At 72.3% G+C, this 56,783-nt stretch carries 52 protein-coding genes, 1 pseudogene and 1 riboswitch (1 of these 54 running past the window's edge); of the genes and pseudogenes, 26 read left to right on the forward strand and 27 right to left on the reverse strand.

The window, feature by feature from the left end; all coding sequences use genetic code 11:
- From AB0G01_RS00005 to typA, 3 genes and pseudogenes are all read right to left on the reverse strand, one after another.
- Positions 1 to 211: pseudogene (locus tag AB0G01_RS00005) on the reverse strand (ABC transporter family substrate-binding protein); the annotation flags it as partial.
- Between the two features lie 301 nt (positions 212 to 512).
- Complete coding sequence (locus AB0G01_RS00010) at positions 513 to 2,201, reverse strand: ABC transporter family substrate-binding protein (RefSeq protein ID WP_360937526.1); 1,689 nt, start codon at positions 2,199 to 2,201, stop codon at positions 513 to 515.
- A 197-nt stretch (positions 2,202 to 2,398) separates the two neighbouring features.
- Positions 2,399 to 4,300, reverse strand: a complete 1,902-nt coding sequence (gene typA / locus AB0G01_RS00015) for a translational GTPase TypA (protein ID WP_360937529.1) — start codon at positions 4,298 to 4,300, stop codon at positions 2,399 to 2,401.
- 162 nt (positions 4,301 to 4,462) lie between these two features.
- Between typA and AB0G01_RS00020 the strand changes: the two genes are divergently transcribed.
- Positions 4,463 to 4,618: a hypothetical protein gene (locus tag AB0G01_RS00020; RefSeq protein WP_360937532.1), complete on the forward strand. Its 156-nt coding sequence runs from the start codon at positions 4,463 to 4,465 to the stop codon at positions 4,616 to 4,618.
- Positions 4,619 to 4,661: 43 nt separating this feature from the next.
- On the opposite strand, the gene AB0G01_RS00025 is transcribed toward AB0G01_RS00020, so the two are convergent.
- Entirely contained in the window at positions 4,662 to 4,961 is a 300-nt protein-coding gene (locus AB0G01_RS00025; RefSeq protein WP_360937535.1) for a YciI family protein, read from the reverse strand.
- A 194-nt stretch (positions 4,962 to 5,155) separates the two neighbouring features.
- Here AB0G01_RS00025 and trpS point away from each other — a divergent pair, with 194 nt between their 5' ends.
- On the forward strand, positions 5,156 to 6,121 hold the full coding sequence (trpS, locus tag AB0G01_RS00030) for a tryptophan--tRNA ligase (protein WP_360937538.1): 966 nt from the start codon (positions 5,156 to 5,158) through the stop codon (positions 6,119 to 6,121).
- 210 nt (positions 6,122 to 6,331) lie between these two features.
- Here trpS and AB0G01_RS00035 read toward each other — a convergent pair whose 3' ends face one another.
- The 3 genes from AB0G01_RS00035 to AB0G01_RS00045 are packed head-to-tail and all read right to left on the reverse strand — an operon-like array spanning position 6,332 to position 9,163.
- Entirely contained in the window at positions 6,332 to 7,159 is an 828-nt protein-coding gene (locus AB0G01_RS00035; protein WP_360937541.1) for an NUDIX domain-containing protein, read from the reverse strand.
- A 16-nt stretch (positions 7,160 to 7,175) separates the two neighbouring features.
- Entirely contained in the window at positions 7,176 to 8,444 is a 1,269-nt protein-coding gene (locus AB0G01_RS00040; RefSeq protein WP_360937544.1) for an ATP-binding protein, read from the reverse strand.
- Positions 8,441 to 9,163: a response regulator transcription factor gene (locus AB0G01_RS00045; protein WP_360937547.1), complete on the reverse strand. Its 723-nt coding sequence runs from the start codon at positions 9,161 to 9,163 to the stop codon at positions 8,441 to 8,443. The genes AB0G01_RS00040 and AB0G01_RS00045 overlap by 4 nt, the downstream gene beginning before the upstream one ends.
- 156 nt (positions 9,164 to 9,319) lie before the next feature.
- On the opposite strand from AB0G01_RS00045, the gene AB0G01_RS00050 reads away from it, so the two are divergent.
- The 4 genes from AB0G01_RS00050 (at position 9,320) to AB0G01_RS00065 (ending at position 13,107) form a co-directional block, all read left to right on the forward strand.
- Positions 9,320 to 10,447, forward strand: a complete 1,128-nt coding sequence (locus tag AB0G01_RS00050) for a DUF2092 domain-containing protein (protein WP_360937550.1) — start codon at positions 9,320 to 9,322, stop codon at positions 10,445 to 10,447.
- Between the two features lie 84 nt (positions 10,448 to 10,531).
- The gene (locus tag AB0G01_RS00055; RefSeq protein WP_360937553.1) at positions 10,532 to 11,542 is read left to right on the forward strand and encodes an ABC transporter ATP-binding protein; all 1,011 of its coding nucleotides are present in this window, start codon (positions 10,532 to 10,534) and stop codon (positions 11,540 to 11,542) included.
- The gene (locus AB0G01_RS00060; RefSeq protein ID WP_360937556.1) at positions 11,542 to 12,375 is read left to right on the forward strand and encodes an ABC transporter permease subunit; all 834 of its coding nucleotides are present in this window, start codon (positions 11,542 to 11,544) and stop codon (positions 12,373 to 12,375) included. The genes AB0G01_RS00055 and AB0G01_RS00060 overlap by 1 nt, the downstream gene beginning before the upstream one ends.
- A 174-nt stretch (positions 12,376 to 12,549) precedes the next feature.
- On the forward strand, positions 12,550 to 13,107 hold the full coding sequence (locus tag AB0G01_RS00065) for a GNAT family N-acetyltransferase (protein WP_360937559.1): 558 nt from the start codon (positions 12,550 to 12,552) through the stop codon (positions 13,105 to 13,107).
- A gap of 82 nt (positions 13,108 to 13,189) precedes the next feature.
- Here the strand turns inward: AB0G01_RS00065 and AB0G01_RS00070 are convergent, their stop codons facing one another.
- The 3 genes from AB0G01_RS00070 to AB0G01_RS00080 all read right to left on the reverse strand — a co-directional run bounded on the left by AB0G01_RS00070 (position 13,190) and on the right by AB0G01_RS00080 (position 16,938).
- Positions 13,190 to 14,272, reverse strand: a complete 1,083-nt coding sequence (locus AB0G01_RS00070; protein WP_360937562.1) for an ABC transporter ATP-binding protein — start codon at positions 14,270 to 14,272, stop codon at positions 13,190 to 13,192.
- Positions 14,273 to 15,820 carry an iron ABC transporter permease gene (locus AB0G01_RS00075; protein WP_360939804.1) on the reverse strand — a complete coding sequence of 516 codons (1,548 nt, stop codon included), beginning with the start codon at positions 15,818 to 15,820 and terminating at the stop codon, positions 14,273 to 14,275.
- Between the two features lie 83 nt (positions 15,821 to 15,903).
- The gene (locus AB0G01_RS00080; protein ID WP_360939806.1) at positions 15,904 to 16,938 is read right to left on the reverse strand and encodes a thiamine ABC transporter substrate-binding protein; all 1,035 of its coding nucleotides are present in this window, start codon (positions 16,936 to 16,938) and stop codon (positions 15,904 to 15,906) included.
- Positions 16,926 to 17,042, reverse strand: a riboswitch (TPP riboswitch). (Overlaps the previous gene by 13 nt.)
- 33 nt (positions 17,043 to 17,075) lie before the next feature.
- Between AB0G01_RS00080 and AB0G01_RS00085 the strand changes: the two genes are divergently transcribed.
- A complete protein-coding gene (locus AB0G01_RS00085; protein ID WP_360937565.1) occupies positions 17,076 to 17,369 on the forward strand; it encodes a 4a-hydroxytetrahydrobiopterin dehydratase in 294 nt (97 codons plus the stop codon).
- Here the strand turns inward: AB0G01_RS00085 and AB0G01_RS00090 are convergent.
- The gene (locus AB0G01_RS00090) at positions 17,325 to 18,530 is read right to left on the reverse strand and encodes a mannosyltransferase (RefSeq protein WP_360937567.1); all 1,206 of its coding nucleotides are present in this window, start codon (positions 18,528 to 18,530) and stop codon (positions 17,325 to 17,327) included. The genes AB0G01_RS00085 and AB0G01_RS00090 overlap by 45 nt on opposite strands.
- Positions 18,531 to 18,850: 320 nt before the next feature.
- Complete coding sequence (gene ychF / locus AB0G01_RS00095; RefSeq protein WP_360937570.1) at positions 18,851 to 19,930, reverse strand: redox-regulated ATPase YchF; 1,080 nt, start codon at positions 19,928 to 19,930, stop codon at positions 18,851 to 18,853.
- A gap of 79 nt (positions 19,931 to 20,009) precedes the next feature.
- Between ychF and AB0G01_RS00100 the strand changes: the two genes are divergently transcribed.
- From AB0G01_RS00100 to AB0G01_RS00110, 3 genes are all read left to right on the forward strand, one after another.
- Complete coding sequence (locus AB0G01_RS00100) at positions 20,010 to 21,278, forward strand: AlkA N-terminal domain-containing protein (RefSeq protein ID WP_360937573.1); 1,269 nt, start codon at positions 20,010 to 20,012, stop codon at positions 21,276 to 21,278.
- Positions 21,275 to 21,781, forward strand: coding sequence for a methylated-DNA--[protein]-cysteine S-methyltransferase (locus AB0G01_RS00105; protein ID WP_360937577.1), 507 nt, complete (start codon positions 21,275 to 21,277; stop codon positions 21,779 to 21,781). Before AB0G01_RS00100 ends, AB0G01_RS00105 begins: the two co-directional genes overlap by 4 nt.
- A 113-nt stretch (positions 21,782 to 21,894) precedes the next feature.
- Positions 21,895 to 23,793, forward strand: coding sequence for an ABC transporter ATP-binding protein (locus AB0G01_RS00110; protein WP_360937580.1), 1,899 nt, complete (start codon positions 21,895 to 21,897; stop codon positions 23,791 to 23,793).
- Positions 23,794 to 23,947: 154 nt separating this feature from the next.
- Here AB0G01_RS00110 and AB0G01_RS00115 read toward each other — a convergent pair whose 3' ends face one another.
- The 3 genes from AB0G01_RS00115 to AB0G01_RS00125 all read right to left on the reverse strand — a co-directional run bounded on the left by AB0G01_RS00115 (position 23,948) and on the right by AB0G01_RS00125 (position 29,614).
- Positions 23,948 to 25,462, reverse strand: coding sequence for an alpha/beta fold hydrolase (locus AB0G01_RS00115; RefSeq protein ID WP_360937583.1), 1,515 nt, complete (start codon positions 25,460 to 25,462; stop codon positions 23,948 to 23,950).
- Between the two features lie 127 nt (positions 25,463 to 25,589).
- Positions 25,590 to 28,478, reverse strand: coding sequence for an SMC family ATPase (locus AB0G01_RS00120; protein WP_360937586.1), 2,889 nt, complete (start codon positions 28,476 to 28,478; stop codon positions 25,590 to 25,592).
- Positions 28,475 to 29,614: an exonuclease SbcCD subunit D gene (locus AB0G01_RS00125; RefSeq protein ID WP_360937589.1), complete on the reverse strand. Its 1,140-nt coding sequence runs from the start codon at positions 29,612 to 29,614 to the stop codon at positions 28,475 to 28,477. The genes AB0G01_RS00120 and AB0G01_RS00125 overlap by 4 nt, the downstream gene beginning before the upstream one ends.
- 99 nt (positions 29,615 to 29,713) lie before the next feature.
- On the opposite strand from AB0G01_RS00125, the gene AB0G01_RS00130 reads away from it, so the two are divergent.
- Together AB0G01_RS00130 and AB0G01_RS00135 are read left to right on the forward strand one after the other, a co-directional pair.
- The gene (locus tag AB0G01_RS00130; protein ID WP_360937592.1) at positions 29,714 to 30,649 is read left to right on the forward strand and encodes a DNA recombination protein RmuC; all 936 of its coding nucleotides are present in this window, start codon (positions 29,714 to 29,716) and stop codon (positions 30,647 to 30,649) included.
- A gap of 41 nt (positions 30,650 to 30,690) precedes the next feature.
- Positions 30,691 to 31,458, forward strand: a complete 768-nt coding sequence (locus AB0G01_RS00135; protein WP_360937595.1) for a DUF6542 domain-containing protein — start codon at positions 30,691 to 30,693, stop codon at positions 31,456 to 31,458.
- A 178-nt stretch (positions 31,459 to 31,636) separates the two neighbouring features.
- Here AB0G01_RS00135 and AB0G01_RS00140 read toward each other — a convergent pair whose 3' ends face one another.
- Positions 31,637 to 32,581: a 4-hydroxy-3-methylbut-2-enyl diphosphate reductase gene (locus tag AB0G01_RS00140; RefSeq protein WP_360937598.1), complete on the reverse strand. Its 945-nt coding sequence runs from the start codon at positions 32,579 to 32,581 to the stop codon at positions 31,637 to 31,639.
- 64 nt (positions 32,582 to 32,645) lie between these two features.
- Between AB0G01_RS00140 and AB0G01_RS00145 the strand changes: the two genes are divergently transcribed.
- From AB0G01_RS00145 to AB0G01_RS00175, 7 genes are all read left to right on the forward strand, one after another.
- The gene (locus tag AB0G01_RS00145) at positions 32,646 to 33,155 is read left to right on the forward strand and encodes a lipid droplet-associated protein (RefSeq protein ID WP_360937601.1); all 510 of its coding nucleotides are present in this window, start codon (positions 32,646 to 32,648) and stop codon (positions 33,153 to 33,155) included.
- Between the two features lie 25 nt (positions 33,156 to 33,180).
- Positions 33,181 to 34,434: an exodeoxyribonuclease VII large subunit gene (gene xseA / locus AB0G01_RS00150; protein WP_360937604.1), complete on the forward strand. Its 1,254-nt coding sequence runs from the start codon at positions 33,181 to 33,183 to the stop codon at positions 34,432 to 34,434.
- Positions 34,415 to 34,822, forward strand: coding sequence for a sugar ABC transporter substrate-binding protein (locus tag AB0G01_RS00155; RefSeq protein ID WP_360937607.1), 408 nt, complete (start codon positions 34,415 to 34,417; stop codon positions 34,820 to 34,822). Before xseA ends, AB0G01_RS00155 begins: the two co-directional genes overlap by 20 nt.
- Complete coding sequence (locus tag AB0G01_RS00160; RefSeq protein ID WP_184691056.1) at positions 34,819 to 35,028, forward strand: exodeoxyribonuclease VII small subunit; 210 nt, start codon at positions 34,819 to 34,821, stop codon at positions 35,026 to 35,028. Before AB0G01_RS00155 ends, AB0G01_RS00160 begins: the two co-directional genes overlap by 4 nt.
- Before the next feature lie 48 nt (positions 35,029 to 35,076).
- Positions 35,077 to 36,132 carry a class II fructose-bisphosphatase gene (gene glpX / locus AB0G01_RS00165; protein ID WP_360937610.1) on the forward strand — a complete coding sequence of 352 codons (1,056 nt, stop codon included), beginning with the start codon at positions 35,077 to 35,079 and terminating at the stop codon, positions 36,130 to 36,132.
- Positions 36,133 to 36,251: 119 nt separating this feature from the next.
- Complete coding sequence (locus AB0G01_RS00170; protein ID WP_360937613.1) at positions 36,252 to 37,019, forward strand: serine protease; 768 nt, start codon at positions 36,252 to 36,254, stop codon at positions 37,017 to 37,019.
- Positions 37,020 to 37,216: 197 nt separating this feature from the next.
- Positions 37,217 to 37,642 carry a L,D-transpeptidase gene (locus AB0G01_RS00175; protein WP_360937616.1) on the forward strand — a complete coding sequence of 142 codons (426 nt, stop codon included), beginning with the start codon at positions 37,217 to 37,219 and terminating at the stop codon, positions 37,640 to 37,642.
- Here the strand turns inward: AB0G01_RS00175 and AB0G01_RS00180 are convergent, their stop codons facing one another.
- The gene (locus AB0G01_RS00180; protein ID WP_360937619.1) at positions 37,643 to 38,614 is read right to left on the reverse strand and encodes an NAD(P)/FAD-dependent oxidoreductase; all 972 of its coding nucleotides are present in this window, start codon (positions 38,612 to 38,614) and stop codon (positions 37,643 to 37,645) included. It lies immediately after the preceding gene.
- Between the two features lie 65 nt (positions 38,615 to 38,679).
- On the opposite strand from AB0G01_RS00180, the gene AB0G01_RS00185 reads away from it, so the two are divergent.
- Positions 38,680 to 40,074, forward strand: a complete 1,395-nt coding sequence (locus AB0G01_RS00185) for a class II fumarate hydratase (protein WP_360937622.1) — start codon at positions 38,680 to 38,682, stop codon at positions 40,072 to 40,074.
- On the opposite strand, the gene AB0G01_RS00190 is transcribed toward AB0G01_RS00185, so the two are convergent.
- Complete coding sequence (locus AB0G01_RS00190; protein WP_360937625.1) at positions 40,013 to 40,912, reverse strand: DMT family transporter; 900 nt, start codon at positions 40,910 to 40,912, stop codon at positions 40,013 to 40,015. The genes AB0G01_RS00185 and AB0G01_RS00190 overlap by 62 nt on opposite strands.
- Positions 40,913 to 40,959: 47 nt before the next feature.
- Between AB0G01_RS00190 and AB0G01_RS00195 the strand changes: the two genes are divergently transcribed.
- From AB0G01_RS00195 to AB0G01_RS00205, 3 genes are all read left to right on the forward strand, one after another.
- Positions 40,960 to 42,330: a PLP-dependent aminotransferase family protein gene (locus AB0G01_RS00195; RefSeq protein WP_360937628.1), complete on the forward strand. Its 1,371-nt coding sequence runs from the start codon at positions 40,960 to 40,962 to the stop codon at positions 42,328 to 42,330.
- A 93-nt stretch (positions 42,331 to 42,423) separates the two neighbouring features.
- Positions 42,424 to 43,965, forward strand: a complete 1,542-nt coding sequence (locus tag AB0G01_RS00200) for an ATP-dependent DNA ligase (RefSeq protein WP_360937631.1) — start codon at positions 42,424 to 42,426, stop codon at positions 43,963 to 43,965.
- 259 nt (positions 43,966 to 44,224) lie between these two features.
- The gene (locus AB0G01_RS00205) at positions 44,225 to 45,664 is read left to right on the forward strand and encodes a GuaB1 family IMP dehydrogenase-related protein (protein ID WP_360937634.1); all 1,440 of its coding nucleotides are present in this window, start codon (positions 44,225 to 44,227) and stop codon (positions 45,662 to 45,664) included.
- A 157-nt stretch (positions 45,665 to 45,821) separates the two neighbouring features.
- Here AB0G01_RS00205 and AB0G01_RS00210 read toward each other — a convergent pair whose 3' ends face one another.
- Positions 45,822 to 47,111: a PhoH family protein gene (locus AB0G01_RS00210; protein ID WP_360939808.1), complete on the reverse strand. Its 1,290-nt coding sequence runs from the start codon at positions 47,109 to 47,111 to the stop codon at positions 45,822 to 45,824.
- 453 nt (positions 47,112 to 47,564) lie between these two features.
- Positions 47,565 to 48,803, reverse strand: a complete 1,239-nt coding sequence (locus AB0G01_RS00215) for a DUF885 domain-containing protein (RefSeq protein WP_360937637.1) — start codon at positions 48,801 to 48,803, stop codon at positions 47,565 to 47,567.
- A 240-nt stretch (positions 48,804 to 49,043) separates the two neighbouring features.
- On the opposite strand from AB0G01_RS00215, the gene AB0G01_RS00220 reads away from it, so the two are divergent.
- Positions 49,044 to 49,343: a hypothetical protein gene (locus tag AB0G01_RS00220; protein WP_360937640.1), complete on the forward strand. Its 300-nt coding sequence runs from the start codon at positions 49,044 to 49,046 to the stop codon at positions 49,341 to 49,343.
- Between the two features lie 189 nt (positions 49,344 to 49,532).
- Positions 49,533 to 49,865, forward strand: coding sequence for a hypothetical protein (locus AB0G01_RS00225; RefSeq protein WP_360937643.1), 333 nt, complete (start codon positions 49,533 to 49,535; stop codon positions 49,863 to 49,865).
- A 104-nt stretch (positions 49,866 to 49,969) separates the two neighbouring features.
- On the opposite strand, the gene AB0G01_RS00230 is transcribed toward AB0G01_RS00225, so the two are convergent.
- Positions 49,970 to 50,749 (reverse strand): isoprenyl transferase, encoded by a 780-nt coding sequence (locus tag AB0G01_RS00230; RefSeq protein ID WP_360937646.1) that lies wholly within the window; start codon positions 50,747 to 50,749, stop codon positions 49,970 to 49,972.
- Positions 50,750 to 50,882: 133 nt separating this feature from the next.
- Between AB0G01_RS00230 and AB0G01_RS00235 the strand changes: the two genes are divergently transcribed.
- The gene (locus AB0G01_RS00235; protein ID WP_360939810.1) at positions 50,883 to 51,509 is read left to right on the forward strand and encodes a hemolysin III family protein; all 627 of its coding nucleotides are present in this window, start codon (positions 50,883 to 50,885) and stop codon (positions 51,507 to 51,509) included.
- A gap of 39 nt (positions 51,510 to 51,548) precedes the next feature.
- Here AB0G01_RS00235 and AB0G01_RS00240 read toward each other — a convergent pair whose 3' ends face one another.
- The 6 genes from AB0G01_RS00240 to AB0G01_RS00265 form a co-directional block, all read right to left on the reverse strand.
- Positions 51,549 to 52,772: a site-specific integrase gene (locus AB0G01_RS00240; RefSeq protein ID WP_360937649.1), complete on the reverse strand. Its 1,224-nt coding sequence runs from the start codon at positions 52,770 to 52,772 to the stop codon at positions 51,549 to 51,551.
- A gap of 36 nt (positions 52,773 to 52,808) precedes the next feature.
- Positions 52,809 to 53,006 (reverse strand): helix-turn-helix domain-containing protein, encoded by a 198-nt coding sequence (locus tag AB0G01_RS00245; protein WP_360937652.1) that lies wholly within the window; start codon positions 53,004 to 53,006, stop codon positions 52,809 to 52,811.
- Entirely contained in the window at positions 53,006 to 54,601 is a 1,596-nt protein-coding gene (locus tag AB0G01_RS00250) for a replication initiator (RefSeq protein ID WP_360937655.1), read from the reverse strand. The genes AB0G01_RS00245 and AB0G01_RS00250 overlap by 1 nt, the downstream gene beginning before the upstream one ends.
- Positions 54,598 to 54,930, reverse strand: coding sequence for a hypothetical protein (locus tag AB0G01_RS00255; RefSeq protein WP_360937658.1), 333 nt, complete (start codon positions 54,928 to 54,930; stop codon positions 54,598 to 54,600). The genes AB0G01_RS00250 and AB0G01_RS00255 overlap by 4 nt, the downstream gene beginning before the upstream one ends.
- Before the next feature lie 72 nt (positions 54,931 to 55,002).
- A complete protein-coding gene (locus tag AB0G01_RS00260; protein ID WP_360937661.1) occupies positions 55,003 to 55,998 on the reverse strand; it encodes an FtsK/SpoIIIE domain-containing protein in 996 nt (331 codons plus the stop codon).
- A gap of 444 nt (positions 55,999 to 56,442) precedes the next feature.
- Positions 56,443 to 56,783: the final stretch of a hypothetical protein gene (locus AB0G01_RS00265; RefSeq protein WP_360937664.1), read on the reverse strand. The gene runs 376 nt beyond the window's last position; 341 of the gene's 717 nt are visible here — the last part of the coding sequence; its start codon lies off the right edge, out of view; its stop codon occupies positions 56,443 to 56,445.

Below are 56,783 nucleotides of genomic sequence, written 5' to 3' on the forward strand. Positions count from 1 at the left end.
GGAAGCCCTCTTCGATCGCCACCGCGATCTCACCGATGTCGTCCACCTTCGGACGCTTGAACAACTCGTCCTGACCACCGATCTTGCCGGGGTCGGCGTTCTGCGGGCTCCCTTGATCTCCCTCGCCGGCACCGCCGCCACCGCACGCACTCAGCACGAGTGCGGCTCCGGTCAACAGCGCGAACGCCGAGACAGCCTTTGATCTCCTCATCGACACGTGCCCTCCTAGCACTGGGTTGGAGCGCCCGTTTGGGTCTAACTCCACCCATAACCGAGATGTGCCAAACGCGCCCCGAACCGACACACCGTTGCAGCACGATAAGAACCAGCCGCGATCAGGGTCACGACCCATCGGCCGATCGTGACCAAAGGGTGACACGCTGGTTGCAGCAAGCGACTCTGCCGTTACCGCGCGGGAGCGTTCGTTAACCGGACCCCAGGAATACTGTCAATATTGACCGGGGTGCGCATCCGGAGCTTGGGTGAACTCACCCAATTAGCCGAGTCAACGGTCAACGACCGTCCCGCCGCCACGTCGCGGCGTCGCTCAGCGGCCCCGCGAAGGGGGCTCCGGCGGTCACGTTCCGGGCCTGCGGGAGGACCACCAACAGGTCCGCTACCTGGAACAACGGCAGCGCGACGGCCTGCTGCCAGAGCACCGGCTCGACCCGGGCCAGGACGTCGGACAGCAGCACCTCGCCGGTCAGCGCCTCGTCGATCGAGGTTTGCACGGACTGATCACAGAAACCGGAGGGATTCGCCGGAATGGGTGTACCGGAGTCCCCCGACGAGGTGCGGCAGCCGAACGCGGAAGCGAGCGTCGTGGCCGAATCACCGGTGTCCACGCGCGGCACGACCGCAATGTCGACCACCTCGGCGTTGTTTGTCGCCGTGCCGGAGAGATCCCGTCCGAACAACTGATTCGGGGGCGTTGTAAGGAGCCGTCCGGCGATTCCGGACAATGACAGTTGACGTTGCACCTGGCTCGCGACGGTCACATACGGCTCCACCCCGGCGGGCGCGGCGATGGTGAGCGAGAGTTGTTTGCCGTCCCGGCCCCACTGGCCGTTCTGCTGGGTGTAGCCGGCCTCGGTCAGGAGCTGGGACACCGGGGTGGGGTCCGGCTGGTAGGTGGGCAGGTAGCCGGCCTTGCTGGGGGGCACGACCTGCGAATCCGCCCGGAGCTGCGCGCTCGGCCCGTTGCGGCTGCCGATGGCGATCAGCTCGTCCCTGTTCAGGGCGTTGAGCACGGCCTGGCGGACCCGGACGTCGGCCATCTGCGGCGCGGCCGGCCGGGCCAGCACCTGCACGACCTCCCCCCGGGGTGCGACGGACGTCGTCAGGGGCGTTGTCCGGCCGAGTTCCTCGATTTCTTTCAACGTGACGGCCTCGGCGCGGATCAGCGCGGCCTGGTCGTCACCCGATCTGAGGGCACCGATCGTGTCGTGCTGGCTCGCCCGGCGCAGCACCACGCGGTCCAGGGCGGCGGGCCGCTCCCAGAACCGGTCGTTGCGCTCCAGGACGATCTCGCCGCGCGGCTGGTCGAGCGTGCGGACCGCGAACGGGCCGGCGCTCGCCGGGAAGCTGTCGGTCAGCGCGGCGGCCCACCCGCCGGGCGCGTCCTTGAGCACGTGCGCCGGCAGCAGGTTCGAGAACAGGCTCCGCCAGCCCGGGTAGGGGGAGCCGAAGACGACCTCGACCACCTTGCCGCCCTCGCGCGAGGCGATGTCGGTGATCAGCCGGTAGCCGGCCGGGTCGACCACGCCGGGCTCCTCGCGCATCCGCTCCCAGAGGTAGACGAAGTCCTCGGCGGCGATCGGCGCGCTGTCCGACCAGGAGGCGTCCCGGCGGATCGTGTACGTGACCGTGTACGGCTCGGCCTTGGTCACCTCGGCGCTCGCCAGCAGGTCGAGGTCCATCCTCGGGCTGCCGTCGGCGTTCGCCCGGAAGGCGCTGGGCAGCAGCAGCGACGACAGCGCGGTGGCGATCGTGGACCGGCCGGCCAGCGTGTGCGGGTTGTAGCCGCCCTTGATGTCGTCCACCCCGACGACGACCTCGTTCAGCTTCTCCTTCGGGACGACGGTCATGCCCGGGGTCGACGGCACCAGCGGAGGAGGGGGCGTGACCGAGCACGCCGACAGCACGAAGAGCGCGACCACCGCGACGGCCGCGCGCACGCGCGTCCCCCCAGACCGAGTCATGCGCACGAGACTGCCAGAGTTTGACGGCCCCTCCACCGCCGGGGCGGCCCGGTCGTCCGCCGGCGCGACCGCCCGGGGCGCGACCGCGCGGTCGCTCCTTATTAATGGGGGCTGCTGCGCACATCGGCCGCGACACCGCCCTGAACAGCGAAAACGCCCCCGACGACGAGCGTCGGGGGCGTTCGCGGAACTCCGGGTCAGCCGCGCAGCTTGTTGCGGTTGCGCTCACGACCGCGCTGGTTGGCGTCCAGCGTGACCTTCCGCACCCGGACGACCTCCGGCGCGACCTCGACGCACTCGTCGGCGGCGCAGAACTCCAGCGCCTCCTCCAGCGACAGCCTGCGCGGCCGGGCCAGCGTCTCCATGACGTCGGCGGTGGACGTGCGCATGTTCGTCAGCTTCTTCTCGCGGCAGACGTTCACGTCGAGGTCCTCGGCGCGCGGGTTCTCGCCCACGACCATGCCCTCGTACGCGTCCGCGCCCGGCTCCACGAAGAACGTGCCGCGATCGGCGAGCTGGATCATCGCGTACGCGGTGATCGAGCCCGACCGGTCGGCGACCAGCGAGCCGTTGTGCCTGGTCCGGATCTCGCCGGCCCACGGGGCGTAACCCTCGGACACGGCGTTGGCGATGCCGGTGCCCCGGGTCTCGGTGAGGAACTCGGTGCGGAACCCGATCAGGCCGCGCGACGGCACGACGTAGTCCAGCTTGATCCGGCCGCTGCCGTGGCCGGCCATGTTCTCCATCCGGCCCTTGCGGTTGGCCAGCAGCTGGGTGATCGCGCCCAGGTGCTCCTCGGGAGCGTCGATGGTCAGCCGCTCGAACGGCTCGTGCAGCTTGCCGTCGACGGTCCTGGTCACCACCTGCGGCTTGCCCACGGTCAGCTCGAAGCCCTCGCGGCGCATCTGCTCGACCAGGATGGCCAGCGCCAGCTCACCGCGGCCCTGCACCTCCCAGGTGTCGGGGCGCTCGGTGGGCAGCACCCGCACCGACACGTTGCCGACCAGCTCGGAGTCGAGCCGGGCCTTGAGCACGCGGGCGGTCAGCTTGTTGCCGCCGCCGCGACCGGCCAGCGGCGAGGTGTTCACACCGATGGTCATCGAGATGGCGGGCTCGTCGACGGTGATCCGGGGCAGCGGCTCCGGGTTGTCCACGTCGGCCAGCGTGTCGCCGATGGTGATCTCCGGGATGCCGGCGATGGCGACCAGGTCGCCCGCCCGCGCCTCCTCGGCCGGGACGCGGTCCAGCGCCTCGGTGATCAGCAGCTCGGTGATGCGCACCTTCTGCACCGAGCCGTCCTCGCGGCACCACGAGACCGTCTCACCCTTGCGGATGCGACCGGCCTCGATCCGGCACAGCGCGATCCGGCCCAGGAAGGAGGACGCGTCGAGGTTGGTCACCAGCGCGCGCAGCGGCGCGTCGGCGTCACCGGTGGGCGCGGGGATGTGCGTGAACAGGACGTCGAACAGGACGTCGAGGTTCTCCTCGTCCGGCAGGCCGCCGTCCTCGGGCTGGGTGAGGCTCGCCCGACCGGCGCGGGCCGAGGCGTAGACGACCGGCAGGTCCAGCACGGAGTCGTCCGCGCCGACCTCGGTGGCCAGGTCCAGCAGCAGGTCGTGGGCCTCGTCGACGACCTCGGAGATCCGGGCGTCGGGGCGGTCGACCTTGTTCACCACGAGGATCACCGGCAGACCGGCGGCCAGCGTCTTGCGCAGCACGAACCGGGTCTGCGGGAGCGGCCCCTCGGAGGCGTCGACCAGCAGCACGACGCCGTCGACCATGGACAGGCCGCGCTCGACCTCGCCGCCGAAGTCGGCGTGACCGGGGGTGTCCACCACGTTGATGGTCACCGCGCCGTCCGCCGTGCGGCGGCGCACGGCCGTGTTCTTGGCGAGGATCGTGATCCCCTTCTCCCGCTCCAGCTCGCCGGAGTCCATGACCCGGTCGACGAGCTCGGCACGTTCGGAGAAGGCACCGGATTGGCGGAGCATGGCGTCCACCAGGGTGGTCTTGCCGTGGTCAACGTGCGCGACGATCGCGACGTTGCGCAGGTCGTTGCGGACCAGCGTTTCCTTGATCGACGCGGTGGCCGTGGGCACGCGGAACTCCTAGAGCTGTCTGTCGAGGATTGGCAGGCGCCGGACAGAGAACGCGCGCAGCCTCCTGACAGCGTACCGCTCCGGTAGTCAATACCACACACGAGCGCGGGGTGAGGTCAGCCTCACCTAGTGTGAGGTCACCCGAACGAGGGGAGACGACGCGTGGGCAAGAGCAAGGTCAAGAAGAAGTGCTGCCGGTCGAAGCCCCGCTGCGCGCGGTGCCCGGTGACGGCTCTGCTCAAGGCGCGGGCGAAGGCGCTCAAGAAGGAGGAGAAGGCGGCGAAGGCGGCCCGGAAAGCCGCGAAGAAGGCCGCTTGATCCCACGCCACCCGGCGGACCGGGTGGCGGGTCCTGACGCACGTCAGGTCAACGCGGCTTCGTTGACCTTGGCCAGCTCCGGTGCGGTCCTGGTGGCCTGGAACTCCACCACCCGGTGGCGGACGAGCTTCTGCACCGCGAAGGGATCGGTGGCGAGCAGCGCGTCGAGCTTCCCGCGCGGCATGGGCCGCGCGATGATCACCCCGCCGACGCGGGGCACCTGACGACCGGACGCGAGGAAGTAACCGGCTTCATACTGCTTGTTCAGCCAGTCCACGTGGTCCGCCAGGGTGTAGTCGACTTCGTCCAGTGGCTTGATGTACTCCAGCAGCACGATGTACATAGACAAAATGTAGACCCGTGACACACAGGTAAAACACGATATGATCGCGGCTATGCGCACTCTTTACCCGTTCTGGTGGTCCGCCTTGCGGCGGCCCTGAGAACTGTGCGTTGACGAAACGCCGGCCGCCCCGCTCGGGCGGCCTTCGTGCGTTCTGGGGCTGGTCGGGTGGGCACACTCGAAGGGAAGCCACCATGATCAGGCTGTCTGCGATCACCCCGTCCGGTCCCGTGCAGTTGGGCAACTACCTGGGCGCGATCCGCCGGTGGGCCGCCGAGGGCACCGATGAGGACGTGTACTTCATCAGCGACCTGCACGCGATGACGAACTCGCACAACCCGGCCCGGTTGCGCGCCCTGACCAGGGAACAACTGGCCGTGCTGATCGCCGCGGGGGTCGATCCGCGCTCCGTGTCGGTGCAGTCCGACCTGGTCCGCGAGCTGGGCGCGCTGACCTGGGTGCTGGAGTGCACCTGCACCTACGGCGAGGCCGCGCGGATGATCCAGTTCAAGGAGAAGTCGGCCGGCCGGTCGTCGGTCCGGTTGAGCCTGCTCACCTACCCGGTGCTGATGGCCGCCGACATCCTGCTCCAGGGTGCGCACGAGGTCCCGGTGGGCGACGACCAGGCGCAGCACGTGGAACTGGCGCGCGTGCTGGCCCGCCGGTTCAACGGCACCTACGGCGAGGTGTTCGTGATGCCGAAGTCGGTGGTCCCGCCCACCGCCGCCCGCGTCCGCGATTTGTCGGACCCGTCCCGCAAAATGGCGAAATCCGCAAAGGACGCGGCCGGCACGGTATTCGTGCTCGACTCGCCCGACCTCGTCCGGCGGAAGATCAAGCGCGCCGTGACCGACGACCTCGGCGTGGTCCGGTACGCGCCGGAGGAGCAGCCCGGGGTGGCGAACCTGCTGGAGATCCTCGCCGCGTGCACCGCCAAGGACCCGGAGGAGATCGCGGCCTCGCTGTCCGGTTACGCCGAGCTGAAGGACACCGCGGCGGAAGCGGTGGTGGAGGAGCTGCGCGGCGTGCGGGAGCGCACGCAAGCCCTCCTCGACGACCCGGCCGAGCTCGACCGGGTGCGCGCGCACGGCGCGGAGCGGTCGCTGGAGCGCTGTCGGCACCGCCTGGACGCCGCGCTGCGCATGTCCGGACTGGGCTGACCCCGCTCGGGGGGCGTTCGCCGGGGCCGGCGGACGCCCCCGGGTGTACGGGCCGTGCCGCCGTCGGCGAGGGGTGTCGCGCTACAGGTGTGAGCGGTCGCGGGAGACGTTGTCGGTCGGCACCTGCGGGCCCGGCTTCCTGATGTCGACGTGGACCGGGTCACCGGGCGCGGCGTGTCCGTGGCGGTGCACCGGAGCGCCCCCGGAGCATCACACCTGGTCCGGCGGGTCCAGCAGGCCGTGCAGCTCGGGCAGCACCACGCGGTCGGCGGGCAGCCAGGCCAGGCCGTCCAGCTCGCCCGCACCCACCCACCGCACCTCCGGGTGGTCCAGCGCCCGGGGCTCGCCGCTCACCAGGTCGGCCCGGTACACCCGCAGCAGGTGGTCCGACCGCAGCGGGATGTCCGGCCCGAGCTGCCCGCCGGCCTCGACCCCGACCCCGAGTTCCTCCGCGCACTCCCGCACCACGGCCGCGCGGTCGTCCTCCCCCGGCTCGACCCGCCCGCCGGGCAGCTCCCAGCCGCCGGCGAGCTGCGCCGGGTAGCCGCGCTGCTGCACCAGCAGCAGCCCGTCGCGCACGATCGCCGCCGCGACGACGACCTTGGCGTCCACCAGCTCGCGGCTGCGCGCCGACACCGCCCGGGCCCGCGCCTGAAGCACCTTCAGCGCCAGTCCGCGACCCACGATGACGTCCGCCAGCCGGCCGAACGGCCCGCCGGGGCTGGTCCACTCCACCGAGTCGACCACCATCGTCCCGCCGCCGGTGTGCAGCAGGTCGGTGATCAGCACGAACCTCGGCAGCGGCCCGCCGACCAGCTCGGCCGACACGCCGGTGGTGTCCGCCCGGGTGACCAGCAGGGTCCCGTCGACCGGCCCGACCGAACCGGCCAGCTCCGCGCCCGCGTACAGCACCGGGCCACCGCCGATCCGGACGCCGAGGCCGCGGATCGACCGCGCCAGCAGCCGGGCGTCCAGCAGGGCCGCGGCGACCGTGCGCAACGGGGCGTCGACCAGCGTGGTCGCTCGGAGCTCGGGCACGGGGATGATCCTGCCATCACCGGTACGCGGGCCAGCGCACCTCCAGGCGAGCACCCCCCTCGGGCGACTCCATGGCCCGCACGGTGCCCTTGCGCCGGGTCACCAGGTGCGCGACCAGCGCCAGCCCCAGCCCGAACCCGCCCGTCGCCCGGCCTCGGTCGGACTCGACCCGGTAGAACCGGTCGAACACCTTCTCGCGGTGCTCGGGCGGGATGCCGTGGCCGTCGTCGTCCACCACCAGCCGGATCTCGCCGGGCGCGGGCAGCACCGAGATCCGGATGAAGGTCTCGGCGTACCGGCCGGCGTTGCGGATCAGGTTGTCGAGCACCAGCTCGACCTCGGACCGGGCCACCTGGATGAGGCACGCGGTCATCGGCGCGTGGACCGTGACCAGCAGCTCGCTCCTGGGCACCCGCAGCACCGCCGCCTGCGCCTGGAGCACCACGTCGACGGGCTCGACGCGCGGCAGGTCGCCGGTGTCCGCGCGGGCCAGCATGAGCAGCGCGTCCACCAGGTTCGACAGCCGCTCGGACTCCTCGACCACGGACTCCAGCACCTCGATGGAGAAGTCCGGGTCCGGGTGCGCCACCGCCACCTCGGCCTGCGCGCGCACGGACGTGACCGGGGAGCGCAGCTCGTGGGCCGCGTCGCCGGTGAACCGGCGCAGCCGCTCGCTGGCCTCGTCGCGCCTGGCCAGCAGGGCGTTGAGGGCTTCGGCGAGCGCCTGGAGCTCGTCCCGGGTGGGCGGCACCGGCAGGCGTTCGCCGGCGGGCAGCTCGCCGGCCGCGATCCGCATCCGCTCCACCGGGCGCAGCGACGACCGGACGGCGAACCAGGTCGCGATCCCGACCAGGCCCGCGACCAGCACCGCGGCCACCGCGAGCCACCTCGTGCCCAGGTCGTTGGCCCGCCCGTAGCCGACCAGGGTGTCACCGGTGACGTGCAACCGCGGCGTGCCGTCGGGGGCGAACACCACCCGGCCGATCCAGCGGTGGGCGCTCGCGCCGTCCACCCGGAGCACCTTCTCCCCCGACTTGAGCTGCCGGATGTCCTGCGCGGTGAGCTCGGGCCGGGGGCCGCCGTCCAGCGGGGTGCCCGCGATGTCGAGCACCCGCACGGTCGCGGTCCGCTCCAGCTCGGCGTCCACCGCGCGGACCTGCACCATCCCGATCAGGCTCGGGGCGAGCAGGGTCAGCGCGAGCAGGCACAGCAGGGCCACGCCGGTCGCCACGACGGTGATCCGGAACCGCAGCGAGCGCCGCAGCCACCAGCGGTGCGGGCTCACCTGCGGCGGGCGGCCGTCGAGTCCAGCGCCGCGTCCAGGTCGGGGGTCGAGGCCAGGTAACCGTGACCGCGCACGGTGCGCACCACCTCCCCCGCGCCCATCGCGTCGAGCTTGCGCCGCAGGTAGCCGACGTAGACCTCCACCGCGTTGCGGGTCGCGGCCTGCTCGTCGCCCCAGACCGTGCGCAGCAGCTCGTCCTTGGTGACCACCGAGCCCGCCCGGCCGGCCAGCACGTCCAGCACGGCGTACTCGCGCGGCGAGAGGCTGACCGGCTCGCCCGCCCAGCTCACCTCGCGCACCGCGCGGTCCACCACCAGGTCGCCGAGCTTGAGCCTGCGCCGCGCCAGGTCCGACTGGTTGCGCCGGAGCAGCGCCCGGACCTGCGCGACCAGCACCACGAAGCTGAACGGCTTGACCAGGTAGCCGTCCGCACCCAGGTCCAGGCCGTCGGCCTGGTCCACCTCGCCGTCCTTGGCCGACACCATCAGCACGGGCGTCCGCACCCCTTCCGCCCGCAGCCGCTGGAGCACCCGGTAGCCGCTGAGCCCCGGCAGCATGATGTCCAGCAGCACCACGTCGAACGCGCCGGTCAGCGCCACCCGCAGGGCGTTCGGGCCGTCCGCGGCGGTGACCACCTCCATGCCCTCGGCGGACAGCCCGCGTTCGAGCGCGCGCCGCACGCCCACCTCGTCGTCAACTACCAGCACCCGTGGCCTCACGCACCACAGGATGCCCGCAAAGGGGGACAATCGGCGCACGATCCTCAGTCCGTTCTCAGCGTCGGGATCACTCTCAGCCGTATCTCAGCCACGCCGGAGGAACGTCTGTGGTGTCGGACCGACGCCCGGTCGGCCGACGCGCTTGGAGGAGGGGACATGAACCGGAGAAGGGTGACCGTGGCCGCTGCGGCGGTCGGCGTGGTCGCCGGAGCCGCGGGCCTGGGGGTGCTCGCGCTGCCCGCCGGGGCGGGTCCCGCTCCCGTCCTGCCGGACGTGAGCGCGGAATCGCTGGTCGAGTCGGTGCTGACCGCGAAACCGGCGGCGTTCGGCGGCGCGGTGGAGGTCCGCAACGACCTCGGCATCCCCGCGCTGGCGGGTCTGCCGCAGTTGTCCGACGGCGAGTCCAAGTTGCGCATGTGGACCGACGGCGAGGGGCGGGTGCGCGTGCAGCTCCCCGCCGGCGACGCCGAGCGCACGTTCGTCGACGACGGCCGGACGGGCTGGCTGTGGAACTCGGCCGACCAGGTGGTGACGAAGCTCCCGCACGGTTCCGCCGGGCAGCCGAAGATCGACCTCGACCAGGACCGGGACGGGCAGCTCCCGCCGGACCCGGTGTCGCTGTCGCGCGAGGTCGTGGCGAAGGTCAAGGAGTTCAGCGACGTCACGGTCGACGGCACGGCCCGCGTGGCCGGGCGGTCGACCTACGAACTGGTGCTGACGCCGAAGCCGACCGAGCGCACCGTGCTGCGCGAGGTCCGGGTGGCGGTCGACGCCGAGCTGCGGGTGCCGCTGCGGGTGGCCGTGCTGACCAACGGCACGAACAACCCGGCGGTGCAGGTGGGCTTCACGGACCTGACCGTGGGTCCGCAGGACGCTGCGCTGTTCTCCTTCACCCCGCCCCCCGGGGCGAAGGTCGCGGAGGCGGCGGTCCAGAAGCCGTCCGACGAGGAGAAGGCGCTGGCCGAGGGCGTGCTCGCGGAGGCGGCTCCGCAGGTCCACGGCGAGGGCTGGGACGTCGTGCTGACCGCCAAGACCCCGGCGGGCGCGCTGCGCGTCCCGGCGGGCCAGGAGGGGTCCGGCGACCGGCCGGGCCGCGGTGAGCGGGACGACGTCGACGTCCAGGGGCTGCTCAAGCAGTTGGGCAAGCAGGTCAGCGGCCCGTGGGGGAGCGGGACGCTGATCACCACCAAGGTCGGCGGCGTGCTGTTGGCCGACGACGGCCGGGTGGCGTTCGGCCCGGTGCCCGAGCAGGTGCTGACCGAGGCCATCGCCAAGGTCAAGTGATCACCGGGGTCGACGCCCGCGACGGGCGTCGACCCCGCCCACCGCCGGGCCTTTCCGGCGGACTAGTCCAGGGGAGAGAACCGCATGACCACCTCGACCAGCGTGCGGGCGGAGCCGGCCGACACCGGTGCCGCCCCGGCCCTCGTCGTCCGGACGCGGGGGCTGCGCAAGGTGTACGGGAGCACCGTGGCGGTGGACCGGGTGGACCTCGACGTGCCGAAGGGCGCGGTGCTCGGGATGCTCGGCCCCAACGGGTCGGGCAAGACCACCACGATCCGGATGATGCTCGGGCTCGTGCGACCGACCGAGGGGGAGGTCGAGCTGTTGGGCCAGGCGCTGCCCGACGGTGCCGCCGCCGCGCTGCCGCACGTCGGCGCGCTGGTCGAGGGGCCGGGGTTCCACCCGTTCCTGTCGGGGCGGGAGAACCTCCGGCGGGTCGCGGCGTTCGAGCCGCTGCTGGCCACCGGTTCGATCAAACAGGCGGTGGAGGACGCGCTGGAGCGCGTCGGCCTGGCCGCCGCCGCGCACCGGCGGTACCGGGGGTACTCGCTGGGCATGAAGCAGCGGCTGGGACTGGCGTCCGCGCTGCTGGTCGAGCGCAGGCTGATCGTCCTGGACGAGCCGACCAACGGCCTCGACCCGGCGGGCACCCGCGAGGTCCGCAACGTCATCGCCGAGCTGAAGGGCAACAGCACCAGCGTGGTGGTGTCGTCGCACCTGCTGAGCGAGATCGAGGCGACGTGCACCCACGTGGCCGTGCTGCACAAGGGCACGGTGGTCGCGCAGGGCGGCCTGGCCGAACTGCTCCAGGCCGAGAGCAGCGCCCTGCTGATCACCACACCGGACTGGTTGCAGGCGTTGAACGTGCTGCGCGAAGCCCGGATCTCGGCGCGCGCCGCGCAGGACGGGCTGCGCGTGGAACTGATCGGGACCACACCGCCGGCCGTGCTGGAGGCGCTGGTCAAGGGGGGCATCAACGTGTGGGAGGCGCGTCGGCAGCGCACCGGTCTGGAAGAGCTCTTCGCGCGGCTCACCGAGGCCGCCGAAGCAGAAGAGGGGCTGTCCGCCGTGGACACCGTCGAGGAGGGGGCGTGATGACCGCACTGGTCGCGACTCGGGCACCGCTGAGCCGCCAACTGAGGTCGGAGCTGCGGTGGATCGTGCGCCGGCCCCGGACGGTGATCGGCCTGTCGGCGCTGTGCCTGGTGCCGGTCCTGGCGGGCGTCGGCCTGTGGTTCGCCCTGGACGGTGCGGCCGGCGCGGGTCCCGGCCTGGCCGCGATCATCTCCGGCAACGGCCTGGTGCTGCCGGTGCTCACCCTGTTCCTGGCCCTCCCGCTGCTGCTGCCGCTGGTGGGTGCGATCTGGGCGGCGGACGGGCTGGCGGGCGAGACGCAGCACGGCACCCTGCGCGGCCTGCTGCTGTCCCCGGTGGGCAGGCTGCGGCTGCTGGCGATCAAGTCGTTCGGCGTCGCGACCATGACGCTGCTGGCGGTGACGCTGCTCGCCGTCGTCGGCACCGTCACCGGTGTCGTGCTGTTCGGCGGCGAGGGCATGCTCACGCTGTCCGGCACCACGCTGTCGCTGGGTTCCGCTCTCGCGCGGATCGCGCTGACCATCGGGCTGGTGACCGTCCAGGTGTGGGGCGTGGCGGCGATCGCGATGGCGATCTCGGCGTGCACCGAACACCCGCTGGTCGTGATGGCCGCGACCTTGGCCGGCGTGATCGTCTGCGGGGTGCTGAACGTGTTCACCGCGCTGGACTGGCTGCACCCGTACCTGATCACGTCGAGCTGGGAGAACCTGACCGACGTCATGCGCGACCCGCTGCCCACCGACGCGCTGTGGAACAGCACCGCCCTGGCGGGGTGCTACATCTTGATCGGCCTGTCCCTGGCGGCGATGCGCGTCGTGACCAAGGACAACTGATGACCTGAGTCGTTGCGGTGGACGCCCTGACGTGACGTCGGTGGTCGAAGGACTACCGACGCTGCACGCCGACCGGCCTGGGCGGCACGGGGCGGGGCGGTCGGCTGGGCAGGTGTACCGGCGTGTCGACAAATGCCCCGACAGTTTCGCGGTGCGTAGGGCAGGGTGTACCCCGTGTTCCTGGAGACCGAGCGGGTGACGCTGCGCGACTTCGCACCGTCCGATGTGGACGCCTTCGCCGACCTGCACGCCGACCCGGCCGTGATGCGGTACCTGGAGAGCGGCCGGCCGGTGGACCGCGCGACCGTGGTGCGGGACTTGCTCCCGCGCTACTTGCGACGGGCCAGTGGCTGGTGGGCCGGCGTGTCGAAGGCGTCCGGCGAGGTCGTCGGCGCGTTCGAGTTCCGCGAAACGGAACCGGGCGTGCGCGAACTGGGGTACCGCCTGCACCGCCGCCACTGGGGCGTCGGCTACGCGACCGAGGTGTCCCGGGCGTTGGTGGACAAGGGTTTCCGCGAGCTCGGCGTGCGCCGGGTGTTCGCGACGACCATGGCCGTCAACCGGAACTCCCGCCGCGTCCTGGAGAAGACCGGGCTCCGCTTCCGCCGCACGTTCTTCCAGGACTGGCCGGACCCGATCCCCGGTTCGGACCAGGGCGAGGTCGAGTACGACCTCACCCACGCCGAATGGTCCGCCGCCCGCATCCCGCACGAACCCGACCCGGCCGACTGACCCACCCGAACGGCACGGCCACCCGATCACCGCGACCCGATCACCGCGACTCGATCACGGTGACCTGATCACAGCTACCCGATCACGGTGACCCGATCACGGCGATGCCGTCGGGGTCCACCGCCAACCGCACCCGCGCGCCGATCTCCGGCGGGTCCGCGATCGCCGCCACCGCCTCGAACTCGCCGCCGAGCAACCCCCCGCCCTCGGATTCCCCCGCGCCCGCACCGGCCGACACGGCGGCGTCGGCTGCGGTGTCTGCTGCGGCGTCGGCGACGGCACCGGCCGGTGGCGCGGTGAGCCGGACCAGCAGGCGCACGTGGTCGCGGCGGTGGGCGCGTTCCAGGACTTCGGCTTCCAGCGGGCCGTTCGGGTCCACGTGCAGCGCCGTCGCCCGCAGTCCGACCCGCGCCGGGACGCCGACCAGGCGTTGCGCCTCCCTCGCCGCCAGCACCTTCCCGCACCCGAGGAACCGGGCGATCTCGACGTCCGCAGGCGAGCGCCACACCTCGGCCGGCGGTCCGACCTGCCGAATCCGACCGGCGCGCATCACGGCCACCCGGTCGGCCAGCGTGAACGCCTCGTCGTGGTCGTGGGTGACCACCAGCGCCGTCGCCCCCGCCTCCCGCAGCAGCCGCGCCAGGTCCACCGCCAACGACTCGCGCAACGCCCGGTCCAGCGCGGACAGCGGCTCGTCCAGCAGCAGCAGCCTGGGTCGGGGCGCGAGGGCGCGGGCCAGCGCCACCCGCTGCTGCTCCCCGCCCGACAGCTCGGTCACCTTCCGGCGCTGGTACCCGCCGAGTCCGACGAGTTCGAGCAGTTCCGCGACCCGCTTGTCCCGCGCCTCCCGCTCGACCCGGCGCATCCGCAGCCCGAACGCCACGTTCCCGGCGACGTCCCGGTGCGGGAAGAGCTGCCCGTCCTGGAACACCAGGCCGAACCCGCGCCGGTGCACGGGCGTCCCGGCCAGGTCCGCGCCGTCCCACGTCACGGTCCCGGCGGACGGGGCCTCCAGCCCGGCGACGGTCCGGAGCAGCGTGGACTTCCCGCACCCGGACGGCCCGAGCAGCGCCACGACCTCGCCGTCCCCGACCGCCAGGTCGACCTCCGACACCGCCGCCACGTCCCCGTACCGGACGCTGATCCCGTTCAGCCCCAACGACATCTAGAACTCCCCGCCGGCCGGCACCCGCAGCCGCTCGATCAGCAGCACCGCCGCCGTGGTCACCACCATCAACAACGCGCACGCCGCGTACGCCATCTGGCTGTTCAGCTCCCCCGGCCGCGCCATCAGCCGGGCGATCACCACCGGCAGCGTCGGCGCGTCCGGCCGGGCCAGGAAGCTCGTCGCCCCGAACTCGCCGAGCGCCACCACGAACCCGAACCCGGCCGCCGCGACCAGCGACCGCGACGCCAGCGGCAGGTCCACTTCGCGCCACACCCGCCACGGGCTCGCGCCCAGCGACGCCGCCGCCTGCCGCAGCCGCTCGTCCACGGCCCGCAGCACCGGCAGCACGATCCGCACGATCAACGGCGTCACCACCAGCGCCTGCGCCAACGGCACCAGCAACGGCGAGGTCCGGAAGTCGCCCGGCAGCGCGTCCATGGTGATCAGGTAGCCGAAGCCGACCGTCACCGCGGACACGCCCAGCGGCAGCATCAACGCGGTGTCCAGCGCCTCGGCGAACCACGACCCGTGCCGGCGCAACCCGACCAGCACCACGGCCGACACGACGCCGACCACCAGCGCCACCAGGGTCGCGTCGGTGGCGACCCGCACCGAGTTCACCGCCGCCTGCCACCCGGACACGGCGAGCGTCCCGCGCTCCCCCGTGCCGGCCAGCGCCCGGTACCCGGCCAGGCTCCAACCGTTCGCGGTGGACAGCGAGCGGACCACCAGGCCCACCACGGGCAGCAGCAGCGCGCACACGACGAGCCACGCCGTCGCGACCACGCCCCACTCGCCGCCGACCGGCCGCCGGGTGCTCTCCACCCGCAGCGACAGCGCCTTCTCCCGCCGCCGACGGGCCGCGCCACCCAGCAGCAGCACCGCGAGCACCGCCGCGAACTGCAACAACGACAACGCCGCCGCGCCCGACAGGTCGAACAGCTCGACCGTGCGGAGGTAGATCTCGGTCTCCAACGTCCGGTGGCGCGCGCCGCCCAGCACCAGCACCACGCCGAAACTGGTGGCGCAGAACAGGAACACGACCGACGCCGCCGACCCGATCGCGGGGGCCAGGGCGGGCAGCACCACGGAGGTGAACGCGCGCGGCCGGGACGCCCCCAGCGCCCGCGCCGCGTCCTCGGCCCGCCGGTCGACCTTCGCCCACAGCCCGCCGACGGTCCGCGCGACCACGGCGACGTTGAAGAACGCGTTGGCCAGCACGATCGGCAGCACCCCGCCGTCGGGCCACAGCGCCCGGAACGCCAACCCGACCACCACGGTCGGCAGCACGAACGGCACCATCACCGCCGCCCGCACCACGCCGGAGCCGCGCACCCGGCACCGGGCCAGCAGGAACGCCACCGGCAGGCCGGTGAGCAGCGCCAACGCCGTGGCCGCCGCCGCCTGCCCCAGGGTGAAGCCGATCAGCCCCCACGTGCGCGGGTCGACCAGCGCGGGCCACACGCCGCCGTCGCCCAGGCCGAGACCGATGATCGCGAGCACGGGCCAGGCGAAGAACACCCCGAGGAACGCCAGCGGCAGCAGGGCCGCGAGCGTCCAGCCCAGCCGCGCGCCGGGCCGCCGCCGGCCGGACGGGGGTCCGGCCGGCCGGGTCGCGCGGTCAGCGGTCAGCCCTGGACCAGCGTGCGCCACTGCTGGACCCACTGCTCGCGGTTGGCGTCCACCTGGTTCGCGGGCAGGGTGCGGGCCTCCGCCGGCAGGGGTGCGGCCTTGGTCCACGCCTCGGGCAGCGCCACGCCCTCGCGGGAGGGGTAGACGTACATCTTCCCGGGCACGTCGGCCTGGAACTCCTCCGACAGCAGGAAGTCCACGACCTTGCGCGCGTCGTCGGCGTTCTTCGCGCCGTTCAGCACGCCCGCGTACTCGACCTGCCGGTAGCAGGTGTCGAGCAGCGCCTTGGTGCGCGGGGTGCCGTCGTCACCGATCTCGGCGGACGGCGAGGACGCGTAGGACACCACGGCCGGGCGCGGCCCCTTGCCGCTGGAGCCGGAGAAGTCCTGGGTGTAGGCCTCCTCCCAGCCGCTGACCACCTTGACGCCGTTGGCCTTCAGCTTCGACCAGTACTCCGCCCACCCGGACTCGCCGAACTCGTCGATCGTGCCGAGCAGGAACGCCAGGCCCGGCGAGGACGTGGCGGGGTCCTCGACCACCAGCTTGTCCTGGTACTTCGGGTCGACCAGGTCGGCGTAGGACTTCGGCTCGCCCAGGTCCTTGAAGGCGGCGACGTCGATGTTCACGCACACGTCGCCGACGTCCACCGCGTGCAGCCGGTTCGGCGGGTCGAGCTGGTAGCGCTGCGCGCCCTGGCCCGCCTCGGGCGAGGCGTGCTCGGCGAAGACTCCCTCCTTCAACGCGCGCGACGCGAAGGTCGAGTCGACGCCGAACGCGACGTCGCCGAGCGGGTTGGCCTTGGTGAGCACCAGCTTGTTGGTCAGCTCGCCGGCGTCGCCCGAGGCCAGCGGCTTGACCGTGATCCCGGTCTCGGCCTTGAAGGCGTCGAGGACCTCTTGCGTGACCCCGAAGGAGTCGTGGGTGACCAGGGTCACCACCCGCTCGCCGGGCGGCGGCGGGTCCCCGGCGGTGACGGAGCACGCGGTCAGCGCGACCCCGGTGACGGCGGCGGTCAGCACGCGTCGAAGCATCATCTCTCCCTACACCGGCATGACCCGGATCAGGTGCGGACGGTCGAGGGCTTGCGAGCCCTCCTCTCAGCCCGGCGCAACACCGGACTCCCGTGGTGACCTCGCACCCTACGCGACGCGGTGGGACGATCGAGGACATGGCCGAGCTGCTGACCGACGATCAGGTGACCGCTGCCCTGTCCGCCCTGCCCGGGTGGACCGCCCAGGACGCCGCGCTCGTGCGCACGGCGGAACTGGCGAGCTTCCCGCACGCGATCCAGGTGGTGAACCGGGTGGCGGAGATCGCGGAGAACGACGACCACCACCCGGACATCGACATCCGGTGGCGCACGCTGACCTTCCGGTGCAGCACGCACTCCATCGGCGGGATCACCGCCCTGGACGTGTCACTGGCGGGCGAGATCGACGGCGTGCTCGACGCGCTCGGGTGACGTCCGCCGCAGCGCGACGGCGATCGCCACCAGCGTGAGCAGACCCACCGCCGGGTACACCCAGCCGAGCAGGGAGAGGTACCAGGGGCGCGGGATGATCCAGATCGATTCCTGGAGGATCAGCAGGATCGAGATCAGGTAGCTGCCGATCGCCAGCAGCCACGCCCACGCCGCAACCGTCACCAGGCGGTGCCGGGCGGTCCCGTGGACCAGCCACAGCAGGGCCGGGATCGCCCACACCCAGTGGTGGCTCCACGAGATCGGCGACACCAGCAGCCCGAGGAACTGCACGGTGACCAGCGTCGCCAAGGTGTCCCCGGCCTTGACCGCGGAGTGCAGCGCCCACGCCGCGAGCCCCACCGCGACGAGCGCGCCGACCAGGTAGACCGGGCCGGTCTGCACGTCGTAGCCGACGGTCCGGGACAGCGCGCCGCGCAGCGACTGGTTGATCGCCGACCCGACCGGGCCGACCCGGGTGGCGTCCCCGAGCAGCTCGAACCAGAACTGGTGGGACTGGCGCGCCGAGAGCAGGTAGCCGAGCCCGACCGTGCCCGCGAAGGCGGCGACGGACCAGGCGGCGGCCTTGAAGTTGCGGGTGACCAGGAAGTACAGGCCGGTGATCGCCGGCGTGAGCTTGATCCCCGCCGCGATGCCGACGCCCGCGCCGCCCGCCCACGAGCGCGCGCCGACCACCGTGCCGAGGAGCAGGGCGGCCAGGACCAGGTTGATCTGGCCGTAGTTGAGGGTGGTGCGGACCGGCTCGACCCAGACGAACAGCGCGGTCCACAGCATCGCCCGGCGCGGGTCGCCGCTGCCGACCAGGGTCAGCGACTTGCGCACCACGAACCACAGGCAGAACAGGCAGAGGAGCTGCCAGACCCAGCGCGAGGCTTCCCACGAGATCCACGACAGCGGCAGGAACAGGAACGCCGCGAACGGGGGGTACGTGAACGGCAGGGCGAACTTGTCCGAGAACTCGCTGAGCCGCCACTGGTAGAGCTCGCCGGTGAACAGCTCGGGCGAGCCGTTCCGGTAGACCATCAGGTCGATCATGGTCATCTGGGTCTGGAACGCCACCATCACCAGGTGGCCGGCCAGCGAGAGCCCGAACAACCACGGCGCGACGGTGAGGACCCGAGCCTCGACAGCTCGCAGGTTCACAGCCTGTACCTCCACGATCGTGTGAATTGCACGACTACCGGGCCACGAAACCGGGTACTCGGACGTCAAGACGAGTGGGAGATCAACGCAAGGGGATTCGCATGACCGCCGACATCGTCGTGTTCACCGTCGCAGCACTCGGAATGCTGGCCACCGCCGGGGGCGTGTTCGCCCTCGCCCGGCACAGCCGCAACCACGTGCGCTGACGCCGTGACCATCTGACATGGCAACCAGGGGCCTCCCGACGCACATCGTCGGGGGGCCCGTTCGTTCCGCGAAGGGCCCCGCACGCGGTCGCGGGAGGCCCTTCGCGGACCGGGTCAGACGTTGAAGCGGAACTCCACGACGTCGCCGTCCGCCATCACGTAGTCCTTGCCCTCCATGCGGACCTTGCCCGCCGCCTTCGCGGCGGCCATCGAGCCCGCTTCCACGAGGTCCGCGAACGACACGACCTCGGCCTTGATGAAGCCGCGCTCGAAGTCGGTGTGGATCACACCGGCCGCCTGCGGGGCGGTCGCGCCCTTCGGGATGGTCCACGCGCGGGACTCCTTCGGGCCCGCCGTGAGGTAGGTCTGGAGGCCCAGGGTGTGGAACCCGGCCCGCGCCAGGCCGTTCAGGCCCGGTTCGTGCTGGCCGATGGACTCCAGCAGCTCGCGCGCCGACTCCTCGTCCAGCTCCAGCAGCTCGGCTTCGACCTTGGCGTCCAGGAACACCGCGTCGGCGGGTGCGACCAGCTCGCGCAGCTCCTCGACCTTCGCGTCGTCGGTCAGGATGCTCTCGTCCGCGTTGAACACGTAGAGGAACGGCTTGGTCGTCAGCAGGCTCAGTTCGCGCAGCAGCTCGCCGTCCACTTCGGACTGCGCGTGGAACAGGGTCCGGCCGGAGTCGAGGATCTCGCGCGCCTTCACCGCGGCCTCCAGCGCCGGGCGGCGGTCCTTCTGGGTCCGCGCCTCCTTCTCCAGCCGGGGCACGGCCTTCTCCAGCGTCTGGAGGTCGGCGAGGATCAACTCCGTGTTGATGGTCTCGATGTCGGACGCCGGGTCCACGCGGCCGTCCACGTGCACCACGTCCGAGTCGTCGAAGACGCGGATGACCTGGCAGATGGCGTTCGCCTCGCGGATGTTCGCGAGGAACTTGTTGCCCAGTCCCGCGCCTTCGGACGCTCCCTTCACGATGCCCGCGATGTCGACGAACGACACCACGGCGGGCACCTCGCGCTCGGAGCCGAAGATCGCCGCCAACGTGCCCAGGCGGGAGTCCGGCAGCGGCACCACGCCGACGTTCGGCTCGATGGTCGCAAACGGGTAGTTCGCGGCCAGCACGTCGTTGCGCGTGAGGGCGTTGAACAGGGTGGACTTGCCGACGTTGGGCAGGCCGACGATGCCGAGGGTCAAACTCACGGTGGGTGAGTCTACGCGCCCGGACGCCGTGTCCGATTCCCGCGAGACCGCTGGTGCCGGCGGTGGCAGAGTGAGGGCCATGCTGCTCGACGCCGAACGCGCCTACCGGGCCGTCGCCGCCCGCGACGCCCGCTTCGACGGGTGCTTCATCCTCGCGGTGCGGACCACCCGGATCTACTGCCGACCGTCCTGCCCGGCGGTCACCCCCAAGCAGCGCAACGCCGAGTTCTACCCGACGGCCGCCGCCGCGCAGTCGGCCGGCTACCGGGCGTGCCGGCGGTGCCTGCCCGACGCCGTGCCCGGCTCGCCGGAGTGGAACCTCCGCGCCGACCTGGCCGCCCGCGCCATGCGGCTGATCTCGGACGGCGTCGTGGAGCGCGAGGGCGTGCCGGGCCTGGCCCACCGGCTGGGCTACTCCGAGCGCCACCTGACCAGGGTGCTGACCGCCGAGCTCGGCGCGGGACCGCTGGCGCTGGCGCGGGCCCACCGGGCGCACTCGGCGCGGCTGCTGATCGAGACGACGGACCTGTCCTTCACCGACATCGCGTTCGCCGCCGGGTTCGCCAGCGTCCGCCAGTTCAACGACACCATCCGCACGGTGTTCGCGTCCACGCCGTCGGACCTGCGCTCGGCGCGGTCGGTGGTGGGCGCGGCGGGCCGGATCACGCTGCGCCTGCCCTACCGGCCGCCGTTCGACGCGCCGGGGCTGCTGGCGTTCTTCCGGGCGTCCGCGATCCCGGGCGTGGAGCACGTGACGGACACCACCTACGCCCGGTCGCTGCGCCTGTCGCACGGCCAGGCGACGGTGATCCTCGAACCCGCCGCCGGGTACGTCTCGTGCTCGCTGCGGCTGACCGACCTGCGCGACCTGGGCAGCGCGGTGAGCCGGGTGCGCCGGCTGCTGGACCTGGACGCCGACCCGCAGGCCGTGGACGAGTTCCTCGGCGGCGACCCGGAGCTCCGCCCGCTGGTGCTGTCCCGGCCGGGCGTGCGGGTGCCGGGCAGCGTGGACGGGGCGGAAACCCTGCTGCGCGCGCTGGGCCACGGGTCACCCGGCGAGCCGCTGGACGTGCCCGACGGCGAGGTCACCCACCTGTACCCGGAGCCCTCGGCGGTCGACTCGCCGGTGGCGGCGGCGCTGGCGGACGGGCGGCTGGTGGTGGACGTCGGCCGGGACGTCGACGAGCTGCACGCCGAGCTGGCCGCGTTCCCCGGTGTCGGCCCGGAGCTCGCGCGGTACGTCGTGATGCGCGTGCTCGGCGCGCCCGACATACCCCTGACCACCGACAACGCGGCGTGGCGTCCTTGGCGCTCGTACGCCGCCATGCACCTGAGGAGGACCGCTTGAGCACCGCACACACGTCCACCCTGGAGACCCCGATCGGCCCGTTCACGGCTGTCGTCGCGGCCGACGGGGCCGTCCTGGCCAGCGGCTGGACCGCGTCCGTCGACGACCTGCTGCCGCAGGTGTCGCCGTCGCTGCGGCCGACCGCGCTGACCGAGCACCGCGACCTGGGCCAGGTGACCAGGGCGGTCCGCGAGTACCACGCGGGCGCGCTGGACGTCATCGCCGAGGTCCCGGTGCGCCAGCGCTCCGGCGAGTTCCTCCAGCAGGCCTGGGAGGCGCTGCGCGGGGTGCCGGCGGGCAAGCCGGTCAGCTACGCCGACTACGCGCTGCTGGCGGGCCGCCCGGCGGCGGTCCGCGCGGCGGCGACGGCGTGCGCCCGCAACGCGGTGACGCTGTTCGTGCCGTGCCACCGGGTGATCCGGACCGGCGGCGCGATCGGCAACTTCCGCTGGGGCGCGGACGCGAAGCGCTGGCTGCTGCGCCACGAGGAGCGGGCGGCGTAGCGGTCACCCCAGCCTGCCACAGGGGTACGACAGCCCGGCCCGCACCGGCCGCCGACCTGCGCCGACCCGCATACCGGGTTGGCGCGGGCCGGGTTTGCGGGTTCCCTGGGGACATGACTCCGGTGCTGATCGGGGTGGAGAACATCTCCACGCCCAAGTGGGCCAGGATGGGGCGGCGGGCCGCGTCGGTGAGCCTGGGCAAGGCGTTGCGCAGCCTGCCCGCCGCGATCCGGGTGGTCCTGCGGCTGGCGTGGCGGACCTCGCCCCGGTCGACGCTGCTCGCGGGCGTCGTGCACGTGCTGTCCGGGTGCGTCACCGCGTTCGGGCTGCTGGCCACGGCGGACGTGTTCTCCGCGCTGCTGCGCGACGGCCCGACCCCGGACCGCGTGGCGGCGTCGCTGCCCGCGTTGGCGGTCGTGGTGGGGTCTTACGCGGCACGGGCACTGCTCGACACCGCCGTGGCCGCCGTGGAGAGTTCCTTGCGGCCACGGGTCACCCGCGCCGCCAACGACGAGGTGACCGCCGTCCTGGTGCGGGCCGACCTGCTCGCGTTCGAGGACGCCGACTTCCGCGAACTGGCCCGGCAGGGCGGGCGGCGCGGGGTGCGGAGCCTGGAGAACAGCCTGCGCTACCTGGCGGACCTGACCTCCTCCTGCATCACGATGGTGGCCGCCGTGATCACGGTCGGGCTGCTCAACCCCTGGCTCGCGCCCGCGCTGCTGCTCGCCGCGCTCGCGAACGCGTGGGCGTCGGCCAAGGTGTCGAAGCTGCGCTACGAGCACTTCCTCGACTCGGTGACGCGCAACATCCGCAAGAGCGTCGTGGAGGAGGTGGCGACCTACCGCGAGTTCGCGCTCGAACGGCACGCGCTGACGTTGCAGGAGCAGTTGCTGGGCGAGCACCGCCGGATCGCGGATTCGCTGGTGGAGGACGAGATCCGGGTGGCGCACCGGACCAACCTGGTGCGGCTGACCGGGCGGGCGCTGGCCGGGCTGGGCACCGGGATCGCGTACGGCGTGCTGGTCCTCCTGCTGCACACCGGGGGCATGGAGCTGGCGCTCGCGGGCACCGCCCTGCTCGCGATGCGCACCGGGTTCTCGTCGCTGTCGACCACCACCCGCGCGGTGAACTCGCTGTACGAGGACTCGTTCTACCTCGACTTCTACCGCAAGCTGCTGGTCGAGGGCGCGGAACGGGCGCAGGGCTCGTCGACCGTCCGGCCGCCGGCGGACCCCGGGCTGATCACGCTCACCGACGTGTCCTTCACCTACCCCGGCAAGGAGGTCCCGGCGCTGGACGGGGTGACCCTGTCCGTGCGGCGCGGCGAGGTGGTCGCGCTGGTCGGCGAGAACGGCTCCGGCAAGACGACCCTGGGCAAGGTGCTCACCGGGTTGTTCCCGGCGAGCGCGGGCACCGTGCGCTGGGACGACGTGGACATCGCGGAGGCGGACAAGACGGCCGTGCACTCGGCCATCGCGGTCATCGCGCAGGACCCGGCGCAGTGGCCGATGACCGCGCGGCACAACGTGACCGTGGGGCGGCTGGGCCGCGACGACGAGGGCGCGTGGCAGGAGGCGGTGGCGAAGTCCGGCGCGGACGAGGTGCTCGACTCGCTGCCCGCCGGACCGGACACCGTGCTGTCGCGGCGGTTCAACGACGGCCAGGACTTGTCCGGCGGCCAGTGGCAGCGGATGGGCATCGCGCGCGGCATGTACCGGGACGCGGCGGTGCTCGTCGCCGACGAGCCCACGGCGGCGCTGGACGCCAAGGCGGAGGCGCGGGTGTTCGAGGGTCTGCGGCAGGCCACCGCCCGGCGCACCACCATCCTGGTCACGCACCGGCTGGCGAACATCCGCAACGCCGACCGGATCGTGCTGCTGGACCGGGGCCGGATCGTGGAGCAGGGCACGCACGAGGAGCTGATGTCCCTGCGCGGGCACTACTTCGAGCTCTTCGAGCTCCAGGCGTCGGCGTACCGGGGCGATCTGCTGGCACAGCCCGCGCAGCCGTGACCGCGCCGCCGTGACCGCGCCGCCGGCCGGGTCCCGGGCGGTGCACCCGGTGTGGAGCGACGGTGCGAGGGGTGTTCGGGATCGGTCCGCGAGGACCGATCCCGAACACCCCTCGATCGTTTCCGGCTACCGCCGCGACTCGCGCATCGCCGGTCTAGTCCCGGCAGGTGACGTCACCGGACGGCAGTTCACCGGTGGCGAGGTAGGTGTTGACGTGCCCCTCGACGCACTTGTTCGGGTAGAGGCCGAAGATCGCGTGCGCGGGCACGTCCTCCAGCGTGACCAGGCGGGAGCCGGTGAGCGCCTGGTGCAGGCCGACGCCGTGTTCGTACGGGGTGCGGGTGTCGCCGGTGGCCTGCACGATCAGCGCGGGCCGGTCGTTGCCGACGACGGTCGCCTTCTCCTTCGGCGAATCCCAGAACGCGCACGGCGTGACGTTGCGGAGCATCGACGCGTAGACGGGTTCGGCGGCGCGGTTGCGGCGGATGTCGTTCCAGTACGTCTCCGGGTTGCCCGGGTAGGCCACGTCGCCGCACGTCACGGCGAGCTGCCCGTCGGCATCCGGGCTTGCCCGGCCCGACGTCAGCGCGAGCAACGACCCCTCCACCAGCGGGTCGACGACGACCTGCCGGCCCGCCGCCGCGTCCAGGAGGTTCCGGGTCGCGGCGGCGGTCGGGGCGTACCGGTCGGGCCGGTCGAGGAAGATGAAGTACATCACCGGCAGGAGCGTCGCGTCCACGGCGTGCCCGCCGATCCGGATCGGCTTCTCCGAGGCACCCCTGATCAGCGCCTCCACCTGCGCCCGGACCTGCCCGGCGGTCGTGCCCAGGTGGTACTCGGCGTCGTGCCGCGCGGCCCACGCCGCCCACCGGTCGAGCGCGGCTTCGTTGGCCCGGCCCGCGTCCTGGAACAGGCCCCGCCCGTACCGGGCCGGGTCGATGGCGCTGTCCAGCACGAACCGGTCGGTCCGCTGCGGGAACATCTGCGTGTAGACCGCGCCGAGGTAGGTGCCGTACGACCAACTGAAGTAGCTGATCTGCCGCTCCCCCAAGGCACCCCGGACCACGTCCATGTCCCGGGCGGTGTTGCGGGTGGTGATGTGCCGCAGCCGGTCGCCCTCCCGCACCGCGCACCGCACCGCCAACTCGGCCTGCGCCCGGTAGTTCTGGTCGAACGACTGCCGGTCGGGGCCCGCCGCCCGCAGCGTGATGCCCGTGGACCAGCCGCAGTCGACGGGCGAGCTGCGGCCGATGCCGCGCGGGTCCATGCCGATCAGGTCGTACTGCCCGGTGACCTCGGCGCTCATCGTCGGCCGCACGAGGAGCATCTGGTCCAGCCCCGGGTTCCCCGGACCGCCGGGGTTGGACAGCATGATCCCCCGCCGCTTGGTGGGGTCGGTCGCCGTCAACCGCGAGATCGCCACGGTGATCGTCCGGCCGCGCGGCTGCTGGTAGTCCAGCGGCACGGTCACGTTCGCGCACCGCGCGCCCGCCGCGTCCAGTTCCGCGGTGCCGCACTCGCCCCAGTCCAGGCGTTGATCGTAGAAGCGGGACAGCCCGCCGCGCTGCGCGGAGTCCGCCTCGGCGGGAGCCGCCGCCGCCATGCCGGCTCCTCCCACCAGTCCGGCCGCGACGGCCACCGCCGCGATCGTGGTACCCGGTCGTGTCATCACGGTTCTCCCGCACAGGTCTCGGTGTCTGTGCCCAGAACCTAGGAGTGGACCACCCGCGCCGGACATCCCCCGTGCACCCGGACCGCACTGGGGCCACCCCCACCACCGGCGTGGGCGCGGAGGGTCAGGCCACCACTTCCAGCGACGACCCACCGCGCGCCTTGCGCACCCGCAACCGGGTCGGGATGCGCTGGCGCAGCTCCTCCACGTGCGACACCAGGCCGACCACGCGACCGCCGGCCCGCAACTCGTCCAATGTGGACATCACGAGTTCCAGCGCGCCCGCGTCGAGCGTGCCGAACCCCTCGTCGATGAACAGCGTGTCGAGCACCGCGCCGGCGGACACCACGTCGGACAGGCCGAGCGCCAGCGCCAGCGACGCCAGGAACGACTCGCCGCCGGACAGCGTCTTGGCCGGGCGCTGCCGACCCGAGTAGTCGTCCAGCACGTCCAGGCCCAGGCCGCCCCGGGTGCCGCGCGGCCCGGCCTCGACCGAGTGCACGAACCGGTAGCGCCCCTGGCTCATCCGCTCCAGCCGGGCGCTCGCGGCGACCGCGACCTCCTCCAGCCGGGCGGCCAGGACGTAGGTGCGCAGGGTCATCCGGTGCGCGTTCTGGCCCTGGCCGTTGATCACGTCGGTCAGCGCGTCCAGCTCGGCGTACGCCGCCGCCACCGGCTCCAGGCGCAGCCACCCGGCGGCGAGCTGCCCGGCCAGCTCACCGGCGCGGGCCAGCCGCCGACCGGCGGCGGCCCGCCCGGCGGCGGCCTGTTCGGCCTGGTCCCGGGCGGCCCGGTAGCCGGCCTCGGCGGCCGGCACGTCGAGCTCGGTGTCCGCGTCCACGTCGGGCAGCTCGGCCAGCACGGCCTCGGCGGTCAGCTTCGCGTCCTCGACCCGGCGGATGCGCGCCTCCAGGTCGGCGACGGCGGCGTCGGGCCGTGCGGCGGCCAGCGCTTCCGCCACGTCGGCGAAGCCCGCGCCGGCGGCCAGCCGGGACACCTCCACGCGCTGCTCGGCGAGCCGTTCCCCGTGCTCGGCGACGGCGGTGCGGCGCTCGGCCAGCGCGGTCAGCGCGTCGGCCAGGTCCAGCAGGTGGGCCCGCCGGGCGGTCACGTCGGCGAAGTCGCCGCGCGCGTCCTCCAGGCGGGCGGCGCGCTCCCGCACGGTCTCGGCCAGTTCGCGGTGGGACGCGGCCAGCTCGGCGGTCTCGCGTTCGAGGGCGGCCCGGGTCTCCTCGGCGGCCTCGACCCGGCGCTCCAGCGCGGCCAGCGCGTCGGCCCGCGCACCCCGTTCGGCGGCCACGGTCGCCACCGCGCGGTGCTCGGCGACCAGGGCCGCCGGGTCCTGGTCGCCGACCACGTCGCGCAGGGTCCTCACGCGGCTCGTCGCGTCCTGGAAGGTCTTCTCGGCGGCGGCGCGGCGGTCCTGCGCGACCTGCTCGACGGCGGTCGCGCGCTCCTCGTCGGCGGCGGTCACCGCGTCCGGCACCGGTTCGGCGGGCCGGGGGTGCTCGGCGGACCCGCACACCGGGCACGACCCGCCCGCGCGCAGTTCCGCCGCCAGCTCCGCGGCCATGCCGCCCAGCCGCCGCTGCCGCACCCGCAACAGGACCTCCTTGGCCCGCTGCTGGACGTCGACCGCGTCCCGCCGGGCGTCGTCGGCCCGGCGCAGGGCCTGGTCGGCGGCCGGCAGCTCGCGGGCCGCGCCGGCCTTCCCGGCCACGGCCTCCAGCCGGGCGGCGGCCAGCGCGGACTCCTCGGCGGCGGCACGGGCCGCCGCCAGCCGGTCCGGCACCTCGGCCAGCGCGGTGGCCAGCGTCGCCAGCCGTGCCCCGGCGGCCTGCTCGCGCTGCGCCAGGTCGGCCACCCGACGCCGGTCCTCGCGCTGCCGGCGGGCCTCGTCGGCCAGCGCGGTCAGCCCGCCCGCCTCCTCGCGGAAGCGCTCGCCGTCCGCGCGCAGCCCGGTGCTCTCCGCCACCCGGTAGCCGAAGGCCGCCACCGCGTCCGCCGCCGCGCGCTCCTGCGCCCGCACCCGGTCCACCGCCTGGTCCAGCCGCCGCACGCCCTCCTGCGCGGGCACCACGACCGACGCCCGGCGGGCCGCGTCGCGCTCCCGCACCCAGGACTGCCGGCGCGGCTCGGCCTCGGCGCAGCGCGCCAGGTCGGCCCGCGCGGCGCGCACCCGCCGCACCCGCTCGGACAACTCCTGCGCCTGCCGCCAGGCCGTCTCGGCACGGGCCCGCGATTCGGCGGCGAGCCCGGCTCGCGCGTCGGCGTCCCGGCTCGCCTCGTCCAGCCGCTTGAGCAGCGAGCTCAGCCACTCGTCGTCACCGCCGCCCTCGGGCGGCTCCTCGCCCGCGACCTCGGCCACCCGCTGCACCAGGTCGCGGTTGGCCCGGCCGAACTCGTCCAGCTCGCGCCGCTTCGCCAGCCGCCGCTCCCGGAACCACTTCTCGACGTCCAGGAACCGCTCGGTGCCGAAGAGCTTCTCCAGCAGCTTCTCCCGCTCCGCGGTCTCCGCCCGCAGGAAGTTCGCGAACTCGCCCTGCGGCAGCAGCACCACCTGGAAGAACTGGTCGGCGGTCATCCCCAGCAGCGACTCGACCTCGCGGGCCACGTCGTCGATGCGGCTGTGCCCCTCGCCGTGCCACCCCTCCAGCCAGGTCAGCGACACCTTCGCCGGCTGGCGGGTCACGCCCTCGCCGCGCTTCTTCGGCCGGTCGTACTCGGGGCCGCGCACCACCCGGAACCGCCGGCCGCGCACGGTCAGCTCCAGCACCACCTCCGTCGGCGTGTCCCGGTGCGCGTAGTCGCAGCGCAGCCGCTTCACCTGGCCGCGCGCCCCCGGCACCTTGCCGAACAGCGCGAACGCCACCGCGTCGAGCAAGGTCGTCTTGCCCGCGCCGGTGTCGCCGTGCAGCAGGAACAACCCGTCTGCGCCGAGCAGGTCGAAGTCGACCTCCTCACGACCGGGGTACGGGCCGAACGCGCTCACCGCCAGCCGGTGCAGCTTCACGAATCCCCCTCGCGCGCGGCGGCCGAGAGCGCTTCCCGCACCAGCTCCAGCTCCCGCCCGGCGGGCGGTTCGCCGCGCACGTCCTCCAGGAAGCAGCAGGCGATCTCCTCGTCCTCGCGCCCACGCACCCGTTCGGCGAACCTCAGCCCGGTGTCGCGCCCGCCCTCCGGACGCCACTCCACGTGCACCGCGTGCGGGAACCGGACCTGCAAGCGCCGCAACGCCTCAAGCGGTCGCACCCGGTCGGTCAGCACCACGGACAGGAAGTGGTCCTCCACCGCCGTGTGCGCCGGGTCCAGCAACAGGTCCTCCAGCTCACCGGACGCGGTGGACAGCTCGCGCGGCACCGGCAGCAACCGGCGCTCCACGCCCGACAGCCCGGACGCGTCCAGCTCGGCCAGCCACACCGACTTCACGTGCCGCGCCTCGGAGAACGAGTAGGCCACCGGGCTGCCCGAGTACCTCAGGTGCTCGGCCAGCGTCTGCTGCCCGTGCAGGTGGCCGAGCGCCACGTAGTCGATGCCGTCGAACACCGCGCCGGACACGTCCTGCACGCCGCCCACCGCGATGGTCCGCTCCGACTCGCACGGCTCGCCGCCGGTCACGAACGCGTGCGCCAGCACCACCGAGCGCCCGCCGCGCGCCGCCAGGTCGACCCGCACCCGGCGCATCGCCTCGGTCAGCACGGCCGCGTGCCCCCGGGACGCCACGCCCAGCGCGTGCCGCGCCGTGTCCGGTTCCAGGAACGGGATGCCGTACACCGCGACCGGGCCGTGCCGGTCCGCCAGCAGCACCGGCTCGTGCAGGTCCGCGATCCTGGTCCTCAGGTGCAGCCCGCCGGCCGCGGCGAACCCGCCGAACAGCCCGAGCCGCGCCGCCGAGTCGTGGTTGCCCGGGGTGATCACCACCCGCGCGCCGGCGGCCCGGATGCGCTCCAGCACCCGCGAGCACACCGCGACCGCCTCCGGGTTGGGCACCGCCCGGTCGAACAGGTCGCCGGACACCGCGACCACGTCGACCCGCTCGTCGGACACCAGGTCGGCCAGCCCGCCCAGCACCGATTCCTGCTCCACGAGCAGGTCCCGGCCGTGGAACGTGCGTCCCACGTGCCAGTCGGACGTGTGCAGCAACCTCATGACCGCCCACGCTAGGGGTGATCACCGGCAGAACCCCGCCATCCGACCCGGCGTGTCGCTCGAACGTGTGATCGGGTCGACGTGCGCGATGATCGGGACATGACGGAGGTCCTCAGCACGGCGGCGGTGGTCGTGGCGCTCCTGCTCGCCGGTGCCCTGGTGTTCCTGTGGCGGCTCTACCAGGACGGGGTGCGGCGCGTCGACGCCGCGCTCGCGGCCGTGCAGCGCGAGCGGGAGCGCGGCGACGCGACCCGGGTCGCGCTCCAGCGCTACGAGGTGGCGTTCTCGTCGATCAGCGGGCGCGGCGAGCTCGGCGAGCAGGTCCTGGTGGAGACCGCGCGGGCGCTCGGGCTGCGCGAGGGCGTGCACTTCCGGCTCCAGGTCGACGTGGCCGGCGGCGGCGCGGTGCGGCCCGACCTGGTGCTGGACGTCGGCGGCGGCCGGCAGGTGCCGGTGGACGCGAAGATGAGCATGGCGACCTGGGCGGAGGCGGTGGAGACCGACGACCCCGCCGAACGGGCCGACGCGCTGCGCGTGCACGTGCGCAACATCCGCTCGCGGGCCGCCGAGCTGGCCGGCAAGGGCTACCAGCGCTGGGCGGACGCGATCTACGGGACGATCATGTTCGTGCCCAACGACGGCGCGGTGGTCGCCGCCCTGGACACCGACCCGGAGCTGCTGCGCTGGCTGCTGGACCGGCGGATCTTCCTGTGCGGGCCGACCGGGTTCGCGGTGATCGCCTCGGCCGCGATGTTCGCCGTGACCGACCGCGCGCTGGCCGACGACGTGGAGCAGGTGCGCGCGCAAGCCTCCAGCGCGCACCGCGCGGCGGACAGCGCCATCGACGCCGTGAACCTGTCCAGCACCCACCTCCAGCGGTTCCTGTCCGCGCGCCGCCGCGAGCTGGACGCGCTGGAGGGTTTCCGGTCGGCGGTGGAGCCGTTGACGGCCGCGTCGGCCAGTCCGACACCCATCGGGGTCGTCCGACGGACTGATGAAGGTGTCAGTGCACCCTTGGACGCCCGCGAGGCGTAATAGAGTGTGTGGCCGGAGTCGGAGCCGAACGAGGAGTGGGCGTGACCGCTGCAACGCGCGAGCCGGAGGACGAGGAACTCGACCCCGTCCGCTGGAACGACCGCGCCCTCTTCGGCACCTTCCGCGGGCTGCCCTGGTGGGCGGCGGTGCTCGGGACGTTCGTATTCGCCATCATCGGCACGTACGTCGACGTGAGCTCGGCCGAGAAGACCGTGGGCTGGGTGTTCGCCATCACGTTCTTCCTGGGCGCGGTGGGCGCGGTGGTGTTCGTGGAGCGCCGGTCGATGTTCGGGCCGATCGTGCAGCCGCCGCTGGTCCTGGCCATCGTGGTGCCGCTGGTCGTGATCTTCACGCAGGGCGTACCGGACGGCGGCCTGCCGTCGATCGGGCTGAACCTGGGCAAGCCGCTGATCGACGGTTTCCCCGCGATGGCGCTCACGACGGCGTGCACGGTGATCCTCGGGATCGTGCGGGTGACGATCCAGAAGGACCCGAACCGGCCCACCCGGGACGAGGTCCGCGAGGCCGAGGACGACGTGCGCGCCGCCAAGGACGACGTGCGCGCCGCCAAGCGCCGGCCGGAGAAGCCCGCGCCGGAGGACCGCCCCCAGCGCTCGCGCGAGACCGCCTCCCGGGACCGCGAGGCCGCGCGCGACGAGGACCGCCCGCGCCGCAAGCCCGCCCCGGACGGCGAGGACCGCCCGAAGCGGCCCCGCCCGCAGTCCGGCGACCGGCCGCGCCGGCCCCGGGAGCAGGGCAAGGACGGTCGCACCCCCCAGCGCCGCCCCCGCCCGCGCGACGAGGACTGACCCTCCCGACCACAGCCCGAACGCGGCCCGCCGGCTGCCCGACGCGCACCGGCGGCAGCGCCCTCGGCGGGTCCCGACCCGGCCCCGGGCCTTCCGCCTCGTCCGCCCGATCACCCCGGGCAGCGGAAGGCCCCCGCTGCGCACGCGGCGCGACGGGGGCCTGCGACAGCTCGGCGGGTCAGCGCACCATGTCCTTGCGGAGCTCGCGGGGCAGCGCGAAGGCGATCTTCTCGTTCGCGGTGGTGATCTCCTCGACGTCGCCGTAGCCGTGCCCGGCCAGGAACTCCAGGAGCTCCATCACCAGGATGTCCGGCACCGACGCGCCCGAGGTCACGCCGACCGTCGCCACGCCCTCCAGCCACGCGAGGTCGACCTCTTTCGCGTAGTCGATCAGGTACGAGGCGCGCGCGCCCGCCTGCAACGCGACCTCGACCAGCCGCACCGAGTTGGACGAGTTCTTCGAGCCGACCACGAGCACCAGGTCGCACTGCGGGGCCATCGTCTTCACGGCCGTCTGCCGGTTGGACGTGGCGTAGCAGATGTCGTCCGACGGGGGCTCCTGCAAGTCCGGGAACCGGTCCTGCAACTGCCGCACCCGGATCATGGTCTCGTCCACCGACAGCGTCGTCTGGGACAGCCAGACCACCTTGGACGGATCGCGCACGACGACCTTGTCCACGTCGGCCGCGGTGTCCACGAGCTGGATGTGGTCCGGGGCCTCGCCCGCCGTGCCCTCGACCTCCTCGTGTCCTTCGTGGCCGATCAGCAGGATGTCGTAGTCCTCGCGCGCGAAGCGCTTGGCCTCGTTGTGGACCTTGGTCACCAGCGGGCAGGTGGCGTCGATGGTGCGCAGCCCCCGGTCGGCCGCCTCCTGGTGCACCATCGGCGACACGCCGTGCGCGGAGAACACCACGAGCGCGCCCTCGGGCACCTCGTCGGTCTCGTCCACGAAGATCGCACCGCGGTCGGACAGGGTCTCCACGACGTGCTTGTTGTGGACGATCTCCTTGCGCACGTACACCGGGGCCCCGTACTGCTCAAGCGCCTTCTCGACGGTGACGACCGCGCGGTCCACACCGGCGCAGTAACCGCGCGGCTTGGCCAGGAGCACTCGCTTGTCCATGCCACCAGGGTACGGGCGGGCCGGCGGTAGGCATCCGCAGCCCGACTGCGGCAGGCTAGAGGCCATGAAGCCACTTCCGCTGCCCGTCCGCCTCGCCGCGGGACTGGCGGTCACCGCCGTCGAGCAGGCCCGGAAGCTCCCGCGACAACTCTCGGGGCTGCCGGTCACCGTGGTCAGCGAGGCGCTGCAACTGTCGATGCGCATCCAGCAGCAGGTGACGGAACTCGCAATCAAGGGTGACGACGCGCTCGCCGGGCTGCGCGCGGCCGAGGAGGAACCGGAGTGGGCCACGTTCGACGAGGACGACGTGCCCGCCGGTGAAACCCCTGGTGAGACGGACGAGGACCCGTGGGAGGCCGAGGAGCACGCGCTGGCCGCCGACGAGCAGACCGCGCCGCCGGACGTGCTGCCGAACTACGACGAGCTGACCTTGCCGCAGTTGCGGGCCCGCCTGCGCACGCTGTCGCCGGAGGAGCTGGAGCAGCTCCTCCGGCACGAGCGCGCGCACGCGGCCCGGCCGGAGTTCACCGGCATGCTGGCCCGGCGGATCGCGAACCTCGACGCCCAGCCGTGACCCCAGAAGTGAGCACCGACACCCCGTGACTGACGAGAAGTCCAGCCCCGAGAACCCCTGGCCGGTCCGCACGGTCGCGCGCAAGATCTTCGACTGGATCAACCGCCTCGGCGACGTGTGGGTGGAGGGCCAGGTCACCCAGCTCAGCGCGCGACCCGGCACGACCACCGCGTTCCTGACCCTGCGCGACCCGTCGGTGGACATGTCCATGACGCTGACCGCGTCGGTCGCCCTGGTCCGCGACCTCCAGCTCACCGAGGGCAGCCGGGTCGTGGTGCACGGCAAGCCCAACTTCTTCCCCAACCGGGGCACGCTGAGCCTGCGCGTGGACGAGATCCGCGCGGTCGGCATCGGCGAGCTGCTGGCGCGCATCGAGCGGCTCAAGAAGCTGCTCGCCGCCGAGGGCCTGTTCGACCCGCGCCGCAAGCGCCGGCCGCCGTTCCTGCCGAACAAGGTCGGGCTCGTCACCGGGCGCGCGTCGGCGGCCGAGCGGGACGTGCTGACCAACGCCCGCAACCGCTGGCCGGGCGCGCGCTTCCGGGTGGTCAACGTCGCGGTGCAGGGCCCCCTGGCGGTGCCGCAGATCCTCACCGCACTGTCGACTCTGGACCGCGACCCCGAGGTGGACGTGATCGTCCTGGCGCGCGGCGGCGGCAGCGTGGAAGACCTGCTGCCGTTCTCCGACGAGGCGCTGTGCCGCGCCGTGTCGCAGGCCCGCACGCCGGTGGTGTCCGCGATCGGCCACGAGCCGGACAGCCCGCTGGTGGACCACGTGGCGGACCTGCGCTGCTCGACGCCGACCGACGCGGGCAAGCGGGTCGTGCCCGACGTGGCCGAGGAAACCCGGAAGGTCCGGCAGCTCCGCGACCGCAGCCGGCGCGCGCTGCGCGGGTGGGTGGACCGGGAACGCGGGCTGCTCACCTCGTTGCGCAGCCGACCTGCGCTTTCCGACCCGCACGGCCCGTTGGACCGGTGGGCGCAGGACGTCGACCAGTGGCGCGAGCGGGGGCGGCGGGCGATCCGCAACCGACTCGATTCAGAGCGGTCCGGGCTGATCGCGACCACCGCGCGCTTGACGACCCTCGGACCTGCCGCCACGCTGGCGCGTGGGTACGCCGTGGTGCAGCTCGTGACCCCCGACGGGGTGGACGGGGTGCTCCGGTCGGTCTCCGACGCGCCGGCGGGTGCCCACCTCCGGGTGCGGGTCGCGGACGGCGCGGTGCACGCGGTCGTCCGGGAAGCCGAGGAAGGAGGCGGTGGTGCCGAATCCGGCGCGTGAGCCCACGTTCCTGCCCTTGACGACGGCCGCCGCCGGCAGCGCGGACGACGACGGCGCGCGCACGGTGCGTGACCGGGCGGAGGCGGCGGACCGCGCCGCGGCGGACTGCTGGCTGTCCCTGGTGGCGGGTTGCACGTCCGGCGGCCAGGCGTTGGCCGACCGGCTGCGCGACCTGTCCGAGGCGACCTGCGACTACGCCGGGGTGCGCTGGTGGCAGTCGCACGGCCTGGTGCACCGCAGGCGCGTCGAGGAGGCCGAGCGCCGCCTCGACGACGCGGTGCGGGAAGGTGACGGAGCCGAGTTCGCGGAGGCGTTCGTCGGCTACGACCAGGCCGTGGCGACCGTCGTGGTGCACGTCCGGAACCGATTGGGGAAGCTGTCCAGGTGAGCGAGCCGGGCTACGAGGAGGCCAGGGACGAGCTGGTGGAGGTGGTCCGCAGGTTGGAGGCGGGCGGCCTGTCGCTGGAGGAGTCGCTGGCGTTGTGGGAGCGCGGCGAGGCGCTCGCGAAGACCTGTGAGCGGCGGCTCGCGGGAGCCCGCGAGCGGATCGATCAAGCACTCGCGGTGACCGAGGAGGACGTGGCCGACGCCTGACACCGTGCGAGGATTGGTCTACCGGCCGGTGATCGCAGGAGGAACTCCATGGTGTCCAGCAGCAACCCGTCCGAGCGTCGTCGCGAAGCCCCCGACCGGAACCTCGCGCTCGAACTCGTCCGGGTCACCGAGGCCGCGGCGATGTCCGCCGGGCGCTGGGTGGGTCGTGGCGACAAGAACGGCGGCGACGGCGCGGCCGTCGACGCGATGCGCAAGTTGATCGGCACCGTGTCGATGCGCGGCGTGGTCGTGATCGGCGAGGGCGAGAAGGACGAAGCGCCCATGCTGTTCAACGGCGAGGAAGTCGGCAACGGCGACGGGCCCGACTGCGACGTCGCGGTGGACCCGATCGACGGCACGACGTTGATGGCCAAGGGGATGCCCAACGCGCTCGCGGTGCTCGCGGTGGCCGAGCGGGGCGCGATGTTCGACCCGTCCGCGGTGTTCTACATGGAGAAGCTGGCCGTGGGCCCGGAGGCGGCGGACGTCATCGACATCACGGTGCCGATCGGCGAGAACATCCGCCGGGTGGCCAAGGCGAAGCACAGCGACGTGTCCGACGTGACGGTGTGCGTCCTGGACCGACCGCGGCACGAGTCCCTCGTGGCGGATGTCCGGAAATCGGGCGCTCGTATCCACTTCATCTCCGACGGCGACGTCGCCGGCGCGATCTCCGCGGCCCGTCCGAACACGGGCATCGACCTGCTCGTCGGAATCGGCGGGACGCCCGAGGGGATCATCGCGGCGGCGGCGCTCAAGTGCATGGGCGGCGCGATCCAGGGCCGCCTGTGGCCGAAGGACGACGCCGAGCGGCGGCAGGCGATCGACGCCGGTCACGATCTGGAGCGAGTGCTCCTCACAAATGACCTGGTCAGGGGAGACAACGTGTTCTTCTGCGCGACCGGTGTCACGGACGGTGACCTGGTGCGCGGGGTGCACTACCGCGCCGGCGGGTGCACCACCCAGTCGATCGTGATGCGGTCCAAGTCGGGCACGGTGCGCATGATCGACGGGTTCCACCGGCTGACCAAGTTGCGCGAGTACTCCTCGGTCGACTTCGACCCGCGCCCCGCCGACGACTCCGCACTGCCCCCTCTCCCGTAACCATCTGTTAACAGTCAAGGGGGCGTTACCGGCCGAACGGCTGTAGTCACAGAGCGCCATACGTCCCTAGTTTCCGTTTCGTGCCCTGGCCTCCCTGCTCCGGGCACGGAGAGGAAACAATGAAGGTTCGTACCCTGCTCACCGCGTTCGCGGTCGCGGCCGGTGCCGCGCTCGCCACGGTCGGCGGCGCGGCGGCGGCCCCGGCGACGGACGGCGGCGTGACCCCGTACATCGTCGGCGGCGGCAACGCCACCCAGGTCTACTCGTTCATGGTCTCCCTGCAGAGCACCTCGGGCAGCCACTTCTGCGGCGGCTCGCTGATCAAGGCGAACTGGGTCGTGACGGCCAAGCACTGCGTGCAGGGCCGTTCCGCCTCCTCGGTCCGCGTCCGGGTCGGCACGACCAACCGCACCAGCGGTGGCTCGACCGCGAGCGGCGCGCAGATCGTGACGCACCCGAGCTACGACATCGCGCTGCTGCGCCTGGCCACCAACGTGACCCAGGCCCCCATCGCGGTGGCGTCGACCTCCGGTGCGACCGGCACCGCCACCCGCATCATCGGCTGGGGCCAGACCTGTGCCCCCAGCGGCTGCGGCGGCGCTCCGATCACCCTCCAGGAGCTGAACACCTCGATCGTGGCGGACGGTAGCTGCCGCGGCATCAGCGGTGCGTACGAGATCTGCACCAACAACCCCGGTGGTCGCGCGGGCGCTTGTTACGGCGACTCCGGTGGCCCGCAGATCAAGCAGGTCGGCGGTGCGTGGCAGTTGATCGGTGCCACGAGCCGCGCCGGCAACAGCAGCTCCACCTGCGCGACCGGTCCGTCGATCTACATGGACGTCCCGGCGTTCCGCTCGTGGATCAGCCAGTACGCGGGCTCGGTGTAACCCACCCCGTGAGCTAGCCGACCGGTGTCCTGACGAGAGGGCCGTCCCGTTCCACGCGGGGCGGCCCTCTCGCCGTTCCGGAGCCGTCGGCACCACCCACGTCGAGAACCGCACGCGGGTGATCAGGTCCAGGTGGTCGCGGGAACGGGGGTTGGGTCACGTTTGGGCGGGTACTCGATGGTCGAGGGGTGATTCGGATGAGGAAGCTCGGCACTGTCATAGCCGCGCTGGCCCTGGTCTTCGGCTTCGCGGCACCCGCTCAAGCGGCGACGGGCACACCGTGTTCGATTCAGAACGGGGCGTGCCTGAGACTGTCCACCAACGAGGCGTGGCTGATCTACAACGGCGCGCTGAGTTACGGCCCGGTCCCGGTCACGCACGGACGACCGGGTTACGAAACGCCTACCGGCACGTTCTCCGTTCTGCGCAAGGTGAAGGACGACTGGAGCGTGCCGTACAACGCACCGATGCCGTATTCCGTGTACTTCACCGTCAGCGGCATCGCGTTCCACGAGGGCAGCCTGACCGACCTGTCACACGGTTGCGTGCACCTGTCGCCCGAGGCCGCGGTGACCTTCTTCGACAACCTGCTCGTGGGTGAGCAGGTCGAGGTGGTCGGGTAGTCAGCCCGCGTTGCTGGAGTGCCCCGGGAACAGGTGAGCATCGGGGTCGAGCGCCACGGCGATGTTGTTGACCGCCGTGGCGGCCTCCCCGAAGCCGGTCGCGATCAACTTCACCTTCCCGGGGTACTGCGCGACGTCACCGGCCGCGTAGACCCGGTCGCGGGCGGTCCGCATGGTGGAGTCCACCACGATCGCCCGGTGGTCCAGCTCCACCCCCCACGTCTCGATGGGCCCGAGGTCGGCGGTGAACCCGAGCGCGGCCACCACCGCCTGCGCGGGCAACGCCGTGCGGTCGCCGCTCTTGAGACCCAGCTCGACCTCGGCCACCCGCCCGTCGCCGCGCAGGGCCAGCACCTCGGCGTCGGTGATGATCCGCACGCCCAGGTCGCGCACCTGCCGCACGGTCGGCGGGTGGGCGCGGAAGGTCGCCCGGCGGTGCACCACCGTGACGCTGGCGGCGATGGGGTGCAGCGCCAACGCCCAGTCGAACGCCGAGTCGCCGCCGCCGACCACCACGACGTCCTGTCCGGTGTGGACGCTCAGCGCGGGCACGAAGTGCACCACACCGCGGTCCAGCCAACCCTCGCCGGCGGGCAGCGGACGTGGCTTGAACTCGCCGATCCCGGCCGTGACGAGCACCGAGGCCGCGCGCACCACGCCGCCGTCGGCGAGCCCGACCGCCAACTTGTCGTCCACAGTGGACAGCGTGCGGGCCTGCCGGCCCAGCAGGTAGGCGGGGTTCCACTGGGCGGCCTGGTGCACGAGACCGGCGACCAGGTCACGCCCGCGCACGGCCGGGAACCCGGCCACGTCGTAAATCATCTTCTCCGGGTACATCGCGGTGATCTGACCACCGGCCTCGGGCAGCGAGTCGACCAGCGCGACGGACAGGTCTCGGAATCCGGCGTAGTACGCCGCGAACAGCCCCGTGGGCCCGGCTCCGACGATGAGCAGGTCGACCTCTAGGTCCATGACTTCGACCATAGGTGGTGCAGCCCACTGTGCCCAGTGAGGGAACGCGGTCCAAACTCGGTGGTATGGCTGATCAGGAGTTCCGCGTCGAGCACGACACCATGGGCGAGGTCCGGGTACCCGTCGACGCGCTGTGGCGCGCGCAGACGCAACGCGCGGTGGAGAACTTCCCGGTGTCCGGGCGCGGTCTGGAGAGGTCGCAGATCAGGGCCCTCGGCCTGCTCAAGGCCGCCGCCGCGCGGGTGAACCAGCGGCTCGGCGTGCTCGACGCCGACGTGGCCGGCGCGATCGCCGCCGCCGCCGACGAGGTCGCGGCGGGCGGGCACGACGGGCACTTCCCGGTCGACGTGTTCCAGACCGGGTCCGGCACGTCGTCGAACATGAACGCCAACGAGGTCATCGCGACCCTGGCGACCCGCGCGCTCGGCCGTGACGTGCATCCGAACGACCACGTCAACGCCTCGCAGTCGTCCAACGACACGTTCCCGACGACGCTGCGGGTGGCCGCGACAGAAGCCGTCGCGACCGACGTGATCCCGGCGCTGGAGCACTTGGCCCGCGTGCTGGAGGAGCGTGCCGCCGACTGGGCCGACCTGGTGAAGTCCGGTCGCACGCACCTGATGGACGCGGTCCCGATCACGCTCGGCCAGGAGGCCGGGGCGTGGGCGGCGCAGGTGCGGTACGGGGCCGAACGGCTCACCTCCAGCCTGCCCCGGCTGGCCGAGCTGCCCATCGGCGGCACCGCCGTGGGCAGCGGCCTGAACGCGCCCGAGGGCTTCGGCGCGGCCGTGTCGGCGGAACTGGCCGAGGTGACCGGCCTCCCGCTGACCGAGGCCCGCGACCACTTCGAGGCGCAGGCCACCCAGGACGGCGTGGTCGAGATCTCCGGCCAGCTCAGGGCCACCGCGGTGGGCCTGTTCAAGATCGCGAACGACCTGCGCTGGCTGGGGTCGGGCCCGCGCACCGGGTTGGGCGAGCTGGCGCTGCCGGACCTCCAGCCGGGTTCGTCGATCATGCCCGGCAAGGTGAACCCGGTGATCCCCGAGGCCACGATGATGGTGGTCGCGCAGGTCATCGGCAACGACGCCGCGGTGGCGTTCGCGGGGTCGCAGGGCAACTTCCAGCTCAACGTGATGCTGCCGGTGATCGCCCGCAACGTGCTGGAGTCGGCCCGCCTGCTGGCCGCGGTGTCCCGGCTGCTGGCCGACAAGGTGCTGGCCGGGACCGAGCCGCAGGTGGACCGGCTGCGCGAGTACGCCGAGTCGTCGCCCTCCATCGTCACCCCGCTCAACCGCTACCTCGGCTACGAGGAGGCCGCCTCGATCGCGAAGCAGTCGCTCAAGGAGCGCAAGACCATCCGCGAGGTGGTGCTGGAGCGCGGCCACGTGCCGGCGAAGCTCACCGAGGCGCAGTTGGACGAGGCTCTGGACGTGCTGCGGATGGCGCGGGGCGGGCGCTGACCCGGCGCAGCCCGATCACGCACCCCAGGGCGACCGCCGTCGCACCCAGCACCGCGACGGCGGTCGGCTCCTGGACGCCCAGCGCCACCGACGCCACCAGCCCGGCCACCGGCATCAGCCCGATCAGCACCCCCGCCCGGTCCGCGCCGAGCTGCGCCACCGCGAAGTACCAGAGCCCGAACGCCACGGTCGTCATCGCGATCCCCAGCACCACCAACGACACGCCCTCCTCGGTCGTGGGCACCTGCCAACCGCCGAAGAACGTCCCCAGCACACCGCCCGCGACCGCCGCGAGCAGACAGCACCAGGTGGCCACCGCGACCCCGCCCAACCGGCGCACGACACCCACCGCGAACAGCGTGAACGACGCCTCGCCGAGCATCGTGAGCAGCGCCAGCACCAGCCCCGGCCCGTGCCACGCGCCGCCGCCGGACAGCAGGACCACCCCGGCCACCACCACCGACGCGCCCACGACCGCGCCGAGCGCGGGCCGCCTGCCCGCCACCAGCGGTGCGACCAGCGCCAGCACCAGCGGGCTCGCCCCCAGCACGGCGGCCACGAAACCGGGTTCCGCGTACCGCTGCGCGTAGAGCACGCAGGCGTTGAACCCGAGCATCCCGGTGGTCACCAACCCGGCCAACGCCACCCAGTCGCGCCCGGACGGCACCACGAGCCGCCCACCGCGCACCAACGTCCAACCGAGCAGCACGATCCCGCCCAGCGCGTACCGCATGGCCTGCCCGGTCAGCAGCGGGTAGTCCTGGAGCAGCCCGGTGACGGGCACGGACGCGCCCACGATCACCGCGGACAGCGCGCCGGAGGCGATGGCGATTCTCATACCGCCCACCCTCACCGACGAGTGGTCCAGGATTAAGCTCCACTTCGATGACCGCCAACTGGACCACTTATCGCGAGCTGCTGCTCCCGGGGCTCACCGGCCGGCGCGCGGTGGAGTCCGAGCTCCGCCGTGCGGTCCGCGACGGGCGGCTGCGACCGGGCACCCGGCTGCCGTCCAGCCGCGACCTGGCGGACCAGCTCGGCGTCGCGCGCGGCACGGTGACGTCGGCGTACTCGCAGCTCATCGGTGAGGGGTACCTGGTCGCCAAACGCGGCTCCGGCACCACCGTGACCGCCGCGTGCTCGTGGCCGAACACGTTCGAACGGCCACCGGACCCCGCGCGGCGGTGGCGGTTCGACCTGCGTCCGGGACTGCCCGCGCTCACGGCGTTCCCGCGCGAGGAGTGGTTGCACGCGCAGAAGACCGCGCTGCTGGCGTTGTCCGCCGACGAGCTCGGCTACCCCGACCCGGCCGGGTTCCCCTTGTTGCGCGCGGAACTCGCCGACTACCTGGGCCGGGTGCGCGCCGTGGCGACCCGACCGTCCGACGTGGTCGTGGTCAACGGGGCCGCCCAGGGCGTGTCGCTGATCGGCCGCGTGCTCCAGGTCGCGGGCCACACCAGCGTCGCCGTGGAGGAACCGAGCCACTTCGGCGCGGCGGACATGCTCGCGTCGCACGGCCTTGAGGTCCGATTCATCCCCGTGGACGACAAGGGAATCCGAGTCGACGTCCTGTCCACAACGGACTGCCGCGCGGTGCTCGTCACCGCGGCGCACCAGTTCCCGTTGGGCGTCGTGCTGCACCCGCAACGTCGGCGCGCGCTCCTGGACTGGGCGCGCGCTCGCGACGGCTTGGTCATCGAGGACGACTACGACGCCGAACACCGCTACGACCGTCCCGCGATGGGCGCGATGCAGGCGCTCGACCCGGCCCGCGTGATCTACCAGGGCAGCGCCAGCAAGGTGCTCGCGCCCGCGTTGCGGCTCGGCTGGTTGGTGCTGCCGCCCGACGTGCGCGATTCCGTCGTGGAGCGCAAGCGCCTGGACGACCTGGGCACCGGCACGCTGCACCAGGCGGCCTTCGCGCAACTGCTCAGGACCGGCGGCTACGACCGGCACCTGCGGCGCACCCGGCAGCTCTACCGGGCGCGCCGGGACGCGCTGCTCGACGAGCTGTCCCGGGTGCTGCCGGACTGGACGCCGATCGGCGTGGCCGCCGGCCTGCACGTCGTGGTCCGGCTGCCGGACGGCGTGGACGACCTCGCGGTGCAGGAACGGCTGGCGCGGCGCGGGGTGAACGCCCCGGCGCTGGCCGGCTACTACCACCGGCCGGCGTTCCCCGGACTCGTCCTGGGCTACGCCGCGCTCACCCCGGACCGCCTCCGCCAGGCCGTCCACGAGCTGGCGCAAGCCCTCTGACCTGCACGGACAGCAGCCTCCCCGGAGTTCACCCAGAAGTGTCTCCCGGCCGTACCCGGGGAATTGTCGGTGCTCCGGTGCACCATGGGTCCCGTGTTGTTCACCGAGGTAGTCGAGACGTCCGCCACCGTGGCGGCGACGCGCTCCCGCCTGGCCAAGGTCGCCGCCCTGGCCGAGCTGGTGCGCCGGATGAGCACGCCCGCGGTCGTGTCGTTCCTGATCGGCCTGCCCAGCCAGGGCCGCATCGGGGCGGGCCACCGCACCGTGTTCGACATCGCACCACCGCCCGCCGCCCGGCCGGAGCTGACGGTGGTCGAGGTGGACGACGCGCTGGGCGGGTACGCGGCGATCTCGGGCAAGGGCGCGGTGCAGCGCCGGGTCGGTGCCCTGACCGACCTGTTCGCCCGCGCCACCGCCGAGGAGCAGGACTTCCTGCGCCGGCTGCTCACCGGCGAGCTGCGCCAGGGCGCTCTCGAAGGGATCATGGTGGACGCCATCGCCCGCGCGGCCGACGTGCCCGTCGACGTGGTCCGGCGGGCCGCCATGCTGTCCGGGAGCCTGCCCACCACCGCCGTGGCGGCCCGGGAGGGCGAGGCGGCGCTCGCGGCGTTCCGGCTGGAGGTGGGCCGCCCGGTGCGGCCCATGCTGGCCTCGCCCGCCGAGTCGCTGCCCGAGGCGCTGGCCGAGCTGGGTCCGTGCGTGGTGGAGCACAAGCTCGACGGCGCGCGCATCCAGGTGCACCGCGCGGGCGACGAGGTCCGCGTCTTCACCAGGGCGTTGCGGGAGGTCACCGGCACCGTCCCCGAGCTGGTGGCGCTGGTGCGCGGGCTGCCGTGCGAGTCGGTGGTGCTCGACGGCGAGACGCTGGCGCTGACCGACGACGGCAAGCCCCGGCCGTTCCAGGAGACGATGAGCAGGTTCGGCGCGCTGCTCGGTGCCGAGGGCGACACCCGCTCGCTGCTGCTGAGCCCGTTCTTCTTCGACTGCCTGCACCTCAACGGCGTGGACCTGCTGGACGAACCGCTGCGCGAACGCCTGGCCGCGCTGCGCGAGGTGGCCGGCGACCACGTCATCCCCGGCGTGGTCGAGCCGGACGAGGACCGGGCGGCGGGCCTGCTGGACGCGGCGCTGGCGGCGGGCCACGAGGGCGTCGTGGTCAAGGCGCTGGACTCGGTGTACGCGGCGGGCAGGCGCGGCCGGTCGTGGCAGAAGGTGAAGCCGGTGCACACCCTCGACCTGGTGGTGCTCGGCGTCGAGTGGGGCAGCGGTCGCCGGAAGGGCCTGCTGTCCAACCTGCACCTGGGCGCGCGGGACCCGGACGGCGGTCCACCGATCATGGTGGGCAAGACCTTCAAGGGCCTCACCGACGAGCTCCTGGCGTGGCAGACGCGCGAACTCCAGGAGATCGCCACCGACCTCGGCGACTGGGTGGTCACCGTCCGCCCGGAACGGGTGATCGAGGTCGAGCTGGACGGCGTCCAGGTCAGCCCCAGGTACCCGGGCGGTGTGGCCCTGCGCTTCGCCCGGGTCCTCCGCTACCGCCCGGACAAGGACGCCGCCGACGCCGACACCATCGACGCCGTCCGCGCCCTGCTCCCGAGGGGAGGCGCACCCACACCCCCCGAAACCCCTTGAGGCGCAGCGCCACACCCCGACGGCCGTCCAACCCGGCACCCTCCGCCACAGGACACACCCGGAGGCGCTCCGGCATCGCCCAGCATCGTCCGACGTCGCCCAGCGTCACCCGGTGCCTTGCGGTGTCAGCCGGTGCCTTGCGGTGTCACCCGGTGCCTTGCGCGTTGTCCGGCGTACCCGAACACCGGTTTCCCGCACCCCGTACAGGTGTTCGCGGCCCACGGCGAAACCGGCCAGCGGCGGGTAGTGTCAAAGTTTCGTGCGATTCATCGAAGGCCACGCGCCCAGTCACGACCTGACCTACGACGACGTCTTCCTGGTGCCCGGCCGCTCGGCCGTCGAGTCCCGGTTCGGCGTCGACCTCTCCACGTCCGACGGCACGGGGGCCACCATCCCCGTCGTGGTCGCGAACATGACCGCGGTCGCCGGGCGGCGGATGGCCGAGACCGTGGCCCGCCGAGGCGGGCTGGTGGTGCTGCCGCAGGACGTCGCGCCGGACGCGGTGGCCGAGATCGTCTCCTGGGTGAAGGACCGCCACGCGGTCTGGGACACGCCGCTCACCCTGCTCCCCGGCGACTCGGTGGCCGACGCCCACAACCTGCTGCACAAGCGGGCGCACGGCGCGGTCGTCGTCATCGACGAGGACGGGCGGCCCACGGGCGTCGTCGACGAGGCGGCGTGCTCCGGGGTCGACCGGTTCACCCGGCTCCGCGACGTCGCCGACGAGCGGATCGTCACCCTGCCGCTGGACACCCCGCCTCGCGAGGTGTTCGCGCGGCTGAACAGCGGTCGGCAGAAGGTCGCGCTGGGCGTGGACGCGGACGGCCGCCTGCGGGGCGTGATGACCGCGCTCGGCGCGCTGCGGGCCGACGTCTACACCCCGGCGGTGGACGCCGAGGGCAGGTTGCGGGTCGCGGCGGCGATCGGGGTCAACGGCGACGTGCGCGCCAAGGCCGCCGAGCTGCTCAAGGCGGGCGTGGACACGCTGGTCGTGGACACCGCGCACGGCCACCAGGAGAAGATGCTGACCGCGCTGCGGGCGGTCCGCGCGGCGTCCCCCACGGTCCCCGTGGTGGCCGGCAACGTGGTCACCGCCGAGGGCGTGCGCGACCTGGTCGAGGCGGGCGCGGACGTGGTCAAGGTCGGCGTCGGCCCCGGCGCGATGTGCACCACCCGGATGATGACCGGCGTGGGCCGGCCGCAGTTCTCGGCGGTGGCCGAGTGCGCGGCGCAGGCCCGTGCGCTGGGCAAGCACGTGTGGGCGGACGGGGGTGTCCGGCACCCGCGCGACGTCGCCCTGGCACTCGCGGCCGGTGCCGCCGCGGCCATGGTCGGGTCCTGGTTCGCGGGCACCTACGAGTCGCCCGGCGACCTCCAGCGCGACGAGTCGGGCCGGCTCTACAAGGAGTCGTTCGGCATGGCGTCGAAGCGGGCGGTGAGCGCGCGGACGCAGGGCGACAACGCGTTCGAGCGCGCCAAGAAGGGCCTGTTCGAGGAGGGCATCTCGACGTCCCGGATGCGCCTGGACCCGACCCGCCCCGGGGTGGAGGACCTGCTGGACTCCATCACGGCGGGCGTGCGGTCGGCGTGCACCTACGCGGGCGCGCACACCCTGGAGGAGTTCCACGAGCGGGCGACCCTGGGCATCCAGTCCGCCGCCGGGTTCGCGGAAGGACGGCCCCTGCCCGCCGGGTGGTGACCCGCGCCCTCCCCCGACCTCCGCGCTGAACCCGGTCGCGACGGTCCGCCGGTGCGGTGGGGGGAGCTCTCCACCCGGAGAACTCCCCCCACCGACTCGGCTCGACTCGGCCCAGCTCGGGTCGACTCGGCCCAGCTCGGCTCGGCTCAGCGCCCGCTCAGGACGCGTAGTCCTCCAACATCTCGGTGACCAGGGCCGCGATCGGCGAGCGCTCCGACCGGGTCAGCGTGACGTGCGCGAACAGCGGGTGCCCCTTCAGCTTCTCGATCACCGCCGCGACGCCGTCGTGCCGCCCGACCCGCAGGTTGTCCCGCTGCGCCACGTCGTGGGTGAGCACCACCCGCGAGTTGGCCCCCAGCCGGGACAGCACGGTGAGCAGCACGTTGCGCTCCAACGACTGCGCCTCGTCGACGATCACGAACGAGTCGTGCAGCGACCGGCCCCGGATGTGGGTCAGCGGCAGGACCTCCAGCATCCCCCGGTCCAGGACCTCCTCCACCACGTCCTGGCTGACCAGCGCGCCGAGCGTGTCGAACACGGCCTGCGCCCACGGCTGCATCTTCTCGGTCTCGGAGCCGGGCAGGTAGCCCAGCTCCTGGCCGCCCACGGCGTACAGCGGGCGGAACACGACGACCTTGCGGTGCTGGCGGCGCTCCATGACCGCCTCCAGGCCCGCGCACAGCGCGAGCGCCGACTTGCCGGTGCCGGCTCGTCCGCCCAGCGAGACGATGCCGACCTCGGTGTCCAGCAGCAGGTCCAGCGCGACCCGCTGCTCGGCGGACCGGCCGTGCAGGCCGAACGCCTCGCGGTCGCCGCGCACCAGCCGGATCCGCTTGTCGGCGGTGACCCGGCCCAGCGCGCTGGACGTGCCCGCGAGCAGCCGCAACCCGCTGTGGCACGGCAGTTCGGCCACGTGCGCGAGGTCGAACTCGGCCGGGTCTACGACGCTGTCCCGGTAGAGCGCGTCCACCAGGGACTGGTCCACGTCGACGTCGGACATGCCGGTGTGCCCGGACAGCGTCACGTCGTGGGCGCGGTACTCCTCCGCCGGCAGGCCGACCGCACCGGCCTTGACCCGCAGCGGCATGTCCTTGGTGACCAGGGTGACCGAGCAGCCGTCGGCGGCCAGGTTGAGCGCGCAGGCCAGTATCCGGGCGTCGTTGGAGTCCGTGCGGAAACCCGCGGGCAGCACCTCCGGGTCGGAGTGGTTGAGCTCGACGCGCAGGGTGCCACCGAGGTCGCCGATCGCCACCGGGTGGTCCAGCCGGCCGTGTCGCAGCCGCAGGTCGTCGAGCAGGCGCAGCGCCTCCCTGGCGAACCAGCCCAGCTCGGGGTGGTGCCGCTTGCCCTCCAGCTCGCTGATCACCACGAGCGGCAGCACGACCTCGTGCTCGGCGAACCGCGTCATGGCCAGGGGGTCGGAGAGCAGCACGGAGGTGTCCACCACGTACGTGCTGGTGGTGGGCGCGTCGTGGCGCGGTGAAGTGCTGTGCGATGAGCCTGAGGAACGGCTCGCGGGTCGTCGTGCGTTCACGGCAACTCCTTCACGAACGCGGCACCCGCGTCCGCTCCTCGCTGGGCCAGGCACCACCCCGATCGACCGGCACGCCTCAGGCGCGCCGACCACGAGGGCCGGGTGCCGGCCCCCTCGTGCTCATCGCCACGATCAGGGCCTCCCTGCGCGGTCCGCAGTGGACGCGGTCCGCCAAGTCGGAAGTTACCTCCGCAAGCACCCGGTTTGCAGGCAGCCACACAGGTGATTCGCCAATTCGTCACGAATACGCAAATCGGCGGCAAGATCACCGGATCGGCCGCACGCCTGGGACAACCGGCCGTCACCGAACCGTGCCGGAGGTCGTCCACGCAGCTCAGCGGGCATCCGCCGGACGGCAGCCACCGGCTACCCAGGGTGGTGCGGCAGCCGGGGCACCGCGCTCCGGAGATCGTCGCGCAGGGCTTCGGGAACCAGCGGTTCGTCCAAAAGTCTCAGGTAACGCTCAGCCTGCGTCCCAGTCGGTGGGCTCAGGTCCAGCCACGCGCGCACGAGCCGCGCCCCCTCCACGTAGGTCGTGGTGTACGCCCGCCACAGCGGGTCGCCGATGAACCGGAGCATCTGCCGGGCCCGCCCCTCCGGGATCAGCAGCCAGCGCCGCAGGAACGCCACCACGTCGTCCTCCGAGGCCCGCCGGTCGTGCAGCATCAGGGCCGCGTCCTGCCGCACGGTGATCAGCCCGGCGACCGCCTCTTCGACCCGTTCGGCCTGGTCACCCTCCATCCGCAGGCCCAGGTCGCGCATGATCCGCTCGGTCCAGCGCCCCCAGCCCGGCCCGACCGCGGCGTGCAGGCCCAGTTCGGCCATGCCCTCGGCCATCAGGCACTGCGGCGTGTTGATGACGAAGAGGGACTGTTCGAGCTGGCCGCGCTTGCCGACCAGCCCGACCTCCTTGCGGCAGTGCTCGGTGTGGTGGCCGGGGTACGACTCGTGCGCGACCAGGTGCGGCAGGTTGGACATCCGGTGGCCCAGGTCGGCGTTGATCGCCACCCGGGACCGGAAGTCGCCCAGGTAGTAGTTGAACCCGCTCCACGGCTTGTCGGTGACCACCTCGTACTCCACGATTTCGTGGTCGGGCAGCGCGTAGTGCTGCCGCACCTCGTCGCGCAGGGCGCTGGACAGCTCGTGCACCGCGGCGGCGAGCAGGCGCGGCGGCACGGTCTCCTCGACGCGGTAGTCGGCCAGCCGCTCCCGCAGCGGGCCGCCGCCGGGCAGCACCTCGTCCAGCCGGGCGTGCGCGCGCCGGTACTCGTCCGGGTCGCCCGGCACCAGGTCGACCTGGAAGTACGCCCGCACCTCGTCCACGAACCCGATGCGCACCCCGGCCAGCTTGCGGGCGGTGCACTCCAGGGCGGTCAGGTGGGCGGCGAGGAAGCGCTTGCGCTCGGGTTCGAGCTCGGTGCCGGGCAGCTCGCGGCGCAGCAGCCCGGCCCGCTCGGCGAGCGCCGCCGGGTGCGGGCGCGGTTCGTCGTCCACGGCGCGCCGCAGCGCCCGGTCACCGGTGTACGAGTCGACCAGGCCGGGGTGCAGCCGGTCGAGGCGCAGACCGAGCACCAGGTACTCGCGCACCAGCGTGTTGCCGTCCATGAGCAGGGGAGCTTACGAGCCGGGCGGCCGTGTTACCACGGTGCCGGGCTGGGCGACGAATCACAAATCAAAGAACATCCGAACAGGGGATAGAGGTCAATCCCGGGGTCACACAATGGTGTTACCGCGCCCCCGCGGGCTTTGCCCTTCGGTAACTTTTCCGCCCAGGACCCCAGCGTCCGGAGATCCCCGAAGGCTCCGGAGCGGTACGGGGAAATCCCGAACACGAAGGAGATTGAAGTGCTGAAGAAGGCAGGCGCTGTCGCCGCCATCGCGGCGGGCCTCATGATGCTCGGCTCCCCCGCGTTCGCGGCTGGTCACGACGAGAACTACGACGTCCACCAGTGGAACAGCGGGCCGCTGGTCTCCTTGCTGAACAACAACAACGTGAACGTCCCGGTCGGCGTGTGCGGCAACAACGTCGGCGTCCTCGCCGCCATCGTGCCGGCCGCCTCCCCGCAGATCACCGGCCACTGCGCGACCGGCGCGATCGTCGACGGCCACGACGGCAACGTCGGCGGCAACAACGCCGAGGGCTGATCACCGCCGCACCTCGAACACCTGCCAGGGGCGTCCCCGGTAATCACCCGGGTGATGCCCCTGGCGGGTGTTCGCAATCGGCGTCGCACGACCCGCCGATAGTCATACCCAGGTGTTTTACCGCACGGCCCTGCACCGGGCGTCGGATATTTTTCCGCCCGGTCGAACAACTACCCCAAGGAGACTGACGTGCTGAAGAAGGCAGGCGCTGCCGCCGCCATCGCGGCCGGTCTGATGATGATCGGTTCGCCCGCGTTCGCCGGTGAGCCGGAGGACCACGGCCACGACCACGGCTGGAACAACGACCACAAGGCCGATGACACCCACCAGTGGAACAGCGGCGGTCTGCTGTCGGCGCTGAACGGCAACAACGTGAACGTCCCGGTCGGCGTGTGCAACAACAACATCGGCGTGCTCGCCGTCGTGGCCCCGATCGCCTCTCCGCAGGTGGCCGGCCACTGCTCGACCGGCGCGATCGTCGACGGCCACGACGGCAACGTCGGCGGCAACAACGCGGGCTGACTCCCCCGGGAGCTTCCGGGACCCGGTCCCGGATCACGGAGGGGCACCTCAGCGGGGTGCCCCTCCGGCGTTCCCGGAGCACCCGCCCGACCCCGTCTGCGGGGTCAGGAACCGAACCGGCGGTGGCGGATCGCGTAGTCGCGCAGCGCGCGCAGGAAGTCGGTCCGCCGGAACTCCGGCCAGTACGCCTCGCAGAACCAGAACTCGGAGTGGGCCGACTGCCACAGCATGAACCCGGACAGCCGCTGCTCGCCGGACGTGCGGATGAGCAGGTCGGGATCGGGTTGCCCGGACGTGTACAGGTGCTCCGCGATGTGGTCCACGTCGAGCACCTCGGCGAGCTCCTCGATCGTGCCGCCGGACTCGGCGTGCTTCTGGAGCAGCTTGCGCACCGCGTCCGCGATCTCCTGCCGCCCGCCGTACCCGACCGCGACGTTCACCTCCAGGCCGGTCCGGCCCCTGGTGCGCAGGGACGCGGCGGACAGCCGGGCCGCCGTCTCGGTCGGCAGCAGGTCCATCGCCCCGACGTGCCGGACGCGCCACGGGTTACCCGGTTCGGCGATCTCGTCCACGATGTCGGCGATGATGTCGAGCAGCGGCCCCAGCTCCTCGGTCGGCCGGTTCAGGTTGTCGGTGGACAGCATCCACAGCGTGACCACCTCGACCTCGGCTTCGCGGCACCAGGTGAGCAGCTCCAGGATCTTGCGGGCACCCGCCCGGTGCCCGTGCGCGACGTCGGCGAAGCCGGCCTCCTTCGCCCACCGCCGGTTCCCGTCCAGCACCAGCCCCACGTGGCGCGGTCGCTGCTTGCCGTCGAGCCATCGGTTGAGGCGGAACTCGTAACCCTTGAGGAGGACGCTCTTGACCCGTTCGCGAAGACCCACGCTGGCAGAGCGTACGCCGGGTGGGCGCGGTCACGCCGTCGCGTGCCGACCCTCCTCCCGACCCTCCCGTAACCTCGGGGTGGTGACCACGTCGCCCTTCTCCGAGCCGCCGGCACCCGCCCTCCGCCCGCGCATGCGGGGCTGGCTGCACTTCTGGTCCTTCATCGTGTCGGTCGCGACCGGCGCGACCCTCATCGCCCTGGCCGCCGCCACGGTCTCCGCGAAAGCGGCCCTGGCGACGTCCGTCTACGGCGCGACGGTCGTGGGCCTCTTCGGCGTGAGCGCCCTCTACCACCGGGTGACCTGGGTCAGCGTCCGGGCCCGGACGTGGATGAAGCGCCTGGACCACTCGATGATCTTCGTGTTCATCGCGGGCACCTACACCCCGTTCGCGCTGCTGGCGATGCCCGAGAACACCGGCAACGTGGTGCTGGCCGTGGTGTGGGGAGGCGCGCTGGGTGGAGTGACCCTGAAACTGGCCTGGCCGCACTCGCCGAGGTGGCTCGGCGTGCCGATCTACATCGCGCTCGGCTGGGTGGCTGTCTTCGTCCTGCCGGACATCATGGAGTACGCGGGCGTCGGTGCCCTGGTCCTGGTCATCGCCGGCGGCCTGCTCTACACGGCCGGCGCGATCTTCTACGCGTCCCGCTGGCCCAACCCGTGGCCCGAGGTCTTCGGCTACCACGAGGTCTTCCACGCGGCGACGGTCGTGGCGGCGCTCTGCCACTACATCGCCATCTGGTTCGCGATCTACTCCTGACCTGCACTGTTACCCTCTCAACACCCCTCATTTCCATGATCAGGCCGTCTCCAGGCCGTCAGGCCGCTTCGTCGGCTTGAAGAGGCGATTCGCGGCCTTCCTGCTCCGGTCGTGGCTGGACGGCATCAGGTGCGTGTAGGTCCGGAGCGTGAAGCCCGGATCGTGGTGCCCGAGGTTGAGCGAGAGCGCCTTGATGGACACGCCGTTCTCCAACTGGCTGGACGCGTAGAGGTGCCGCAGCCCGTGCATCCCGTCTTCGTTCGGCCGGTACTCCAGGCCGGCCGCGACGAACGCCGGCCGCCAGATGCCCATGTTGAACACCTGCCGCCGGCACGCCGTGCCACCCATCGACAGCACCAGCCGAGCCGTCACCGGGTCGCCATCAGGCCGCTCCCAGGGCAAAGTGACCTCAACCGGCGGGAAGGCCGCCATGTGGTCATCCAGTGCGTCCAAGACCCCGTCACCCAGCGGCACCGTCCGCGCCCTCTTGCTCTTGGGCGGTGCGTACACGAGCCGGTTGCCGACGATCCGAACCTGTCGAACCACGTCCAACTCCAGCGCCTGGCGGTCGATGTCGTCCACCGCCAAGCCGAAGACCTCACCCTGCCGCAGGCCCGCCCCAGCAGCGAGAACGAGCGCGATCTTGTACTCAACTGGCAAAGCGAGCTGAACAGCCCGCATCCGAGCATCCGGCCATGGTGTGACCCGTCGTTCAGGCGGTGACGGCCGCTGGACGCTCCGCGCTTTGCACGGGTTCGACGTGATGATCTTCTCTTCGACAGCGGCGTTGAGGATGGACGACAGCCGATCGAACAACAGTTGCTGGTAGCGCAGGCTCAGCCCCGCCTTCCCCAGCCAGCCGATCCACTCGCGGACGCGCGGGATCGTGATCGCGTTCATCCTCATCCGCCCGAAGAACGGTTCGATCCGCTTGCTCACCTGACTGCGCAGGTTCTCCTGCGTAGCGGCGTCTTGTGACTGTCCGCCGAACCAAGTGGCCACGTACTTCGAAAACAACACCTCACCTGCCTTGGGGTCGACGTACTTGCCTTCCCGCTTGTCCGACGCGACCTCAAGCAGGAAGTCGTCAGCCCGCTTCTTCTGCCGGCCCGGGAAGCTCTTGCTCTTCTCGTTGCCCTGCGGATCGAGGTAGCGCACCTTGTAGCGCAGCCCCTTCCCGTACGAGGAGGTCTTGACCCGTGTGACCTGCTCGGACACCGGATCGCGGACCTCCTTCCACCACCTGTCCTGGACGTGACCCACGGCAGACTCCTCCCGTCTGTCGAATTGCCGAAACATCTACGCGGCGGTGTCTTCCTCAACCCACCGACGAACTTGGGCGGGCACATAGCGAAGGTGCTTGCCCACCTTGCGAACCGGAGGCCCGTACCTTCGCCACTTCCACTGGTAGAGCGTCTTCACTGGAACGCCCAAGAAGACCGAGACCTCATCAACGCCCCACAGGGGCTCGACCTGCGCCATGACTCCCCCAGTCATCAAGCCGCTGTTGCCCAAACTTCCGCCAGCTCCCCAGCCGCTAGTAGTGCCCGGTCGTACTCAGCTCTCCACGTCACGCGTTGGGCGATGGCGTGCATGAGCAGGTGCGCCCGTGGTGGCACGTTCGGGTCACCGGGCCGGACCTTGTGCCAGGACAGGTGCGAGGTGTCGCGTTCCGGTTTCTCGATGCCCACGGCTTTGAGGGCTTCGAGGACGAAGCGCTTGCGGTCGGCCCGGTGGTCGGCCAGCGTCTTGCCCGACCATTTCCGCGACACGAGGACCCGGCGGCCGGGTAGGCCGAGCGTGGTCCGGCGGTGTGCTCGTCCCTTGCAGTGGCCGGGAGTGGTGCGGGAGCCGGCGGAGCGTGGTTGGACGCCGTAGAGCAGCCAGACCGCGCACCGGTCCGAGCAGGGCGTCACGGCCAGTTCGTCCGCCAGGCGGTCCGCGTGCCGCCGTTGCCGTTCGGTGGCCTGCTCGACCACTTCGCCGATGCTCTTAGTGAGGTACTTGGTCAGGTAGCCGATGTGACGTCCGGCCTCTTCGGTGCCGCCGAGGATGCCCTTGGAGTGCACCTGGCGGCCGAACCGCACCACGTGCGCCGGCTCCTCTGCCCGCGCCACCGCCTCATCCCACGAGGCCAGGGGACGTCGGGTGTCCGGATCCACGAAGACCGAGCGGTCCGCGTCCCAGACCGGCAGCCGGTCGCCGCCGTAGACGCGTTGGTCGTGCTGCGGCCACCACACCTGGTGGTAGGTGGCCGCCGTGACGCGCCGGATGGTCTCGTGCGGGACCGAGCCGCGGAACGCCGCGTGCAGGTGTGGCGCGGCCCGACGCTGCGGTTCGCCGGTGGCGAAGTACTGCACGTCCCAGCCAGCGACCCGCCGGAGGTTCTGCCACCACCGGTCCACCAGGGACGCGAAGTGCACCGCGTCCCGAGCCGCCCGCCGGTAGTCGTAGGTGTCCGGGTCGACCGGCGTGCCGTCGTCGCGCACCCGGCCGTAGGTGTCGAGGGTGAGCGTCACGAACATCGAGGGCCGGTAGCCGCCGGCGTACTCCCGTCCGATGGTGCGCTTCTCCACCCGACGCCGAGGCAGCTCCGGCGCGTCCTGCCGCCGCTTCGTCGACCGCTTCACCGGCCGCTTGCCAGGCACGTCCGGCGACGGGAACCGGCCCCGCACACCCAGTTGCCGAAGTTCCTCGTCCACCCCGTGGATCTCTTCACGCAACTCGTCCGCGTCCCCGGCAGCACCCGACCCGACCGCGTCCCGGTAGGCCTTGACCAAGTCCGCCCGGAACGTCAACAGCTCCGTCTGGTCCTTCGACGGCGTGGCCGGGGTGAAGTCGGGCTCTTCGGCCATGTGCCAGCCTTCGCGGCACTGGGCCATCCGCAACGCCTTCGCCTTGCGGGCACACGGCGCACAGACGCTTTCCACGGTGGACCCGCAGGGCACCGCGACGTACCGGACTTCGTAGGACTCCCGATCCTGCACTTCCATCGTGAACGGCCGCACGCATACCCCGTGCTGTTCCGCCGCAGCCTTGACCACGTCCAGCGCCATGGGCTGACGCATCCGCTCCGCCCGAGTGCCGGTCATGCCGCCACCCCCTCGGCACCACCGGGCCGAGTCGGGAACGGCCGCACCTCAGCCGGCCGGAAGTACTCCCGCAGCACCGCAAGATCGGCATCGGTGACATGGAAGGCCCGAGCCCGATCAGGCTCCCGCTGCCCGTCCTGCTTCACCCAGGCCACACCGGGCGTGCTCTCGCTGATCTTGTGCGCCGCCGCACCGCGCTGCCTGACACCGTCGCCGAGCACCATGTCGACCTGTTGCGGCTCGTCCAGCCGTAGCGCCACCCGAGTCGTGAACAGGTGCCGGAACGACACGACCTCCTTACGCGGGTCCTGAACCAGCCCGAGCAGCACATACCCCGGAGCCCGCCCCTGCGACGCGATCGTCTGAACCGCCCGAGCAGCCCGCTCCCGGAGCTGCTTGTCCTACTGGTAGGCGATGACGTCCGCCAGCTCATCCACGATCAGCACCGTCAACGGCTCCCCGGTCTCCCGAGCCCACAGCCGCCGAATCCCCCGGTACCGCGAAGCCCGCTCCTTCACCTCGGCAGCGATCTCCTCCAACAGCTCGACCGCACCAGCGCCGTTGCCGAACACCAACCGGTCGAACGCGTCAGGACACTGCCCCAACTCCATCCCGCCCTTGGGATCGATACCCACCAACCGCACCAGACCCGCTCGGACCACCGGCGCGAGCTGCCACACCAGCGACCACAACACCGAGCCCTTACCCGCCCCCGGCACACCCACCACCAGGAGCTGAGAGCCGAGCAACCGCAACCGCCACGGCTTACCGGTCTCCGTCCGCCCGACAACCACCCGCTTGAGATCGATTTCGGCACCATCGAGCGCAGGCACCGACACCGGCCGCACCAATGGGTCCGAGTGCACGAAGTCCAGCTCCAACACCCTGGGACGCAGCACCCGCACACGGCATGACCGGGCGTTGAACGAGTGCGCCAGGTTCTCCCGCCGCAGCTCCCACGCCTCGGGCGACTGAGCCGGGATCATCCGCACCCGAACCCGGTCCCGCCATCCCTCGGACCGCACCCGCCGCAGCTTCGGCCGATACTCCCGACCCCGATCACGCTTGGCCAGGTCCGACAGCCGCATCACCGACCGCCATCGGGGCACGTACACGCTGGCCCGCCGCCACTCCGTCACGAGTCGGTACCAGCAGTGCCGCAGGAACGACGCCCGATGCAACCCCGCCCAGATCGTCAGCGCCGCCACCAGCGACAACAGCGCCAACACCAGCGGCGAGAGCCCGAACCGCCACCAGCACCAAGCCGACGACGCCGGAACCAACGTCACCACCGGGTACCGAACGACAACGAGCACCAGGCGCACGACGCCGACCACCACGAACCACACCAACGCGATCAGCGCAGCCAGCCACCTCGCCTTACCAGGCACCAACATCCACCACGGCACCCGAGGCCGAACACCCTCGAACGGAGCCGGATCGACCCACTTCCCGCCGTTCATCGCGCACCACCCGCAGCCACGATGAAGATCAGCGGCAACCAGCCCAGGCACCCGCAGCACGTGAGCTGATTCGGAGCGAACACCCCGAACCGCTTGCACCCGTCGCACCGCCGACCGTTGGGCAACTTCCACACCATCGAGTGGGACCGACTTGACGCACGGACCCCCGAAGCCCTTACTCTGGACATGACCGAAACCCCTTTTGTGCCAATGAAAGCGCGCGAGAAATCCGGTCGGTGTGTCGTCGGGGAACAGGCTGCGCCCGCCAAGACTCGGTCTGTTTCCCGCGACTACACCAACAGGTGTCGTTCGATCGTCTTCAGTTGTGCTCACGGCACGAGCGGGCACCACCCCACGGCACCCGCCCCGCCGTAACCCTCAGCCAGTGCCGTCGAACCAGTCGATCCAGACAGCCAGGCCCCGACCCGTGAGTCGGTAACGACAACTCATCGGCAGGCCATCGGCCCGCAGACGTGCCCGACGCTCAGCGTGGCCCCCCGCCACCAGATCCCGACACGCCAGGCTCACCGTGCTCCCGGAAAGTCCGACCTTCGCCGACACGTCCCCCGGCGACCACAACCGTCCGGGAACACGGATCAACACCCTTGCTACCCGCTCCAACGTCGAGAACGCATACCCAGGAGCGGCACCCCGTTTGCGTTGCACATCGGACCAGCGCGCCCCCATCACCCTGACCAACGCCCATTCCGGCTCACGCA

Source organism: Actinosynnema sp. NPDC023587, assembly GCF_040640215.1.
In the GTDB taxonomy this organism is placed as follows: Bacteria; Actinomycetota; Actinomycetes; order Mycobacteriales; family Pseudonocardiaceae; genus Actinosynnema.

Bases quoted from the DNA above. Each gene is read 5' to 3' on its own strand.
- AB0G01_RS00010 (WP_360937526.1), bottom strand. From the start codon at position 2,201: ATGACTCGGTCTGGGGGGACGCGCGTGCGCGCGGCCGTCGCGGTGGTC.
- AB0G01_RS00025 (WP_360937535.1), bottom strand. From the start codon at position 4,961: ATGTACATCGTGCTGCTGGAGTACATCAAGCCACTGGACGAAGTCGAC.
- trpS (WP_360937538.1), top strand. From the start codon at position 5,156: ATGATCAGGCTGTCTGCGATCACCCCGTCCGGTCCCGTGCAGTTGGGC.
- AB0G01_RS00050 (WP_360937550.1), top strand. From the start codon at position 9,320: ATGAACCGGAGAAGGGTGACCGTGGCCGCTGCGGCGGTCGGCGTGGTC.
- AB0G01_RS00055 (WP_360937553.1), top strand. From the start codon at position 10,532: ATGACCACCTCGACCAGCGTGCGGGCGGAGCCGGCCGACACCGGTGCC.
- AB0G01_RS00060 (WP_360937556.1), top strand. From the start codon at position 11,542: ATGACCGCACTGGTCGCGACTCGGGCACCGCTGAGCCGCCAACTGAGG.
- AB0G01_RS00070 (WP_360937562.1), bottom strand. From the start codon at position 14,272: ATGTCGTTGGGGCTGAACGGGATCAGCGTCCGGTACGGGGACGTGGCG.
- AB0G01_RS00080 (WP_360939806.1), bottom strand. From the start codon at position 16,938: ATGCTTCGACGCGTGCTGACCGCCGCCGTCACCGGGGTCGCGCTGACC.
- AB0G01_RS00085 (WP_360937565.1), top strand. From the start codon at position 17,076: ATGGCCGAGCTGCTGACCGACGATCAGGTGACCGCTGCCCTGTCCGCC.
- AB0G01_RS00100 (WP_360937573.1), top strand. From the start codon at position 20,010: ATGCTGCTCGACGCCGAACGCGCCTACCGGGCCGTCGCCGCCCGCGAC.
- AB0G01_RS00110 (WP_360937580.1), top strand. From the start codon at position 21,895: ATGACTCCGGTGCTGATCGGGGTGGAGAACATCTCCACGCCCAAGTGG.
- AB0G01_RS00115 (WP_360937583.1), bottom strand. From the start codon at position 25,462: ATGACACGACCGGGTACCACGATCGCGGCGGTGGCCGTCGCGGCCGGA.
- AB0G01_RS00125 (WP_360937589.1), bottom strand. From the start codon at position 29,614: ATGAGGTTGCTGCACACGTCCGACTGGCACGTGGGACGCACGTTCCAC.
- AB0G01_RS00130 (WP_360937592.1), top strand. From the start codon at position 29,714: ATGACGGAGGTCCTCAGCACGGCGGCGGTGGTCGTGGCGCTCCTGCTC.
- AB0G01_RS00140 (WP_360937598.1), bottom strand. From the start codon at position 32,581: ATGGACAAGCGAGTGCTCCTGGCCAAGCCGCGCGGTTACTGCGCCGGT.
- AB0G01_RS00145 (WP_360937601.1), top strand. From the start codon at position 32,646: ATGAAGCCACTTCCGCTGCCCGTCCGCCTCGCCGCGGGACTGGCGGTC.
- glpX (WP_360937610.1), top strand. From the start codon at position 35,077: ATGGTGTCCAGCAGCAACCCGTCCGAGCGTCGTCGCGAAGCCCCCGAC.
- AB0G01_RS00170 (WP_360937613.1), top strand. From the start codon at position 36,252: ATGAAGGTTCGTACCCTGCTCACCGCGTTCGCGGTCGCGGCCGGTGCC.
- AB0G01_RS00175 (WP_360937616.1), top strand. From the start codon at position 37,217: ATGAGGAAGCTCGGCACTGTCATAGCCGCGCTGGCCCTGGTCTTCGGC.
- AB0G01_RS00180 (WP_360937619.1), bottom strand. From the start codon at position 38,614: ATGGACCTAGAGGTCGACCTGCTCATCGTCGGAGCCGGGCCCACGGGG.
- AB0G01_RS00185 (WP_360937622.1), top strand. From the start codon at position 38,680: ATGGCTGATCAGGAGTTCCGCGTCGAGCACGACACCATGGGCGAGGTC.
- AB0G01_RS00190 (WP_360937625.1), bottom strand. From the start codon at position 40,912: ATGAGAATCGCCATCGCCTCCGGCGCGCTGTCCGCGGTGATCGTGGGC.
- AB0G01_RS00195 (WP_360937628.1), top strand. From the start codon at position 40,960: ATGACCGCCAACTGGACCACTTATCGCGAGCTGCTGCTCCCGGGGCTC.
- AB0G01_RS00215 (WP_360937637.1), bottom strand. From the start codon at position 48,803: ATGGACGGCAACACGCTGGTGCGCGAGTACCTGGTGCTCGGTCTGCGC.
- AB0G01_RS00235 (WP_360939810.1), top strand. From the start codon at position 50,883: ATGCGGGGCTGGCTGCACTTCTGGTCCTTCATCGTGTCGGTCGCGACC.
- AB0G01_RS00245 (WP_360937652.1), bottom strand. From the start codon at position 53,006: ATGACTGGGGGAGTCATGGCGCAGGTCGAGCCCCTGTGGGGCGTTGAT.
- AB0G01_RS00250 (WP_360937655.1), bottom strand. From the start codon at position 54,601: ATGACCGGCACTCGGGCGGAGCGGATGCGTCAGCCCATGGCGCTGGAC.
- AB0G01_RS00260 (WP_360937661.1), bottom strand. From the start codon at position 55,998: ATGTTGGTGCCTGGTAAGGCGAGGTGGCTGGCTGCGCTGATCGCGTTG.